Below are 57,671 nucleotides of genomic sequence, written 5' to 3'. Positions count from 1 at the left end.
GCTCTCGTATCCCACCTCCAGTGCCACCGTCGTCACCGCCTCGCCATTCGCCAGCCGCGGCAGGCAGGCAAAGATGCAGGCCAGTTGCCGCCAGGTGGAAAAACTGACCCCGGTCTCCTCGCGAAAGAACCGCGTGAACGAGCGGCGGCTCATGTTCAGCTGCCGCGCCCAGTCATCGATCTTGGCGCTGGGCACGGGCCGGTCGAGAAATCCCCGGCAGAGGCTGGCCAGCCGCCCGCTGGCCGGAAACGGTAGGCCCAGCGGCTGCTGCTCGAGCCGGCCGATTTCGTCAACGAGCAGCGCCATCACCAGTTCGGCGCGATGCGGATCGCCGTCTATCCCCTGCAGCCGGATCGCCTCCGCCAGGAGATGATGCGCGAGATCGGTGACCTCCAGCACTACGGGCACCTCCGACGCCGCGCAGCCGCTGGGCGCAAGGATGTAGATCGAGCGCATGCTGACATCGCTGTACATCTCCACCGAATGCTCCAGTCCGCGCGGGATCACCAGCGCGTGGCCGGGCGGGATCATCCACCGCCCGCGTGCGGTGGCGACCAGAACGACGCCGGCGAAGACGCAAAGCACCTGCGTGCGGCGGTGGCTGTGCAGTGGCACGACATAGCCGTGCGGGATCTCGTTGCTGTGCACGAGCACGTCCGCGTTCGACTGCTCCATCCAGGAGAGATTGCGAACATGCGCGTCGTTGAGGTTCGACAGCAATATGGGGGTCAGCTTGTCCATTTTGGCCCACTTGCGAAAGAACTGGACCTCAGCACAAAAGCAGGCAGAAGACAATCTGCGCTATGGGAGCTTGGCAGACATCAATTCTGCGCAGGTCAATTGAGGGTCCAGCATGTCGACGGCAGTCTCCGTCGCGCCGGCACATGCCGCGCGCACCAGTTTCTCCATCATCGTCGCGGTCAGCGTCTGCCACATGCTGAACGACATCATGCAGTCGTTGCTGACGTCGCTCTATCCGCTATTGAAAGACAACTACGCGCTCGACTTCGTCCAGATCGGCCTCTTGACCATGGCCTTCCAGGTGACCGCGTCGCTGCTCCAGCCGGTGGTCGGCATAGTGACGGACCGGTGGCCGATGCCATTCTCGCTGCCGCTCGGCATGACCAGCACCTTCTTCGGCCTGTTCTTCCTAGCCTATGCGCATTCGTTCCCGGTTCTTGTCCTCGGTGCCTGCCTGATCGGCTTCGGCTCGGCAGTGTTCCATCCGGAATCCTCCCGCATCGCGCGGGCCGCCTCCGGTGGCCGCCACGGTCTGGCTCAATCGCTGTTTCAGGTCGGCGGCAATGCGGGCACAGCGATCGGACCGTTGCTGGCCGCCTTCATCGTGCTGCCCTTCGGCCAGACCAGCGTCGCCTGGTTCTCGGCTGCGGCCCTGCTTGGCATGGTCATCCTGACCTGGGTCGGTCGCTGGTATGCCGCCGAGCGGCTGCGCATGGCCAGCCGCCCCGCCATCAGCCGGGATCTGCCATTGCCGCGCGGCCGCGTCGCATGGGCGTTTGCCGTCCTGGTCCTGCTGACGGCGACGAAGAACGTCTACCTATCGTCGATCGGCAGCTACTTCACCTTCTATACGATCAGCCGCTTCGGCCTGTCGGTGCAGGAAGCCCAGCTGATGCTGTTTTTATTCCTCGGTGCATCCGCAGCCGGCGTCTTCCTCGGCGGCCCGATCGGCGACCGCTTCGGCTCGCGCTTCGTCATCTGGTTTTCGATCCTCGGCGTCATCCCCTTCGCGCTGCTTTTGCCATACGCCAACCTGTTCTGGACGGGCGTGTTGAGCGTGATGATCGGGCTGATCTTTTCCTCTGCCTTCTCGGCCATCGTCGTCTTCGCCCAGGAGCTGGTACCGGGGCGCGTCGGGATGATCGCCGGTGTCTTCTTCGGCTTCGCCTTCGGCGCCGGTGGCCTCGGCGCAGCAGCACTCGGTGTCTTTGCCGATACCCACGGCATCGACTTCGTCTACCGCGTCTGCTCCTACCTGCCGCTGCTCGGCATCCTCACCGTTTTCCTGCCACGCCTGCGGACGCGCTGAGAGGGCGAAAGACCGGCGCATTGCATGGTGCGCGGGCTCAGGCGATCGAAAGACTGGTTCCCCCTGGCGGAGCATCCCCTCCTACCGTCACCCCGGACTTGATCCGGGGTCCAGCCCCGCGCCGCGTCTGCGGCGCGAAAGAGTCTTTTGCGCTCAAGGACTTGAGCGCGCTGGATGCCGGATCAAGTCCGGCATGATGGGCCAATTTACGCTGCTCGCAAAGATGAAAGGCGGAGCAGGGCTTTTTCAACAAGAGCCCGCGCTTTGCAGGCTGCGCGGGGTCTTACAATTTAAGCGACGAATTGTCCGTCAGATCCGCGCCTGAACCAGATGCGCAAGCTGGGCGCCGACCTCGTAGTAGCCCTCGCGAACCGGTCGGAACGACTGCGCCACCGGATCGGTCACCGGCAACGGCAGGTCCTTCTCTGAGATCTCGCCAGCGATGTGCCGCGCCAGAACCTTGCCGAACACCGTGCCCGGCGCGATACCGCGACCGTTGTAGCCGGAAAAGCCGATCACGTTGTCCGCCAGTCTGTGGAAGCGCGGCAGGTTGTCGGTGGTCATACCGATCTTGCCGTACCACTCGGCCTCGAAGCCAATGTCGCCGATTTCCGGGAACAGCTTCTTCAGAGCGCGCCGTGCCCAGGCCTTGTGGATCGCAGCGCCGGTTCCGCGCAATGCGCCCACACTGCCGAAGACGAGCCGGCCGCGCTGATCGTAACGATAGGAGGACAGGATTTCCGCCGTGTCCCACACACCTTCGCGCCCCGGCACGATCTTCTTCTGCAGTTCCGGAGAGAGTGGTTTGGTGGCGAAGTTGAAATAGGGAAGGTGGACGAGCTCGGCGCGGACTTCCGCCCACGGTGCGACCGTGTAGGCATTCGTGGCAACGATGACCCAATCGGCGGTCACGGCGCCCTTATCGGTTTTCACCGTCCAGCGCTTGCCGGAGCGTTCGGCACCGGTCACCGGGCTCGCCGTGTAAACCTTCGCGCCGGCCGCAATCGCCGCCTTCGCCAGCCCGCGCACATAGGCGAGCGGCTGGATCGTCCCGGCGCGCATGTCGAGGAGCGAACCGGCATAGGCATTCGTGCCGACGCGCCGCGCCGTCTCGGCGGCATCGAGCAACGTCACCGGTGCGCCGCGCCGTCCCCATTGTTCGGCGCGCTGCTGAAGCTCCTCGAGCCCAGATTTGCCGATCGCGCAATGCAGCGTACCGACAGGATTGATCTCGCATTCGATCGCGTGCTTCTGCACGAGTTCGAATACAAGCCGCGGCGCATTGCCGAGAAGTTCGAGCAGCCGGTCGCCGTAGAGCTGGCCGAGGACGCCCGGCAGTTCGTCCGGCATCGTCCACATGCCGGCATTGACGAGACCGACGTTGCGACCCGAGCCGCCGAAGCCGATTTCCTTGCCTTCGAGCAGTACCACCTTCGTTCCCCGTTCCGCGAGATGCAGCGCCGCGGACAGTCCGGTGAAGCCGCCGCCGACGATCACCACGTCCGCTTCAGCGGTGCCGGAAAGGGTCTGCGTCACGGGAGCGGATGGGGCGGTCATTTCCCACAGTCCGTGGGAACGGGGATCATTCTGCATTGGCGTCTTCTTCAATGGAAAGTGGGAGGGATTTCCGATGCCGCCACATTCCCCCATCGCGGACAAGGAGGAAAGTGCTGATTCGACACCGGATCATTCTCTCTGCGAATGAGCGGCTTCCGCCTGCCCTTCACCTGCCTTTCAAGGGACCTGCGTCGCGATCCAGCTGCGGAAAGCCTGGCTCAGTGAATTCTCGAGTTTTCCTTCCGGCACGACGAGATAGTAGCTGTTGTCTGTCTGCATCGGCCGGTCGAACACAACGGAGAGACGGCCGCTCGCCAATTCCTGTTCGATCAGGTAGCGCGGCAGGAGCGCGAAGCCGAGGCCCGCGACCGCCGCCTCGATCACCATCGAGAATTGATCGAAGCGATGTCCGCGATAGGCGGTCTCGGTCGCCCCGCCGTTCAGCTCGAACCACTGCGCCCAGAGTTTTGGCCGGGTCGCGAGATGCAGGAGCGGCGCCGTCTCCAGGTCCTTCGGATCCTCCAATTGCCATTTGCGCATCAGCTCGGGGTTCGCTGCCGGCAGGATCACCTCGCTGCAAAGATAGGAGCAATTGGCCCGCGCCCAGACGGGCTGGCCGTAGTGGATGGCGAGATCGAAGCTCTCCTCATCGAAGTCGAAGGGTGCTGAGCGCGAGGCAACGTTGATGATCGTCCCGGGATACTGCTCCAGGAAAGCGGCAATGCGCGGCGTCAGCCAGCGGCTACCGAAGGTCGGCAGCGTGGCGATCGTCAGGCTGTGGTCGGAGCGTGCCGCCGACATGGCGCGCAGCATCGTCTCTTCCGTCTGGTGCAGTAGCTTTCGGACTTCCGGCAGGAAACGGCGCCCGTCCTCCGACAGCACGACGCGCTGGCGCACGCGCTCGAACAGCAGCACGCCGAGTTGTTCCTCCAGATCTTTGATCTGGCGGCTGACGGCGCTCTGGGTGAGGTTCAGCTCGTTGGCAGCCTGGGTGAAGCTGCCGTGGCGCGCGGCGCACTCGAAGGCCTGCAGCGTCGTCACATCCGGTATCAGCCTGCGGCTCAACTTCATTCGACTCTCGCATCAACCTAGTCAAAACATGCGCGATCGCTCGCAGGTTCGGTCCGCTATGATCCATTTTAAGAATGAACGGGTCCTCCTAACCCTTGTAGAGCAATTCCAGGAAAAGTGTGAAGCGGTTTTCCCTCCGGAATTGCGCAAAATGAGACGAGTCTGACCGCCATGAACGCAAAATCGTATGTTTCCGCCGACGCAATCCGTTCGGATTTCTCTGCCGCCATGTCCGCGATGTATCGCGACGAAGTACCGGCCTACGGTACGCTGATGTCGCTGGTCGCCCGCGTGAACGACGATACGCTCGCCGCCGACCCGCATTTGCAGGCGCGTCTCGCTGCGACAGATTCGCTTGATCGCATCTCCGAGGAGCGTCACGGTGCGATCCGCCTCGGCTCGCCCGAAGAACTGTCGATGATGCGCCGCGCCTTCGCAGTCATGGGCATGTATCCGGTCGGCTACTATGATCTGTCGACCGCCGGCGTTCCTGTGCATTCGACCGCCTTCCGGCCGGTCGGCGATGCGGCACTAAAGCGCAACCCGTTCCGCATCTTCACCTCGCTGCTGCGCCTCGACCTGATCGCTGACGAGACCTTGCGCAATGAAGCTGCGGCCGTCCTCGCCTCACGACAGATCTTCACCGTTCGCGCCATCGAGCTGGTCGAGAAGGCCGAAAAGGATGGCGGACTGGAAGCAGATGACGCCGCCGAATTCGTTCGCGAAGTGCTCGAAACCTTCCGCTGGCACGATCACGCCATCGTCAGTGCCGGCATGTACAAGCGCCTGCACGACGCGCACCGCCTGATCGCCGACGTCGTCTCCTTCAAGGGGCCGCACATCAACCACCTCACCCCGCGCACCCTCGACATCGACAAGGTGCAGGCATTGATGCCGGAGGAAGGGATCGCACCCAAGGCCGTCGTCGAAGGACCGCCGACCCGCGAATGCCCAATTCTCCTGCGCCAGACCTCGTTCAAGGCGCTGGAGGAGGCTGTCTCCTTCATCGGCGACAGCGGCGACTGGAAGGCCGGTTCGCACACCGCCCGCTTCGGTGAGATCGAGCAGCGCGGCATCGCGCTGACGCCGAAGGGCCGCGCGCTCTATGACAAGCTCCTGAACGACACCCGTGCGGTCGTTCGTCCGGCAGCGGATGGTTCGAACGCGGCAGAATACGAAGCAGCGCTTGAGAAGGTATTCAAGGCGTTCCCGGACGACTGGAATGAAATCCGCAAGCAGGGCCTCGGCTACTTTGCCTTTTCGCTGACCGAGAAGGGCCGCACGGCAACCGCTACCGCTACGGACATCGAGACACTGATCACCGACGGCCATATGCAGTTCGACCCGATCGTCTACGAGGACTTCCTCCCCGTTTCCGCCGCCGGCATCTTCCAGTCGAACCTCGGCGACGATGCGACGCAGGAATTTGTCGCGAGCCCGAACCAGGTCATGTTCGAGCGCGATCTCGGCGCCAAGGTGCTCGATGAGTTTGCCCACTATGCGGGCATCGAACGGACGTCTATTGAAAAGTGCCTCGGCACGACCAACATGGCCGTTGCTGCGGAGTGACGGGCGGCTGATGATCGACAACACGCATATCGAAGCGCTGCGTTCGCTGCTCGGGGAGAAAGGTCTTCTCACCGAGCGCAACGACATGGCGGCTTATGAGACCGGCGCGCGCTACGACCAGGGGCGCGCCGCTTTCGTCGCGCGTCCGGTATCCACGGAAGAAGTCTCTGCCGTCGTCGCCTATTGCGTCAGAAACGGCATTGCGCTCGTACCACAGTCCGGCAATACCGGGCTCGTTTCCGGCGCGACCCCGGACGCAAGCGGCGATCAGGGCGTGCTCAGCCTCGATCGCCTGACGGCGCTCTTCGAGCTTGACCGGGTCAACCGGACGCTGACGGCTGGCGCCGGACTTCGGCTCTCCGAGGTCAACCAGTGGCTGGACGAGGCTGGCCTGTTCTTCCCGATCGATCTCGGCGCCGATCCGCGTCTCGGCGGCATGATCGCGACGAACACCGGCGGCTCGCGCTTCCTGCGCTACGGCGACGTACGCCGCAACACGCTGGGCCTGAAGGTGGTGCTCGCCGATGCGCGGGGCACGGTGCTCGACCTCGGCTCCGGTCTGCGCAAGAACAACACCGGCGTCGACTGGAAGCAGGTTTTCATCGGCACCTCGGGCGCCTTCGGCATCGTCACCGAATGCGTGCTCAATCTCGAACCTCTGCCACGCCAGACGGCAACCGCCTTCCTCGTCCCCTCGTCGCCGGACCGCGTGCCGGACCTGCTGGTGGCGATGGAAGAGGCGCTTGGCAGCTACCTTTCCGCCTTCGAGGGCATGTCGGGCAATGCCGTGTCGGCCGCGCTCGCGCATGTACCCTCTCTGCGCAATCCGTTCGAACGCGGCATCGTGCCGGACTTCGTCATCCTCGCCGAAATCTCCCGCACTTCCCCGCCGCGTGATGGCGAGCAGCCGCTCGATGCTGTGCTCGAAGAGGTGCTGGCCGCGATATGGGAAAGCGAGAGCGCTCCGCTCGCCGACGCTTTCGTCGGACCGCCGCACGAGATGTGGGCGCTGCGGCATGCGCTGTCGGAAGGCGTGAAGCATAGCGGGCGATTGATCGCGTTTGATCTTTCCTTCCGCCGTGGTGACATCATGCGCTTCCTCGACCATATGAAGGTCGAGATGCCAAAGCACTTTGAAGGTGTGACGATCTGCGACTTCGGCCATATCGGCGACGGGGGCGTACACTTCAATCTGGTCGTTCCCACCGATGATCCGCGTGTCGCGGATGGCGCGTTCGAGGCGCGTTTGCGCGAATGGGTCTTTTCCGTTGCTGTCGAAACGTTTGACGGAAGCTACAGTGCCGAGCATGCGATAGGCCGCAAGAACCAGGTCTTCTACGACCGCTACACGCCCGAGGCGATCCGCAGGCTCGCTGCGGGGCTGAAGGAGATCACCTCGCCGGGCCCGCTCGGCAGCGTAACCTTTTGACGAGATCGGCGGCTTTCGCCGCCCGCGAACTTCAAAGTTAGAATGGAGAACAGGACCATGACCAACGTCGATGTGAAACAGGAAACCGCAAAGCTTCTCGACAAGCTCGGTGTCTCGGCCTCCGCCTGGCAGGGTGGCGACATGGCCTCCTACAGCCCGGTCAGCGGCGAAGAGATCGCCAAGCTGAAGACCGTCTCGGCCGCCGATACCAACAAGGTCATCGACGCCGCACATGAAGCATTCACGGACTGGCGCCTCGTTCCCGCACCGAAGCGCGGCGAACTCGTGCGTCTGTTCGGCGAGGAACTGCGCGCCGCCAAGGCTGACCTCGGCCGTCTCGTCTCGATCGAGGCCGGCAAGATCACCTCCGAAGGCCTTGGCGAGGTGCAGGAAATGATCGACATCTGCGACTTCGCAGTCGGCCTTTCCCGCCAGCTCTACGGCCTGACGATCGCCACCGAGCGCCCCGGCCACCGCATGATGGAAACCTGGCATCCGCTGGGCGTCGTCGGCGTCATCTCCGCCTTCAACTTCCCCGTCGCCGTCTGGGCGTGGAACACGGCACTCGCGCTTGTCTGCGGCAACTCGGTCGTCTGGAAGCCGTCGGAAAAGACCCCGCTCACCGCTCTTGCCTCTCAGGCGATCCTCGAGCGCGCCATCGCCCGCTTCGGCGACGCGCCGAAGAACCTCAGCCAGGTCCTGATCGGCGACCGCGCCATCGGTGAAGTCCTCGTCGACAACCCGAAGGTCGCGCTCGTTTCGGCCACCGGCTCCACCCGCATGGGCAAGGAAGTCGGCCCGCGTCTGGCAAAGCGCTTTGCCCGCTCGATCCTCGAGCTCGGCGGCAACAATGCCGGCATTGTCTGCCCGTCGGCCGACCTCGACATGGCCCTGCGTGCCATCGCCTTCGGTGCCATGGGCACTGCCGGCCAGCGCTGCACCACGCTTCGCCGCCTGTTCGTGCACGACAGCGTCTACGACCAGCTCGTACCGCGCCTGAAGAAGGCCTATGAGAGCGTCTCCGTCGGAAACCCGCTGGAAACGTCTGCTCTCGTCGGCCCCCTGGTCGACAGGCAGGCCTTTGACAACATGCAGAAGGCGCTGGAAGCGGCCAAGGCCGAAGGCGGCAAGGTCGTCGGCGGCAACCGCGTGACGGAAGCCGGCAAGGACACCGCCTACTACGTCAAGCCGGCGATCGTCGAAATGCCGAAGCAGTGCGGCCCGGTTCTCGAAGAAACCTTCGCACCGATCCTCTACGTCATGAAGTACTCCGACTTCGACAAGGCGCTTGAGGAGCACAACGCAGTTGCAGCTGGCCTGTCGTCCTCGATCTTCACGCTGAATGTGCAGGAAGCCGAGCGCTTCCTTTCCGCTGACGGTTCGGACTGCGGCATCGCCAACGTCAACATCGGCACCTCGGGCGCGGAAATCGGCGGCGCGTTCGGCGGTGAGAAGGAAACCGGCGGTGGCCGTGAGTCCGGCTCGGACGCCTGGAAGGCTTACATGCGCCGCGCCACGAACACGGTGAACTACTCGAAGGCCCTGCCGCTGGCACAGGGCGTCTCGTTCGATATCGAGTAATCGCCGATGACGATTGCGACCAAGATTGAGGAGGCGGGCTTCAAGCCCGCCTCGCGGATCGCCTCGATCGGCGTTTCCAAGATCCTGCAGATCGGCGCGCGTGCCGCGGCGATGAAGCGTGAGGGCCTGCCGGTCATCATCCTCGGTGCCGGCGAGCCTGATTTCGACACCCCCGACAACGTCAAGCAGGCGGCCAAGGCCGCGATCGACCGCGGTGAGACGAAGTACACCGCACTTGACGGCACGCCCGAGCTGAAGAAGGCGATCGCGGAAAAATTCCGCCGCGAGAACGGCATCGACTACGCCCTCGACGAGGTCACCGTCGCCACCGGCGCCAAGCAGATACTGTTCAACGCCTTCATGGCGAGCGTGAACCCCGGCGACGAGGTGATCATCCCCACGCCCTACTGGACCTCCTATTCCGACATCGTCGAGATCTGCGGCGGCGTGCCGGTGCTGATCCCCTGCGATGCCGAGGCCGGCTTCCGCCTGAAGGCTGATCAACTCGAAAGGGCGATCACCCCGAAGACCCGCTGGGTGCTCCTAAACTCGCCGTCGAACCCCTCCGGTGCCGCCTATAGCGAGGCGGACTATCGCCCACTGCTCGACGTGCTGCTGAAACATCCGCATGTCTGGCTGATGGTCGACGACATGTACGAGCACATCGTCTATGACGGCTTCAAGTTCGTCACGCCGGTTGCAATTGAGCCTAAGCTGAAGGAACGGGCGCTGACGATCAACGGCGTCTCCAAGGCCTATGCAATGACCGGCTGGCGCATAGGCTATGCCGGTGGCCCGAAGGCACTGATCAAGGCGATGGCGGTGATCCAGAGTCAGGCGACGTCCTGCCCCTCCTCCGTCAGCCAGGCGGCTTCCGTGGAAGCGCTCAACGGCCCGCAGGGCTTCCTGAAGGATCGTCAGGCGAGCTTCAAGCACCGCCGCGACCTCGTCGTTTCGGCCCTGAACGCCATCCCCGGCCTCGACTGCCGTACCCCTGAAGGCGCCTTCTACACCTTCTCCGGTTGCAGCGGTGTGCTCGGCAAGAAGACGCCCGCAGGCAAGCTGATCGAGACCGACGCCGACTTCACCGACTATCTCTTGGAAGTCGCCCACGTCGCCGTCGTCCCGGGCTCCGCCTTCGGTCTGTCGCCCTACTTCCGCATCTCCTACGCAACGTCGGAGGCGGAGCTGACGGAAGCGCTGAAGCGCATCGCCGAGGCCTGCGCTAAGCTCGCCTGATGCCAGTCAGGCGGATGAGCGCCGCTCGTCCGCCTTTCGCACCTCCGCCCGTAAGCGGTCAGGAGATTTCGTATCGTGGTTTGCAGACTTCATTTCTGAACGGGCTGAAACCGCTTAGGCCGCTCCGTCCTTCACGCCGACGCACCACCATAGTGGTCGCCCGTCTTCGAAGGAGTGATACGCCGGCATCAGCCCATCGCCATCTGCTTCATCAAAGCCGCCAACAAGGAGTGCGATCGTCGGGTCCTCGTCGACTGCACCGATCGAGCTTCCGCATTTTCCGCAGAAGGCACGGCTGGAATAGGCTGATGATCTGAAGGTTGACGGCTCTCCCCCAGGTCCGGTCCACCGCACGCGGTCACGCGGAAACTCGACCCACGCGGCTGTCAGCGCACCGGTGTGTCGTTGGCACATCTTGCAAGAGCAGGTGTGCGGCCTTTCGGCCGGGCCTATCGCCTCGAATCTGATCCAGCCGCACAGGCAACCACCGCTATGCATCTCGTCCCTCACCGCGCCTGCCTCTCGGGCAGGACAATACAGAGCGTGCCAAAAAATCCCAAGCCGGATCGCACGGTCAGATCAGTCGCAAACGAAAATGCCCCGAGCAAGTCGGGGCACAGCCATTTGGCCTTGTGCTAACGGGGAACCGAGAGACGGCTATTTTTGTCTCGCTTTGCGATTGGCGTAACGCCGATCGCGTTCGGCCTTGCGAGCGGCCTCGTCCTCTATCACACGGGCAATTCGGTCTTTCTCGGCCGCCTCGCGTGCTTCGATGTCGGCTCTCGCGGCGGCCGCGATCGCGGCCTCGCGCTCTGCCGCCTCGGCCTGTAGACGCTCCCGCTCCTCGATCTTTACCCGCTCCCGATTGGCGCGCCGTTCTTCCCTGGCCGCGGCGATAGCCTGGCGCTCTGCCTGACGGGCTTGCTGGGTCGGTTCTGCGGCAGTCTTTGCGGCACGATAGGCTTCAAGTAGAGCAGCTTTTGCATTGGCTGCGGCACTGCGCCGATCGACGAGTTCATTGTCTCTGGTGTTTTTCAATTCCGTATCCCGGTTGACATGTGCGGTCTGTGGCTTGGCCTTTATAGCACGCTTCAATGTGAGGATGGTGGTCGCGGTTGCCCGATTAGCCGCTTCCTTTCGTACTTTGCCACAAAAAACCCACGCAAAAATTCATTTGCGTGGGTGAAGTGGTTACAGCGGCGCTCACCATGTTTAGTGGCTATGCGGCTGTGGTGATGCGATGGCTCAGCTCGCCGCGCGGGCGCCGTGCTGGTCCTGTGCGTAATAGTGGCCGAAGCGGTTGGCGAGGAAGGCGTCGAGGCCGATTTCTTCCTGCTTGACGAAGCCCTTGGCGCGTAGCGAGCCGTCAGCCAGCATGTCGAGCACTGCGCAGATCGAGCCTGCCGTAGTGATCTGGATCGCCGAGTGCATCTGCCCGGCGATGACGGCGCTGTAGACCTTGTTGGCGTAGGTTTCCTGGATCAGGCGGCCGTCCTTGCGGCCCGAGACGGTGACGAAGATGATCACGACGTCCTGGGTGGTGGTCGGCAGCGCGTTCTCGAAGATGTCCTTCAGCACTTCGCGGCGGTGACGCAGGCCGAGGTCGTTGAGCAGCGCCTTCATGATCGCGGCGTGGCCCGGATAGCGGATCGTCTTGTAGTTCAGCGTGCGAACCTTGCCTTCCAGCGTCTCGCACAGCGTGCCGAGGCCACCGGAAGTGTTGAAGGCTTCATAGGTGACGCCGTCGAGCGAGAATTCTTCGCGCTCTTCCAGGGCCGGGACTTCGATCAGCGAGCCTTCAACGATCGCCTCGCAGGGCTCGATGTACTCGTTGATGACGCCGTCCGTGCTCCAGGTGAGGTTGTAGTTGAGCGCGTTCGACGGGTACTGCGGCAGGGCGCCGACGCGCATGCGCACGCTCTCCAGCGTGTCGAAGCGGCTGGCGAGGTCATTGGCGCAGATGGAGATGAAGCCCGGTGCCAGGCCGCACTGCGGGATGAAGGCGGTCTCGGCCTTGGCGGCGATGCGCTTGACGGCGCGGGTGGATTCGACGTCTTCGGTGAGGTCGAGGTAATGGATGCCGGCGGCAGCCGCAGCTTCGGCGATCGCGACGGTCAGGTGATAGGGGGCAGCGCTGAGAACGGCGAACTTGCCCTTCAGCAGCTCGACCAGTGCCTTGCTGTCGGCGATGTCGACGACGGCGGTGATGACGGCCTTGTGCTCTTCGATGGCCGTGAGCTGTTCGGCGGAACGGTCGGCGACGGTGACCTTGTAGTCCCCGCTGTGCGCGAGCAGCCGCGCAATGGTGGAACCGATCTTGCCCGCGCCGATGACGACGATTTCTTTCATGTTGCTTCCCCTGAAAGCGATAAACTGACCAGGGCATTTTCTCGCCGATTTCTGTCGATTCATAGCTTCGGATCTGGCATATTGCATCATCGATATCGGCAATATGACGACTTTAATGAGCATAATGACGTTAAACGCAAAGGATCGCGAGCTCCTCGCCATCCTCAGTGAAAACGCCCGGGAGCAGACAGCAACGATCGCGCGCAAGCTCGGCCTGTCGCGCACGACCGTGCAGGCCAAGATCGAACGGCTGGAGCGGGATGGAGTGATCACCGGTTATGGCGTGCGCCTGTCGGACGAGTACGAAGGCGGAATGGTGAAGGCGCATGTGCTGATCACGATCGCGCCGAAGACGCTTTCGCGTATCACGACCGAGCTGCACGCCATTGCGGAGGTGCGCGCGCTGCACTCCGTCTCGGGGACCTTCGACCTGATTGCCATCGTGGCTGCGGCGTCCATCGCCGAACTCGACCATCTGATCGACCGCATCGGCGCAATCGAGGGCGTGGAGCGCACGCTCTCCTCGATCATCTTGTCGACGCGGATCAGCCGTTAGGGCGTTTCCGTCGCTCTCGAAGCTGCGGAATCGCACTTCAACGCGGTTCCGTGCACAAAGCTGCACCGCAACTTTTGCCAGACTTGCTCCGGCCTGGATCAGGCCAGGAAGCGCTCGGGCCGGTAGGGGCCGATGTTGAGGACGGTGCGTTCGCCCAGCATCTTTTCCGCCAGCACACGTCCGGTGATCGGTCCGAGCGTCATGCCGTGATGGGCATGGCCGAAGGCGAACCACAGGCCGGCGTGACGCGGCGCCTTGCCGATGATCGGCATCATGTCCGGCGTGCAGGGCCGCGCCCCCATCCAGGGCTCCTCGTCCCGGCGCTCGGCGAGCGGGAAGAATTCGCGCGCGACCTTCTCGGCGCGACGAAGCTGGACCGGCGTCTTGCGGGCGTCGCGCTTGGCGAATTCCGCACCGGTCGTCAGTCGGACGCCACGGTTCATCGGCGCGAGGAAATAGCCGCGCTCGGCGTCGAGAACCCAGTTGTTCAGCTTGGCACCTTCAGCCGCACCATAGTGCATGTGGTAGCCGCGCTTGACCGCGAGCGGGAAGTGATAGCCGAGCTTCCGCGTCACGGTGTCCGCCCAGGGTCCAAGCGCAACGACGACGTCGCGGCCCTCCAGCGGCCCCTCCGGCGTCGCGATTCGCCAGCCTTCACCCTCCAGGACATGCTCGATCGTTGCAGCATCGCCCGCGACCAGCGTACCGCCCAGCGACTGGAAATACTTGACGTAAGCCTTCAACAGTCCGCCCGGATCAAGGATCGACCAGGGGTCGGTCCAGCGCAGGCCGCCGGTGAGTTCTGCCCGGATATCCGGCTCGACCTGTTTCATCTCGGCAGCTGTCAGCTTCTGGTGATTGACCCCGAACTTTGCCGACCACTGTTCTGCTTCCGCATAGGCCGCATCGCGTGCCTTCTCGGTGCGGAACACTTTAATCCAGCCGTCCTTGCGGACCAGATCGCCGGCGCCGGAGGCGTTGATCAGGTCGGCGTGCTCGCTGATCGAATGCTCGATCAGCGGTGCATACATATGAGCGATGCTCTGGTGTTGCCGGAAGCCGGAATGCCACCAGTAGCGGGCGAGAAACGGCACAAGGCCGGGCAGCGCGGACAGGTGGTAGTGCGCATCGATCGTGTTGTTCAGGGCGTAGCGGAACAGTGCGCCGAAATCGTGCGGAAAGCCGTAGGGGTAGACGCCTTCGCGCTGGATCAACCCGGCATTTCCGTAGGATGTCTCCTCTGCAGGGCCACGCCGGTCGACTAGAACGACCGATTTTCCCCGCCGCGCCAGATGGATCGCCGTCGAAATGCCGACGACGCCCGCGCCCAGAACGATGACATCCGTTTTCATGTACTTCGCCTCAAGGTCTCGCTTTCGTTGCAAGGATCAATGCACCCGGCGGGATGAGGACGCAAGACGTTCACAGCAGGATTACTTCGTCAAACCGACGTGGTGATGCCGCCATCGACATAGAGCGTGTGGCCGTTGACGAAGGAGGATGCGTCCGAAGCAAGGAAGACGGCGGCGCCGACAAGCTCGCCGACCTCGCCCCAGCGCCCTGCCGGCGTTCGCTTCTCCAGCCAGGCGGAAAATTCCGGGTCCTCGACCAGCGCCTTGTTGAGCGGCGTCTTGAAATAGCCGGGTGCGATGGCGTTGATCTGCAGCCCGTGCCTCGCCCAGTCGGCACACATGCCGCGCGTGAGATTGCGCACGGCGCCCTTGGTCGCGGTATAGGGAGCGATGCCCGGGCGAGCCAGTTCGCTCTGCGCCGAGGCGATGTTGATGATCTTGCCCCGCCCGCGTTCTATCATGTGACGGGCGACGGCGCGGGAGACATGGAAGACGCTCGATACATTGGTGCGTAGAAGCTCGTCCCACTTCTCGACCGGAAAGTCCTCCAGCGGCGCACGAAACTGCATGCCGGCGTTGTTGACGAGGATGTCGACCGGCCCCGTCTCCGCCTCGATCAGCGCCACCATCTGCGCCGCCGCCGCACCGTCGGTGACATCGAAGGGCGCTGCCTGTGCCAGATATCCCTTGTCACGCAACACTTGGACGGCGCCGGCAAGCTTCTCGGCCGAACGGCCGTTGAGCACCACGCTCGCCCCGTGCGCGGCCAGTCCCTCCGCAATGGCAAACCCGATGCCCTGCCCGGAGCCGGTGACCAAGGCCCGTCTGCCGGCGAGATTGAACAAGGGAAACGACATGGCGATCGATCCTTTCTCTGCAATTGCCGGCGATGCGATCAGCTCGCTTCGCCCAAGCTTGCAACGACCTTCAAAAGATCATGCCAAGGCGCACTGCGCCCGTCCAACCCAAACGCGCCTGGCATTGCCGGGCGTCGATGAGCGGAGCTATTGCCCCGCAAGCCGCAGCAGGTTTTCGATCGCGGCGCGCTCGAAGCCACCGATACCTTCCCGGATATCGGCTCCGATCGCGGCGGCGACACCATCCTCGTCGCGCTTGCGCAGCGCCGCGATCGCCTCCCGGTGGCGGTCGACGAAATAGAGCTGCTCCACATACTCCATGGCAATGCCGAGGAAGGGACCGAGCTGCAGCCAGACACTCTCGACCATCGGCATGATGATCTGGTCGGGATTGGCCGTGTAGAGCGTGCGATGAAATTCCTGGTTCAACAACAGAAGGGCGGTGGCACTGTCCTTGCGGGCGATGGCCTCGTCCTGCGCCTTGTCGATCTCCACCAGCCGATCGATCTGCTTTTCGGTGATATGGTCGACGGCGCGCCGGGCTGCGTGCTGCTCAAGGACGGTGCGAAGGGCGATCAGTTCGCCGAAGCGATCGGCCGTCATCCTCGGCACCATGATGCGCCGGTTGTCGAGCACCTTCAGCGCCCCTTCCGAGGACAGGCGGCGCAAGGCTTCGCGAACCGGAGTGGGACTGCTTTCCATCGCTTCGGCGATGCCGCGAATCGTCAGGGCCTCACCCGGGCGGATGGAGCCGACCATAATCGCCTGGCGCAGCCGCCGGTGCGCATATTCATGCGTGGTCATTCCGTCCGGCCGCACTAGCGGCTGCAGCTTCAATGCTCCCAACGTTCCCTCCTGACCGGCAAAGGACGCGGCCAGTTGCGGAGCCGCGTCCTTCTCGTCCCGGTCTTACCAGCTTGACCGGCAACAAGAAAGTGTGCATATATTAAAAATGTGATCACAAAAATCAATATGTGATATGGAAAAAACAATGTCTGAAACTGAGGGGAACGATTGGCTCACCAACGCGGAGTCGGTCGAGAGCATCCAGGCGGTCGTCTGCGACCTGAACGGCATCCTGCGCGGCAAGCGCGTGCCGGTGAACCAGGCAAAGAAGGTCCTTGATGGCGGGATCCGCATGCCGCTGTCGATCGTGGGCGTCGACGTATGGGGCGAAGACATCGTCGGCTCCTCGCACGTCTTTGCCAGCGGCGACATGGACGGCATCTGCAGTCCAACCGGGCGCGGCGCGCTACCGGTGAACTGGACGCTGAAGCCGAGCGCGGTCGTGCCGCTCTGGCTGTTCAAGGAAACGGGCGAGCCGTTCCTGGCCGATCCGCGCCAGGCGCTGGCCCATATCGTGCGCCAATACCATGACCTGGGCCTGCGTCCGGTCGTGGCCTCCGAAATGGAATTCTATCTCATCGATCCGGAACCGGACCATGCCGAGCCGCCGATCTCGCCCTATACCGGCAAGCGGCTGGATTCCGATGCGATCCTTTCGATCGACGAACTCGACGACTTCGGCCAGTTCTTCTCGGATGTCTATGCCGAATGCGAGCGGCAGAACGTGCCGGCCGACTCCGCCGTGGCGGAAAACGGCATCGGTCAGTTCGAGATCAACCTTGTGCATTCCGACGACCCGCTGAAGGCCGCCGATGACGCACTGTTCTTCAAACGCATCATCAAGGGCGTGGCGCGCAAGCACGGCCTGGCTGCCACCTTCATGGCCAAGCCCTACGGTCTGCGCTCCGGCAGCGGCATGCACATGCATTTCAGCCTGATCGACGAGGATGGCCGCAACGTCTTCGACGACGGCACCGAGCAGGGTTCCGATATCATGCGCCATGCGGTCGCCGGGCTGACGCGCGGCATGGCCGAGACGACACTGCTCTTTGCCCCGCACTTCAACTCCTACCGCCGCCTGCGCCCCGACACCCATGCGCCCACCTCCATCACCTGGGGTTATGAGAACCGCACCGCGGCCATCCGCATTCCGGGCGGCAAGCCTTCGGCGCGCCGCATCGAGCACCGCGTCGCCGGCGCCGACGCCAACCCCTACCTCGTCATGGCCGGCATCCTCGGCGCCGCACTGATGGGCATCCGCAACAAGTGGGAGCCGCCTGCGCCGGTTACGGGCCGCGCCTACCAGACCAAGGCGCCGCGCATTCCCAGCGAATGGGGCTCAGCCGTCACCGCCTTCGAAAACGGCTCGATCGTCTCGGAGATCTTCGACCCCGATCTCCGCTCCATGTTGATCGCCTGCAAGCGGCAGGAGCTCGCCGGCTTCGCCGAACAGGTCACCGACTTCGAATTCAGCGCTTATCTGGAAATCGTCTGATGGCAAACAACGCAAAGTCCTATGCCGGCGACGGCAGCTATCCCGATAGCTACTACGCCGCCTCCCGCAACATCATCCGCACGCCGAGGGTACTGGAAGGCGCCGTCGAGGCCGACGTCGCAGTCCTCGGCGCCGGCTATTCGGGCATGTCGACCGCAATCCACCTCGCCGAGAAAGGCTACAAGGTCGTCGTCGTCGAGGGCGCCGGCATCGGTTGGGGCGCCTCGGGCCGCAACGGCGGCCAGGTCGTCAACGGCCTCAACGCCAGCCTCGACACGATCAAGCGCCGCTACGGCGACTCAGCCGGGGCCTTCGTCGGTTCGCTCGTGCAGGAGGGCGGCAAGATCATCCGCCGCATCGTCAACCAGTACGGCATCGACTGCGATCTGAAGGATGGCAACATCTACGCTGCCTACACCGCCGCCCACATGCGCGAGCTGGAGCACAAGAAGGCGCTGTGGAAGAGCTATGGCATGGACGACCATCAGCTCCTCGACAAGGAGGCGATCCGCAAGCTCGTCAACACCGATGCCTATGTCGGCGGCATGCTGGACACGACCGGCGGCCATATGCACCCGCTGAACCTCGTGCTTGGCGAAGCCAAAGCGCTGGAATCGCTTGGTGGCGTCGTCTACGAACAGTCGCCGGTGACGAAGGTCGAACATGAGGCGGAAAAGCCGGTCATCCATACCGCCAAGGGCCGCGTGACCGCCAAGATCGCTGTGCTCTGCGGCAACGCCTATCTGGGCCATGTCGTGCCGAAGCTCGTTTCCCGCGTCATGCCGGTCTCTACCCAGATGGTCGCGACCGAACCGCTCGGCGCGCGCGCCGATGCGCTGATCCCGAACGACATGTGCGTCGAGGACGTACGCTACATCCTCGACTATTTCAGGCTTTCCGCCGACAAGCGCCTGATCTTCGGCGGTGGTACAGTCTACGGCGGCACCGACCCGGCCGACGTGCGGGCGAAGATCCGTCCCAACATGGAAAAAGTCTTCCCCTCGCTGAAGGGCGTGAAGATCGACTATGCCTGGAGCGGCAATTTCGCCCTGTCCTTCTCGCGCGTGCCGCAGATGGGCAAGATCGGCAAGAACACCTATTTCGCCCACGGCTACAGCGGCCACGGCGTCACCGGCTCGCACCTGTTCGGCAAGATCCTGAGCGAGGCGATCCACGGCGACGCCAGCCGCTTCAGCCAGTTCGAGAAGCTGCCCTGGATCCCCTTCCCCGGCGGGCGCATGTTCCGCGCGCAGTACTCGACGATAGGCTCCTGGTGGTACCAGTTCAAGGACGCCTTCGGGCTCTGAGCCTAGAACAGGCCAAATAAAAGAGGCCGGCGGAAAACTCCGCCGGCCTCTTTCGTTCAGAGATACTTCCGTCGCTCAGCCCATCCGCTCGGACTTGTAGGAGCCCGGGCTTGGCGGGAAGACGATCGTGCGGTTACCGTTCATGAAGACGCGGTGATGGATGTGCGCGTGCACCGCGCGCGCCAGCACCTGGCTCTCCACGTCGCGGCCGATCGACACGTAATCGTCGGCGCTCTGCGCATGGGTGATGCGGGCGATGTCCTGCTCGATAATCGGACCCTCGTCGAGATCCTCGGTGACGTAATGGGCGGTGGCGCCGATCAGCTTCACGCCGCGCTCATAGGCCTGCTTGTAGGGATTGGCGCCCTTGAACGACGGCAGGAAGGAGTGATGGATGTTGATGATCTTGCCCGACATCTTCTTGCACACCGCATCGGACAGCACCTGCATGTAGCGGGCGAGCACGATCAGGTCGGCGTCCGACTGCTCGACGATCTCCATCAGCCGCGCCTCGGCCTGCGGCTTGTTTTCCTTCGTCACCTTGATGTGGTGGAAGGGAATGTCGTGGTTGACGACGACCTTCTGGTAGTCGAAATGGTTGGAAACGACGCCGACGATGTCGATCGGCAGCGCACCGATCTTCCAGCGGTAGAGCAGGTCGTTCAGGCAGTGACCGAAGCGCGAGACCATCAAGAGCACCTTCATGCGCTCCTCGGAATCGTGGATCTGCCAGTCCATGGCGAACGTCTTGGCGACCGGCTGGAAGCCCTCCCTGATCTCGCCCTCGGACGCGCCTTCCTGGCTGATGAAGCTCAGCCGCATGAAGAACAGCCCGGTCTCGAGATCGTCGAACTGCGAGCTGTCGGTGATGTAGCAGCCCTTCTCGGCGAGATAGGTGGTGATGGCGGCGACGATGCCGCGGGTCGATTGGCACGAAACTGTCAGTACATAGCTCTTCATCGGTTCCACTCTCGCTATCGATGCTGCGCCGCAACGGCCCTGGCGCGGCCGGCCGGCACTGCGTACCGGCTGTTTCGGCGGAGGGCTGATATCTCAACCGCCCGTCGATTTTGCAAGGGCCTTCTACGGGGCCCGTATATGAGCGAAAGCTATGCCGCGCTGCAAAAGGTGTCGCATCGGTTCGCGACATCCAATGACAGGAAAGAGGCAAGGGCTGGCGAGATGGACGATCTTCTGCGACAAGGCCGCATGTCGACCGCTCGCGCACCGCGTCCCACAGTTTTCGCACTCTCAAGTCAATCGACCATCGCAGGTTGAGCCATGTTCACATTGCAGACAACCGGCACCTTCGAGCAGGACATCAAGAAGAGCCGCTTCATCGCGTTTGCGGGCCCGATCGTCAGCGAACAGGCTGCGAAGGACTTCATTGCCGACCATTCCGATCCCGCCGCGAACCACAATTGCTTCGCCTGGCGCCTGGGCCAGGTTTATCGTTTCAGCGACGACGGCGAACCGAGCGGAACAGGCGGCAAGCCGATCCTGCAGGCGATCGACGGGCAGGCTCTGGATGGCGTCGCGGTCGTCGTCACTCGTTGGTTCGGCGGCATCCTGCTTGGCAGCGGCGGCCTGATACGGGCCTATGGCGGAGCCGCAGCGGCGTGCCTTCGCGCGATGGCCAAAACGGAACTCGTCGCACGGGTCGAAGCCCGCGTGACCTGCGTCTTCTCCGATCTTGCCCTCGTCAAGTCACGGCTCGCCGCGTTGAGCGACGTCCGCATCGAGGCCGAGACTTTCCTTGCGACCGGTGCCGAATTTGTCGTTGCTCTGCCGGAAGCGGAGGCTGCGGCGATCATACGCATGATCACCGACATGACGGCGGGGCGTGCAATCATCGCCTTGAAGGCTTGATCGGGAGCCCGTGAATAAATATGAAGCCCCGCCCAAACAGCGGCTTGCGAAAGAGCGCGGCCTGCATTCCAATGGTTCGCTGAGCCGCCCCATGGGAACGCAGACCGTGCCCGGCAAAATGCTAGCCGGCGTGGAAACGAAGAAACCCGAGGCCAGCCATGGCGGATACCGATCGAGAGATGAAACGGCGCCCTGATCCGGATGCGCTCCTGGCCCTTGCCGGCGAAGACGGCCGCGGAAAGCTCACCATCTTTCTGGGTGCCGCCCCCGGTGTCGGCAAGACCTATGCCATGCTGGCACGCGCTCAGCAGATGCGGGCCGAGGGCGCGGAAGTTATCGTCGGACTGGTCGAGACACACGGCCGAAAGGAGACGGAAGCGCTGCTGGACGGGCTGGAGGTACTGCCGCGTCGGAAGGTGGACTACAAGGGCTACATCCTATCCGAATTCGACCTCGATGCCGCCCTGGCACGCCGTCCGAAGACGATCATTGTCGACGAACTGGCCCACAGCAATCCGGACGCCTGCCGCCACCCCAAGCGCTACCAGGATATCGAGGAACTGATTGCTGCCGGCATCGACGTCTGGACGGCAATGAACATCCAGCACCTCGAGAGCCTGTCTGATGTCATTGCCCAGATCACCGGTGTAACCGTGCGCGAACGCGTGCCCGACGGCCTGTTCTACAAGGCAGACGAGGTGATCCTCGTCGATCTGCCGCCCGCCGATCTCATCAAACGGCTGCACGAGGGCAAGGTCTATCTCCCCGACAACGCCAAGCGAGCGGTCGACAGCTTCTTCCGGCTCGGCAATCTGACCGCCCTGCGCGAGCTGGCGCTGCGCCGCACCGCCGAGCGCGTCGACGATCAGATGGTCGACTATCTGAAGCAGAACGCCATCGAAGGATCCTGGGCGGCGTCAGAGCGCCTGCTCGTCTGCGTCGGTCCGGACAAGCTATCGGAAAAGGTGGTGCGCACGGCAAGCCGGCTGGCTTCGAGCCTCAACGCGCCCTGGACCGTGATCTGCATCGAGCGCGCCGACCGGGAGACCGGGGATAGCGCCGCCGTTCGCCAGATCGACACGACCTTCCGGCTTGCCGAACAGCTTGGGGCGGAGACGCGTCGGGTGATTGGAACGGACTTCGTTGCTGAAATCCTCAAACTGGCCCGGCGCGAGCACGCGACCCAGATCGTCATCGGCGCCCACCACCAACCGGCGTGGAAACGGCTTTTCCGCCGGTCACTGGCGGATGCGCTGACGGAAGAGGCTGCCGGTATCGCCGTGCACCTCATAACGGCCGATACCGCGGAGGAAACGCGCACCGACAGGCGTGTGATCAGACCTCTGTCGGTGCGCGCGACGTTGCAGCCGCTTGGCATTGCCTGCGCGGCGGTTGTCACCGCAACCCTGATCGGCAGGGGGATCACGGCCCTCGTCGAACTGCCGAACCTCGGCCTGCTGTTCCTGATGGCTGTGCTGGTCGCTGCAGCGCTTGAGGGATATCTTTCGGCATTCGCCGCCGCATTCCTCTCGCTGTTCGCCTACAACTACTTCTTCATCGATCCGCTGCACACGCTTTCGATCGCAAAGCCGCATGCGATCTTCGCCCTCGTCGTCTTCCTTGCCGCGGCCCTTGTGGCCGGCAGCCTGGCGTCGCGCATTCGTGAACAGGCGAAAGCAGCCTATGGCCGGGCCGGCACCCTGCAAGCGCTCTACGATTTCTCCCGGAAGCTGTCCGGCACCGCAAAGGTTGACGATGTCCTATGGGCATCGGTGTCCCAACTGCAGGCCAGCCTGAAGCGCAATGCGACGCTGCTCTTGCCGGAAAAGGGCGAGCTTAGGCTCTCCGCCGCCTGGCCGCCCGATACCGAACTCGATGTCACCGACATGGCGGCCGCCCGATGGGCGCTGGACAAGCAGGAAATGGCCGGTCACGGAACCACCACCCTGCCGAGCAGCACGTTCCAGTTTCGGCCGCTGACCAGCCCGCACGGCGTCGTCGGTGTCTGCGGGATCGGGATGGCCGCAGGGGATCTCGATCCCAATGGCGAGCGGGCCCTTTCGGCCATCCTCGACCAGACCGCAATCGCAATCGACCGGGCCAGGCTCTCCCGCGAGAGCCTCCTTCAAGCGGCCAGGCTTGAGGGCGAGCGTCTGCGCACGACCCTTCTGTCGTCGATCACGCACGACCTGAAAGCACCGGTTGCCACGATCGCGAGCGCCATCAAGGGCTTGAGGGATCCGGGAGACGGCATGACGGCGGAAGGGCGCGAGGGTCTTCTGCAGTCGATCGAAACGGAAAGCGGTCGGCTCAGTCGCTTCGCCACCAATCTGGCCGATATGACCCGAATCGAGACTGGGACCCTCAATGCAAGGCGCGACCGGATTGATGTCGGCGACATTTCGCGCACCGCCATCGAGCGGGCCAGAAAGCAATTTCCCGGTCATATCTTCGAAACAAGCATCGCTCCGCATATGCCGACGATGATCGGCGATGCCGCTTTGTTCGGCCAGGTGCTCTTCAACCTGCTTGACAACGCCAGCCGCTACGGCGGCGACGAGCCGATCAGCCTCTATGCCCGCAAGGAGGGAGACGAGATCGTCATCTCAGTCACCGACCTCGGAAAGGGCATAAAGCCGGCCGATCTCGATCTCGTTTTCGAGAAATTCTATCGCCGCGGCCACGTGGATGGCCGACCGTCCGGTGCCGGCCTCGGGCTACCGATCTCCAAGGGCTTCGTGGAGGCGATGGGCGGCCGGATCACGGCCGAAAGCCCGGCGGTGAAACGCAAGGGCACTCGGATCACGATGCGCTTCCCTGTCGCCGGCGAGGCAGCCGGCGCGGCCCGGGAGTAGTTCGCCAGCGCCGCGTTGCCGATCGTCTACCGCTGCTGCGGCAGGTGGCCGTCCACCACCGCAATTGTCTCGCGACGAAACACGGCCGGACTCTTGGCCGTCCACTTGCGAAAGGCGCGGTGAAAGGCGCTTGGCTCCGAGAAACCGAGCCGAACCGCGATTTCACCGACCCCGAGGGAACTCGTCTGCAGCAATTCGATCGCAAGGTCGCGACGGATCTCATCCTTGATGTCCGCATAGCTCTGGCCCTCGGCCTGCAGGCGATGGCGCAGCGTCGAAGGCGACATCCGCAATTGCGCAGCCAAGTCCTCGAAACCAGCCCATGACGCCGGCGGCACTTGCCGGAGCCTCTTGCGCACACTGGCCGCCAGACCCGCGTCATAGCGGTAGCGCACGAGGATATTGGCCGGGGCACCGCGCAGAAACTGCTTCAACGCCTGCTCATTGCGGGCAACAGGTAGCTTCAGCACCGCCGCATCGAAGGCCAGCCGGCTCACCGGCTGGGAAAAGCGGACCGGCGCGCCGAAGAACAAGCGGTAGTCGGCGCCCTGCCGCGGCTCGGCGCAGCGGAAATCGACCATGCGGATCGGAATGCGCCGGCCGACAAGCCAGCAGGTGATTCCATGCAACAGGATCCAGTACATGCGGTAGGCGAAGGCCGAGCGCACCTCGGCCCGATCCGAAAGCACGATCTGCGCCAGCCCGTCGGACACCTCGAGTTGACCGCTGGGATCTTCCAGCACGACATCGAGAAACCGCAGGGCCCGGCGCAGAGCCTGTTCCAGTGTCTTTGCGTGCAGGATGCAGTGGCAGAGCAGCGTGAAGCTGCCGCGCCGCATCGGCCGGCCACCCATGCCGAAGAACTCGTCATCGATTTCGGCTGCGATCGCAAGCCAGAGCGCACCGTAGCTTTCGGCGGAAATCGGCGCCGCAATCACCGGCGGCAGCCCGATGGCTGCCAGCACCTTCTCGGGCGCCTTGCCGTGCCGCCTCAGGCAATCAAGCGCCTCTTCCACGAAGGAGGGCGAGATCATCCGCCGCCCGGTTTCCGTCATCGTCATGCCCCGCAGATTATGGTAAAAGTGGCCGATAGTTCGAGACACTTCGGTCATCGCTTGCAATACCGCACCGACATACAGTCGGGCAAGATGGACAGGGGCAAGTCGCTCCTGTCGGTGGAATGCGGCGCTGGGAGGACTGCATGACGCATCGACGCTACCATGCAGATCGCGAGCGCGCCTGGGGAGGTTGGGCATGCTGATCCGTGGAAAGACCTTTCTCGTCACCGGTGGCGGCTCGGGCCTCGGCGCCGCCGTCGCGCGCATGCTGGCTGGCGAGGGTGCAAACGTCGTGATCGCCGACGTCAACGCGGAAGCGGGTGCGAAGATCGTCGGCGACCTCGGAAGCAACGCCGCCTTCATGCGCACCGACGTGACGCAGGAGAAGGACGGCCAGGCTGCCGTCGACATGGCGCTGGAGCGTTTCGGCCATTTGCACGGGCTGGTGAATTGCGCGGGCGTGGCGCCTGGCGAAAAGGTGATCGGCCGCGATGGTCCCCACAAACTGGAGAGCTTTGCCCGCACGATCGGGATTAACCTGATCGGCACCTTCAACATGACCCGGCTTGCCGCCGCGGCAATCGCCAGGGAAGAGCCGGGCGCGGAAGGTGAGCGCGGCGTGATCGTCAACACGGCTTCGGTGGCAGCGTTCGACGGCCAGATCGGCCAGGCCGCCTATGCGGCGTCGAAGGGCGGGGTCGCGGCCATGACGCTGCCGATCGCCCGTGAACTGGCGCGCTCCGGCATCCGTGTCGTCACCATCGCACCCGGCATCTTCGAGACGCCGATGATGGCTGGCATGCCGCAGGAAGTGCAGGATTCGCTCGGCAAGAGCGTGCCCTTCCCGCCACGCCTCGGCAAGCCGGCGGAGTTCGCCGCACTGGTCCGCCACATCTGCGAAAACATCATGCTGAATGGCGAAGTCATCCGCCTCGACGGCGCACTGCGCATGGCGCCACGCTAAGCCAGACATCGTTTCGGGAGATTTCATATGACGCAACAGGATCCGATCGTCATCGTCGGCTCGGCCCGTACCGCCATGGGCGGGTTCCAGGGCGACCTGAAGGATGCCACGGCACCGGAACTCGGCGCCGCCGCCATCCGTGCGGCGCTGGATCGCAGCGGCGTCAGCCTCGAGACCGTGGAAGAGGTGGTGTTCGGCTGCGTCCTGCCCGCCGGACAAGGCCAGGCGCCGGCCCGCCAGGCCGCGATCGGCGCCGGCCTGCCGTTTGCGACCGGGGCGACGACCGTCAACAAGATGTGCGGCTCCGGCATGAAGGCGGTAATGATGGTCCACGATCTCATCGCCGCCGGCAGTGCTTCGATCGCCGTCGCCGGCGGCATGGAAAGCATGACGAACGCACCCTACCTGCTCGACCGCGCCCGCGGCGGCTACCGTCTCGGTCATGGCCGCGTCATCGACCACATGTTCCTCGACGGGCTGGAGGACGCCTATGACAGGGGGCGCCTAATGGGCACCTTCGCCGAGGATTGCGCCGAGGCCTACCAGTTCACCCGTCCGGCGCAGGACGACTACGCCGTGACGTCGTTGACCCGCGCCCAGAGAGCAATCGAGACTGGCGCATTCGACGCCGAGATCACGCCGGTTACCGTGAAGATGGGACGCTCCGAGATGGTCGTCAGCCGTGACGAACAGCCGGGCAAGGCGAAGCTGGAAAAAATCCCGACGCTGAAACCGGCCTTCCGCGAGAACGGAACGGTGACCGCTGCGAACTCGTCGTCGATTTCGGACGGCGCAGCAGCGCTGGTACTGATGCGGCGCTCGCAGGCCGAACGCGAGGGTATCGATCCGCTGGCCACCATCGTCGGCCATGCCACCCATTCCCAGGCGCCCAACCTCTTTGCCACCGCCCCGATCGGCGCCTTGAGCAAGCTCAGCGAACGTACCGGCTGGAATCTCAAGGACGTCGACCTGTTCGAGATCAACGAGGCCTTCGCCGTCGTCGCCATGGCCGCCATGCGCGACCTCGACCTGCCGCACGACAAGGTGAACGTCCATGGCGGCGCCTGCGCGCTCGGCCACCCGATCGGCGCCTCCGGGGCGCGCGTGCTCGTCACACTGCTGTCGGCCTTGGAGCGGTATGGAATGAAGCGCGGCATGGCGACGCTCTGCATCGGCGGCGGCGAGGCAACGGCGCTCGCCGTCGAACTGCACTGAACGGTTTTCCAGAGGAGACCGACGCATGATCCTGAACGAACAGCAGATCCAGATCCGCGACATGGCGCGCGACTTTGCCCGCGAGCGACTGGCGCCGGATGCAGCGGAACGCGACGAGAAGAGCCGTTTCCCCCGCGAGGAACTGAAGGAAATGGGCGAACTCGGCTTTCTCGGCATGCTGGTGCCGGAAGCCTATGGTGGCTCGGAAACGGGCACGATTGCCTATGCCGTTGCATTGGAGGAGATCGCCGCCGGCGACGGTCCCTGCTCCACCATCATGAGCGTGCACAGTTCGGTCGGCTGCGTGCCGATCCTGAAATACGGCACCGAGGAGCAGAAGCAGCGTTTCCTGCCGAAGTTGGCATCCGGCGAATGGATCGGCGGCTTTGCGCTGACCGAACCGCAGGCCGGCTCCGACGCCTCGAACCTGAAGACCCGCGCCCGGCGCGACGGCGATCATTACGTCATCGACGGCGCCAAGCAGTTCATCACCTCGGGCAAGAACGGCAACGTCATCATCGTCTTTGCCGTGACCGATCCCGACGCCGGCAAGAAGGGCATTTCCGCCTTCATCGTGCCGACCGACACGCAAGGCTACGAGGTCGTGCGGGTCGAGCATAAGCTGGGGCTTCACTCCTCCGACACCTGCCAGATCGCCTTCAACGAGATGCGCATCCCTGCCGACCTCCGGCTCGGGGCGGAGGGCGAGGGTTACCGGATCGCGCTGTCGAACCTGGAGGGCGGGCGCATCGGCATTGCCGCACAATCCGTCGGCATGGCCCGCGCGGCCTTCGAGGCGGCGCGCGACTACGCCCGGGAACGCTCGGCCTTCGGCACGCCGATCATCGATCATCAGGCCGTCGCCTTCCGGCTCGCCGACATGGCGACGCAGATCGAGGTCGCGCGCCAGATGGTGCTGCATGCGGCTCAGTTGAAGGAGGAGGGGCAACCCTGCCTGACGGAGGCCTCGATGGCGAAGCTGTTTGCCTCCGAGATGGCCGAGAAGGTCTGCTCGGATGCGATCCAGATTCACGGCGGCTATGGCTACATGGCGGACTATCCGGTCGAACGCATCTACCGCGACGTCCGCATCTGCCAGATCTACGAGGGAACGAGCGACGTCCAGCGCATCGTCATCGCACGCAATTTGTAGGATAGTGGTGACCGCACCGTTCGTGAGGAGCAACGGACGCGGTCGCCGACATGGGAGGTATGACACCGCATGAACGAGGTCCCGCACCTGAGCCTGCATGTCCCCGAGCCGGCAGTCCGGCCCGGCGGCCAGCCGGATTTCTCCAACGTCAAGATTCCGAAAGCCGGATCGGTGCCGCGACCGACGATCGACGTGGCACCGGAAGAAATCCGCGATCTCGCCTATTCGATCATTCGCGTGCTCAACCGCGACGGCGAGGCGGTCGGCCCCTGGGCGGGGCTGCTGTCGGATGAGGAGCTTCTGGCGGGCCTGCGCAACATGATGAAGTTGCGCGCCTTCGACACTCGCATGCTGATGGCGCAGCGGCAGGGCAAGACGTCCTTCTACATGCAGCATCTCGGCGAGGAGGCGGTCAGCTGCGCCTTCCGCAAGGCGTTGAACAAGGGCGACATGAATTTTCCGACCTACCGGCAGGCGGGGCTGTTGATCGCCGACGACTACCCGATGGTCGAGATGATGAACCAGATCTACTCGAACGAGGCAGATCCATTGCGCGGCCGCCAGCTGCCGATCATGTACTCGTCGAAGGAGCACGGCTTCTTCACCATCTCCGGCAACCTCGCCACCCAATATGTGCAGGCGGTCGGCTGGGCGATGGCGTCGGCCATCAAGAACGACACGAAGATCGCCGCCGCCTGGATCGGTGACGGTTCCACCGCCGAATCCGACTTCCACTCGGCCCTCGTCTTCGCCTCGACCTACAAGGCGCCGGTCATCCTCAACATCGTCAACAACCAGTGGGCCATATCCACCTTCCAGGGCATCGCCCGCGGTGGGTCGGGCACCTTTGCCGCCCGAGGACTAGGTTTCGGAATTCCCGCGCTGCGCGTCGACGGCAACGATTACCTCGCCGTCTATGCGGTGGCGAAATGGGCGGCCGAACGTGCCCGCCGCAACATGGGCCCGACGCTGATCGAATACGTCACCTACCGTGTCGGCGCGCACTCGACCTCGGACGATCCGAGCGCCTACCGGCCGAAGACCGAATCGGAGGCCTGGCCGCTCGGCGATCCGGTGCTGCGGCTGAAGAAGCACCTGATCATGCGGGGCGTCTGGTCGGAGGAACGCCACGCCCAGGCCGAGGCCGAGATCCTCGACGAGGTGATCCAGGCGCAGAAGCAGGCCGAAAGCCACGGCACCCTGCATGCCGGCGGCAAGCCGTCCGTTCGCGACATCTTCGAGGGCGTCTATGCGGAAATGCCCGCCCATATCCGCCGCCAGCGGCAGAAGGCAGGGTACTGATATGGCAAGAATGACAATGATCGAGGCCGTGCGCAGCGCCATGGATGTCTCGATGGGGCGCGATGACGACGTCGTCGTGTTCGGCGAGGATGTCGGCTACTTCGGCGGCGTCTTTCGCGCCACGCAGGGGCTGCAGGCGAAGTACGGCAAGACCCGCTGCTTCGACGCACCGATCAACGAGTCGGGCATTCTCGGCACCGCGATCGGCATGGCGGCCTATGGCCTGAAACCTTGCGTCGAGATCCAGTTCGCCGACTACATGTATCCGGCCTATGACCAGATCACGCAGGAGGCCGCGCGCATCCGCTACCGCTCGAACGGCGACTTCACCTGCCCGATCGTGGTGCGCATGCCGACCGGCGGCGGCATCTTCGGCGGCCAGACGCACAGCCAGAGCCCGGAGGCGCTGTTCACCCATGTCTGCGGCCTGAAGGTGGTCGTCCCCTCCAACCCCTACGACGCCAAGGGCCTGCTGATCGCCGCGATCGAGGATCCGGACCCGGTGATGTTCCTGGAGCCGAAGCGGCTCTACAACGGCCCCTTCGACGGTCACCACGAAAAGCCGGTGACGCCCTGGTCGAAGCACGATCTCGGCGAGGTGCCGGAAGGCCACTACACGATCCCGATCGGCAAGGCGGAGATCCGCCGGCCCGGCAACGCCGTCACCGTGGTCGCCTACGGCACCATGGTGCATGTGGCGCTCGCCGCCGCCGAGGAGACCGAGATCGACGCCGAGGTGATCGACCTGCGCAGCCTCCTGCCGCTCGACCTCGACACCATCGTCCAGTCGGTGAAGAAGACCGGCCGCTGTGTCGTCGTCCATGAGGCGACGCTCACCTCCGGTTTCGGCGGCGAAATAGTGTCGCTCGTGCAGGAGCATTGCTTCTACAATCTCGAAGCGCCGGTGGTGCGCGTCACCGGTTGGGACACGCCCTATCCGCACGCGCAGGAATGGGACTATTTCCCCGGGCCTGCACGCGTCGGCCGGGCCCTGCAAGAAGTGATGGAGGCCTGAGGCATGGGCGAATTCCTCATCAAGATGCCGGATGTGGGCGAAGGCGTTGCCGAGGCCGAACTCGTGGAATGGCACGTCAAACCCGGCGATCCGGTGCGCGAAGACATGGTGCTCGCCGCTGTCATGACCGACAAGGCGACGGTGGAGATCCCCTCCCCGGTCAACGGCACCGTGCTGTGGCTCGGCGCCGAGGTCGGCGACACGGTCGCCGTCAGGGCGCCGCTGCTGCGAATCGCGGTCGAGGGCGAAGGCCACGCGCCCGCTCCCGACACGGCGACGGATGTGGCCGCAGAGGTCGAAACATCAGCGGCTCCGCCGGCCGCTTCAGCCGAGGTCATTCCGCTGGAGCGCGCGCCCCGGACGGAACAGCCCGCCCCACCGCCAGCCGCGCCGCGCCGCGAGGAGCCGGCCGCAACCCGCCCTGTCCGCCACGAACCGGGCGAAAGACCCCTCGCCTCGCCGGCGGTTCGGTTTCGCGCCCAGGAGGCCGGCGTCGACCTGCGGCAGGTTGCCGGTTCCGGCCCGGCCGGCCGCATCACCCACGATGATCTTGACCAGTTCCTGGCGCGCGGCGCGCAGCCGGCCGTCTCCGTCCCAGGCCTCGCCCGGAAGACGGCGACCGAAGAGATCAAGGTCACGGGGCTACGCCGGCGCATCGCCGAGAAGATGCGGCTTGCCGCCTCGCGCATTCCCCACATCACCTATGTCGAGGAGGTGGACGTCACCGATCTGGAGGACCTGCGCGCGACGATGAACGCGGGCAAAAAGGCCGACCAACCGAAGCTGACGATCCTGCCATTCCTAATGCGGGCGCTGGTCAAGACGCTCGCCGAGCAGCCGGGTGTCAACGCCACCTTCGACGACGACGCCGGCATCATCACCCGGCACGGCGCCGTACATATCGGCATCGCCACGCAGACGCCGGCGGGCCTCACCGTTCCCGTCGTCCGCCACGCCGAGGCGCGGTCGATCTGGGACAGCGCCGCCGAGCTGACCCGCCTTGCCGATGCCGCCCGCAACGGCACCGCCGCGCGCGAGGAGCTGTCCGGCTCGACCATCACCATCACCTCGCTCGGCGCGTTCGGCGGCATCGTCACGACACCGATCATCAACCATCCGGAAGTGGCGATCGTCGGGGTCAACAAGATCATGACGCGGCCGGTCTGGGACGGCACCCAATTCATCCCGCGCAAGATCATGAACCTGTCTTCGAGTTTCGACCACCGCGTGGTGGACGGTTGGGATGCCGCCGTCTTCGTCCAGCGGATCAAGGCCCTGCTCGAAACGCCCGCACTGATCTTCATCGAAGGCTGATGACATGAAAGAGATCGTCTGCAAGCTCCTCGTCATCGGCGCCGGCCCCGGCGGCTATGTCTGCGCCATCCGCGCCGGCCAGCTCGGCGTCGACACCGTCATCGTCGAATCCACCAAGGCCGGCGGCACCTGCCTCAACATCGGCTGCATTCCCTCCAAGGCACTGATCCACGCGGCCGAGGAATTCGACAAGGTTCGCCATATGACGAGCCCCAATTCGCTCGGCATCACCGTCGAGGCGCCGAAGCTCGACCTCGCCCAGACGGTGCGCTGGAAGGACGGCATCGTCGGCCGGCTCAACGCCGGCGTGCTCGGCCTGTTGCGCAAGGCCAAGGTCAAGATCGTGCACGGTTCCGCGCGGTTTCGCGACGGCAAGACGGTGGAGGTCGAGACCGAGACCGGAACCCAGCTGATCCGCGCAGAAACGGTGGTGATCGCCACCGGTTCCGAGCCGGTCGAACTTCCCACGTTGCCCTTCGGCGGAGCGGTGATTTCCTCCACCGAAGCGCTGTCCCTGGGCGCCGTTCCCAAGATGCTCGTCGTTGTCGGCGGTGGTTATATCGGCCTGGAGCTCGGCACCGCGTTCGCCAAGATGGGCTCCGAGGTCACAGTGGTCGAGGCGATGCCGCAGATCCTGCCGCAATACGACGCCGAACTGGTCAAGCCGGTGGCGAAGCGGTTGAGCGAACTCGGCGTGCGCATTCTGACCGGCGCCAAGGCGAAGGGCTTTGCAGACAATGTGCTGATCGTCGAGACAGCCGTCGGCGAGGAGAAGCGCCTTGCCGCCGACAAGGTGCTCGTCACCGTCGGTCGCAAGCCGCGCACCGAAGGCTGGGGGCTGGACGAACTCGACCTCGACCGCGCCGGGCGCTTCATCCGCATCGACGAACGCTGCCGAACCTCGATGCGCGGCATCTATGCGATCGGCGACGTCACCGGCGAACCAATGCTCGCCCACCGCGCCATGGCGCAGGGCGAAATGGTCGCCGAGATCGTCGCCGGCCGCAAGCGCGTCTGGGACAAGCGGTCCATCCCCGCCGTCTGCTTCACCGATCCCGAGATCGTCACCGCCGGCCTGTCGCCCGACGAGGCGCGGGCGCAGGGCTACGAGGTCCGCGTCGGCCTCTTCCCCTTCAATGCCAACGCTCGCGCCATGACCACCCAATCGGAAGACGGCTTCGTGCGCGCAGTGGCGCGGGCCGATACAAACCTGCTGCTCGGCCTGCAAGCGGTCGGCGCCGGCGTCTCCGAGCTGTCGAGCGCCTTCTCGCTGGCATTGGAAATGGGCGCGCGGCTGGAGGACATAGCCGGCACCATCCACGCCCACCCGACCCGCAGCGAAGGCCTGCAGGAAGCCGCATTGAAAGCACTTGGCCATGCCCTCCACATCTGAACCCGCAACGCAAAGCGATGTCGTCCAGGAAGCGCAGACCCTGATCGGCCGCACCAGCACGCTCGGTCGAATCCGGCTCAACAGGCCAAAGGCGCTGAACAGCCTTACGCTCTCAATGGTCCGTGACATCGAGGCCGCTCTCGATACCTTCGAGGCCGATCCGCAAATCGCCGCGGTGCTCATCACCGGCGAGGGCGAGCGCGGGCTGTGCGCTGGCGGCGACATCCGCATGATCTATGACGGCGGCAAGGCGGGCTCGGACGAGCCGACCATCTTCTGGCGCGAAGAGTACCGGATGAACGCGCGGCTTGGCGGGTTTGCCAAGCCCTATGTCGCGATCATGGACGGGATCGTCATGGGCGGTGGCGTCGGCGTGTCGGTCTACGGCAGCCACCGCATCGTCACCGAGCGCACACGGCTCGCCATGCCCGAGACGGGCATCGGCTTCTTTCCCGACATCGGCGCCTCCTGGTTCCTCACGCGCCAGCAAAGTGAACTCGGCACCTATGCCGCGCTGACCGGCGAGCAGCTTGCTGCCGGCGACGCGATCGCGTTCGGCCTGGCCGATAGCTACGTCCCTTCGGACCGCCTGCCGGCACTGATCGAAAAACTGTCCCACCTGCCGGCCTCCGCCTCACGTGCAAATGTTTCCGCCGTCGTCGCCGCCTTTGCGGACGCGCCGCCGGCGGGCAAGGCAGCGCAGGAACAGGCGTCGATCGACCGCCTGTTTGCCTTCGACACCGTCGAGGACATTTTTTCGGCACTGGAGAAGGACAGTTCCGCCTTCGCCGAAAGGACGCTCGGCGTATTGCGGACGAAATCGCCGCTCAGCCTCAAGGTAACGCTGCGGCTGATCAGGCTTGGCCGCAAGAGCCCGTCGCTGGAGGATTGCCTGGAGCGGGAATTCGCGGCCACGTTCGCGGTGCTGCGCAGCCACGACTTCTACGAGGGCGTCCGCGCCGCCGTCATCGACAAGGACCGCAAACCGCAGTGGCGCCCTGCGACGCTCGCCGAAGTAACGGAAGGCAATGTCGCCGGCTTCTTCGAGCCTACAGAAGAACCGCTTTTTGCTGACAAGACCAGGAAGGGAGAACGCACATGAGCTCCATAGCATTCATCGGTCTCGGCCACATGGGCGGCCCCATGGCGGCAAACCTGGTCAAGGCCGGCCACCGCGTCCAGGGGTTCGATCTGGCCGCACCATCTCTGGAGCTTGCGCGACAGAACGGCGTCCAGACCTGTTCGTCGCTCGCCGAAACGGTATCGGGCACCGAAACGGTGATCACCATGCTGCCGGCAGGCAAGCACGTGATTTCGGTCTGGAGCGAACTCGTGGACGCCGTGCCGGCCGGCACGCTTCTCATCGATTGCTCGACGATCGACATGGAAAGCGCCCGCAAGGCGCACGCGCTGGCGGCTGCGAAGGGCTGCCCTTCCCTCGACGCGCCGGTATCAGGCGGCACAGGTGGTGCCGCAGCCGGTACGCTCACCTTCATGGTCGGCGGCGAGGAGGACGTGTTCGCCGGCGCAAAGCCGCTGTTCGAGGCCATGGGCAAGAAGATCATCCATTGCGGCGCAGCATCCGCCGGACAGGCGGCAAAGGTCTGCAACAACATGATCCTCGGCATCAACATGATCGCCGTCGGCGAAGCCTTCGTGCTCGGGGAACGACTCGGCCTGACCCACCAGGCGCTCTTCGACGTCGCCTCCGTCTCTTCCGGCCAGTGCTGGTCGCTGACCACCTATTGCCCAGTCCCCGGCCCGGTGCCGACCTCACCGGCCAATCGCGCCTATGAGCCGGGGTTTGCGGCCGAACTGATGCTGAAGGACCTGAAGCTGTCGCAGGCAGCGGCGGAGGAGACCGGTGCCATGACCCCGCTCGGCGCCAAGGCGACGCGTCTTTACCAGCTGTTCGCCGACGAAGGATTCGGAACGAAGGATTTCTCTGGCATCATCAACATGTTACGCGATAAGTCGGAATCGGGCGCCGAGTAGGCGGCAAGCCCCCGATAGAAAGACCAAGGGAGAAGCTGGTGGAACAACCGATCATCGTCGAGCGGCAGGGCCGCGTCGTTATCGTAACGCTGAACCGGCCGGCGGCCCGCAATGCCTTGAACGCGGAAGTGATGCTCGCCATGGGCAACGAACTGGCGCCTCTCGACCGCGATCCCGGCGTCGGCTGCTTCGTCATCCGCGGCTCTGAGAAGGCTTTCGCCGCCGGCGCCGACATAAAGGAGATGGCCGACAAGTCGTTCTCGGAAATGTACAACGACGACTTCTTCGCCGCCTGGGACCGGTTCGCGTCCCTCCGCACGCCGAAGATCGCCGCCGTGTCCGGCTATGCGCTCGGCGGTGGCTGCGAACTGGCGATGATGTGCGACATGATCTTTGCCGCCGACACGGCGATGTTCGGCCAGCCGGAAATCAAGCTCGGCGTCATCCCCGGCATGGGCGGCTCGCAGCGCCTGACGAAACTGGTCGGCAAGGCCAAGGCGATGGACCTGATCCTGACCGGGCGCCTGATGGATGCGACGGAAGCCGAGCGCTGCGGTCTCGTCGCCCGCGTCGTTCCCGCCGACAAGCTGATGGATGAAGCGTTGAAGGCTGCCGAAACCATAGCCGGCTATGGCAAGGCCGCAACCACTGCCGCACGCGAGGCAGTGGACCGCGCCCTCGAGGGTGGCTTGCGCGAAGGCATCCTGTTCGAGCGCCGCCTGTTCCACGCGCTCTTTGCCACGGCTGACCAGAAGGAAGGGATGGCCGCCTTCGTCGAGAAGCGCGCCCCGACCTTCAAGGGGGAATAGCGAGACGCCGCGGCCTGCACCTGCAAGAACCAGTGGATGGATTTGTCTGATTCGTCTGCTATGAAACCACCCAGTTTCATGTATTGATTCAGCAGGCCGCACTTGTCTCAAAATCCGATCAGAACCCGCCTCGAAAAAATCCTTTCCCGCCTCGAAGAGCGCAAGGACACCGAACGCACCTATGTGAAGCTGTATCCGCAAACGGCGCGCGCCGAGGCCGACGCGGCCGATGCCCGCCTGCGCGAAGGCAGAACCATCGGCCCGCTCGACGGCCGCATCGTCTCGATCAAGGACCTCTTCGACGTGGCGGGCGAGCCGACACTTGCCGGCTCGGTCATCCGCCGTTCCAACCCGCCCGCAACCGCCGACGCCCCGATCGTCCGCCGGCTGCGCGAAGCCGGCGCCGTCATCATCGGCAAGACGCACATGACAGAATTCGCCTTCACTGCGGTCGGGCTCAATCCGCACTACCCCGTGCCGGGCAACGCAACGGACGAAAACCTCGTTCCCGGTGGTTCTTCGTCGGGGGCTGCGGTTTCTGCCGCCGAAGGCACCTGCGATATCGCGATCGGCTCGGATACCGGCGGCTCCATCCGCATTCCGGCAGCCCTGAACGGGCTGGTCGGCTTCAAGCCGACGGCAAGCCGCATTCCGCTCGACGGCGCCTTCCCGCTGGCGCCCAGTCTCGATTCGGTCGGCCCGCTTGCCGACAGCGTCGCCGCTTGTGCCCTTGCCGATGCGATCATGGCTGGCGAAAAGCCGGAACCGCTCGCCGCCAGGTCGCTCAAGGCCTTGAAGGTCGGTGCTCCGCGTGGGCGTCTGTTCGAGGACATGGAGCCCGAGATTGCAGCGGCGTTCGAATCCAATCTCGCGCGCCTTGCAGACGCCGGCGCCGAACTGACCAACTGCTCCATCGACGATCTTCTCGAGGCTCTTGCGGAAGCGACCCGCATCGGCTCCATCGCCGGCATCGAGGCGAGCCGCATTCACGCCGACTGGCTGGACGATGATCACGCACCGGTGGATTTCCGCGTCACCACCACGCTGAGGCGCCGCCGGCTCGTTTCCGACGCCGATCTTGCTGCCTTGCTGGAAACGCGAAATGGCCTCGCCCAAGCCATGGACGCGCGCCTTGCACCCTTCGACGTGCTTGCCCTGCCGACCTCGCCGATCTTCGCCGCCAGCATCGCGTCCGTCTCGTCGGACGAGGAAACCTACCGCCACGTCGAGGACCTGCTCTTGCGCAACAACCAGGTCGGCAACCAGTTCGACCTGACGGCGATCACCCTGCCGATGCCGGGACTGGCACATCCGGCGGGTTTCATGCTGTTCGGCCGCAACGGCACCGACAAGATGCTTCTGCAGATTGCCGCGTCCGTTGAAGCGTTGATGCGCTGAGGCCGTGCGCTGGCAAGCCATTCGCTTTGCCAGGACGGCGCACTGCTCGAGTGCGCCGTCCCGATCGGGTTAGTGGCGGGTATCGACCGGCATGTCTTCTGCGAGAAAGCGATAGGCATCCTTCAGTGCGCTGACGAGCAGGTCTGTCAGAACCTCACCCGCGCCGCCTTCGAGGAGAAGCGCAATAGCTTCGCCGCTCACTTCGCCATCATGGCTTCCGTCTATCGACATCATGTCGTCCTTTCATCGTCGCAATGCAGTTTGCTTGCGGCGACTGGTAGGCGGCATGGCTTGCGCTGACCTTGCGTAAGCTGACGTAGCGCTTAGCCTTGGCGGCTATCGGGCCGTCAGGCCGAAGGTTCGCGCCAGGAGTTCGTAGTTGCGATGACGCAGCGCTGCGTCGTGCAATACGTCCTGCACCATGATCTCGGTTGCGCCCGTATCTCGAGCCATCCGCTCGACGACGGCCTTCACCCGCTCCGGCGAGCCGACGACATAGGCCGGCCAGTCGGCGTCTTCCGCTGGCAGCACTTCGCCCATGATCGCGATCGCCTCCTCCGGCGTTGGCATTTCCGTCAGCATGATATTGTCCTTCCGCCGCAGCTTGAAGGCGACACGCATCGGCATGGCAAGACGCTCGGCTTCCGCCTGCGTTTCGCCGATGATGAGCCGGATCGCGAGCAGGGCCGTCGGCCGGTCGACACCAACCGCGAACCGAGACGGCCGGAAATTCTCGTGGTAGGCCCTCCAAGCGCCGGGGGCGTTCTCGGGCACGTGGAACGCGCTGCATGCCATCGGCAGCCCCAGGCGTGCGGCGCGCAGCGCACTCGCCTCGGTCGCGATCAACACCCAGGGGAGCGGGCCGGCCGGTTCGTCCGGCATGATGCCGATCGAACGAAACGGAGACGTCTCGGGGAGGTCGTTGCCGATCCAGCCGACGAACTCCTCGGTCTGGTCGTCGTGGTCGTCGGGTGTCTCGATATGGCGATGGCGCTTCAGTGCCGTGTCTGCCGTCACGCCCGCCGTTGCCCGGCCGATGCCGACATCGATTCGGCCCGGAAAGAGCACTCCGAGCGTGCGGATAGCCTCGGCCGACTTGTACGGGCTGTAGTGGTTCAGAAGCAGGCCGCCGACGCCGATCCGGATCGTCTTCGTTGCACAGGCGAGCGCGGTCGCCAGCACTTCGGGTGCCGGGTTTGCTTCATACGGCACGTCGTGATGTTCGACGAGCCAGTAGCGGTGATACCCGAGCCGCTCGGCGGTCTGTGCCAGTGCGATCGACCCGCGCATCGCTTCGCCAGAGGTCTGGCCGACGGGGATCTGCACCGGATCGAGGATCGATAGTTTCATTTCGAATGTCCTGAAATCATGTGGCCGGCACCACGATCGGGCAGTGCCGGCTATGCTTGACTTTGATTACTTGATTTCGAAGGCCGACGGGGCGACCAGATCGGCCTTGATGTCGATGGCATTGTCCGTTGGCAACATGCCGGTATCGATCATGAAGGTCTGATCGGCCGTCAGGTTGGCGATATCGTCATCGGTCATGACCGGGGTGAAGTCGTAGAGCGGCATCTGCTTGGCAGCTTCCTCGACCGAGATCTTCTGCTCCTTGGCCGCGATATCGAGTGCCTCCTGCGGGTGCGCCGCGATGAACTCGAGCGCCTTGCGGTGCGCGTCGAAATAGGCCTTCACGAGGTCCGGGTGCTCTTCCAGGAAGGTACTGCGTGCGCCGATGACGGTGGTCGGCTTGATGAGGCCCTCGCCGTCCACCAGCGCCTTGCCACCGGCCTGCTCGACCATCACCGCATTGTTGCCTGCAAGCGTGGCGACGTCGACCTGACCGGAAAGAAGGGCTGCACGGGCCGTCGGCAGATCCATGTTGATGTACTCGACATCGGCCAGCGTCAGCTTCTGCGAGGCGAGCGCGGCGACGAGAAGCTGATTCAGCACGGTTCCCTTGGGACCGGCAATCTTCTTGCCCTTGAGGTCGGCAAGAGCCGCAGGGCCATCCGCACGCGTCATCAGGTAGTAGGCCTTCGGCGAGCGCGCATAGGCGGCAATGACCTTCAGGTCAACGCCGTTGGCCTTCGCGAGGATTGCCGAAGTGCCGCCGAGAACGCTGGCGATGTCGATTTCGCCGGCAGCGATCGCCTGGGTCTGCTGTGCGCCAGAGGTGATCTCCGGGCTTTCAACCTTGATGCCGTGTGCTGCAAAAGCCTCATCGAGGAAACCCTTCTCCCGCATGACGATCGAGGGCACGTTGAAGGGCGCCGAGACATAGGTGATGCGCACGGTTTCAGGCTTGTCGGCGGCAAAAGCCGAGGTCGCCAGCGAAAGGGCAAGCGCCAGGCCGGTGAGGAATTTCATGGGTGTCTCCTGTCTTGGGTGGGGGTGTCGGTTTCGGTCGATTTCGGCGCAAGCAGGCGCTCCAGAATTCGCCGGCGATGAAGCGCGATGGCCGGATCGGTCGGGTCGCGGGGATAGGCAGCGTCGATCCGGTCGTGCCCGACCAGTTGTCCCTGATCGAGTTCGAGGACGGTCTGCCCGAGCAGCACGGCCTCCTCCACGTCGTGCGTGACGAAAACGACCGTCGGCCGCCGCTCCTGCCAGATATTGACGAGCTCGGTCTGCATCGTGCGCCGGGTAAAGGCGTCGAGCGCGGCAAACGGTTCGTCCAGCAGGAGCAGGTCGGGCTCCATCACCAGCGCCCGGGCGATCGCCACGCGCTGTGCCATGCCGCCGGAGAGTTGCGCGGGCAGCGCAGTCCGGAAATTTGAGAGACCGACGAGTTCGAGCACAGACAGGCACCGCTTCTCGATCTCACGGCGATCGAGACGGCCCCTGATTCCGAAGGCGACGTTGTCGAAGACGTTGAGCCAGGGCATCAGCCGTGCGTCCTGGAAAACGACTCCGGCGTTCCACTCGCTCGCTGCGCCATGAACGATCGTTCCACCGCTCGGCTCGGTCAAGCCGGCGAGGATCCGCAGCAGCGTGGTCTTGCCGCAGCCACTGCGGCCGACGACCGTCGTGAAGCTGCCATTCTGCAACGTGACGCTGATGTCGCGAAGTGCCACGACCTCGCGTTCGCCAACGCGGTAACTGCGGCCGATGTTGCGCAGCTCAAGCACGGGCGGTCTCAAGGTTGGTGGCGAGCCACGGTGCGGACCGGACGATGCCTATCTTCAGCAGCTGGTCGGCGAGGATCCCGATCGCGCCGATCACGAAAATGCCGGCCAGCACGATGTCGGTGCGCGCCAGGTTCTCGGCATCCACGATCAGATAGCCAAGCCCGGCCGAGGACGCGATCAGCTCCGCGCCGACCAGCGCCCGCCAGCTGTAGCCGAGCCCGATCCGCAGCCCGACGACGATCGACGGCAGCGACGAGGGCAGCACGATCCGCCACATGATCTCCCTGTCGGAGAGGCCGCAGACCTTGCCGACTTCGATCAGCTTCGGATCGACCTGGGCGATACCGCTGCGCATGCCGAGAAAGATGGGAAAGAAGCAGGCCAGAACGATGATGCCCACCTTCTGCGCTTCCCCTATACCCAGCCAGAGCATCAGGAGCGGCATCAGCGCCAATGGTGGAATTTGCCGCATGAACTCCAAAAGCGGATCGAGCAGTTGGCGCGTCATCGCGCTCTTGGAGAAGGTGAGCGCAAGCAGAAGAGCCAGTCCGACCGCAAGCAGGTAGCCCGCCCCAACCCGTTGCAGGCTGATCAGCGTGTGCCGGGAAAGCTCTCCCGACTGCGCCAATTCGACCATCGTTTTCATCACCTTGTCGGGAGACGGCAGAAGGAAGGGGCCGATCCAGCCCATCCCGCTTGCAGCCCACCACAGGCCGAGAACTGCGCCAAAAGCGACGATCGAATAAAGATGGCGGGGGGAAAACATAGGTGACGATTGGTAAGTGGGAGATCAATTGCCGCGGTATAGACCATAAACATGAATGTTCAAGTCATATTTTAATTTGTTTGCGGTATACCCACTGTCGCATTTAGGACACTCACCACTGCAATGTAGCCGAGCCTGGGCCTTACCGGTCAACGGGGCGGGTCGGCATCGGGACGAACGGGAAGAGACAGAATGAACCAGTCACGGCTTGGCTTTGAGAAGCTGCGCTCGAAGGTGATGAGCGCCGAGGATGCGGCATCGTTGATCGAGTCCGGCACGACAGTCGGCATGAGCGGCTTTACCGGGTCCGGCTACCCGAAAACGGTGCCGCTGGCGCTAGCCGCCCGCATCGAAGCCGAGCATGCCGCCGGCAACCCCTTCCGCCTGCGCGTCTGGACCGGCGCCTCGACCGGGCCGGAGCTCGACGGCGCGCTTGCCAAGGCCGACGGTATCGAGTTCCGCCTCCCCTACAATTCCGATCCGATCGCCCGTGAGAAGATCAATCGCGGCGAGATGGAATATTTCGACATGCATCTCAGCCAGGTCGCACCGATGGCCTGGCAAGGCTTCCTCGGGCCGCTCGACACGGCCATCATCGAGGTGTCCGGCATCCGCGCGGACGGTTCGCTGATCCCCTCCTCCTCGGTCGGCAACAACAAGACCTGGCTCGACCGCGCCGAAAAGGTCATCCTCGAGCTGAACCGCTGGCAGAGTGCCGATCTCGACGGCATGCACGACATCTACTACGGCACGGCCCTGCCACCTCACCGTATCCCAATTCCGCTCGTGCGTGCCGACGACCGCATCGGCGAGACCTCCTTCCGCTGCGACCCGGACAAGATCATCGCCATCGTCGAGACCGACGCTCCGGACCGCAACCTGCCCTTCACGCCGCCTGACGATGCCGCCCGCGCCATTGCCGGGCACCTGCTCGAATTCTTCCGCCATGAGGTGGCGAAGGGTCGGCTGCCGGCATCGCTGCTGCCGATCCAGTCGGGTGTCGGCAACATCGCCAACGCCGTGCTGACCGGCCTCGTCGACAGCCCGTTCGAGAACATGACAGCCTTCACCGAAGTGATCCAGGACGGCATGCTCGACCTGCTCGACGCCGGCAAGCTGCGGATGGCCTCCGCCACGGCCTTCTCGCTCAGCCCGGAAGCGGCTGCCCGCCTCAACGCCGACATGGCCCGTTACCGCGAGAAGATGATCCTGCGCCCGCAGGAGATCAGCAACCATCCCGAACTGATCCGCAGGCTCGGCTGTGTCGCCATGAACGGCCTGATCGAGGCCGACATCTACGGCAACGTGAACTCGACCCACATCATGGGCTCGCGGATCCAGAACGGCATCGGCGGCTCGGGCGACTTTGCCCGCAACGCCTATGTCTCGATATTCATGACGCCGTCGACCGCCAAGGGCGGCAAGATCTCGGCGATCGTCCCGCAGGCCAGCCACGTCGATCACATCAACCAGGATGTTCAGGTGCTCGTCACCGAACAGGGCCTTGCCGACCTGCGCGGCCTGTCGCCCAAGCAGCGGGCGCGACTGATCCTCGACACCTGCGCCCATCCGGACTATCGCCCGGCCCTCGACGACTATTTCCAGCGGGCGCTGCGCGGCTCCTACGGCATGCAGTCGCCATCGCTGCTGAACGAAGCCCTGTCCTGGCACCAGCGATTTGTCGAGACAGGATCGATGCTCGCCTGACAGCGGCGACGGCACAAGAAAGATGGGGCCGCCCGATGGCGGCCTTCGGCGTCCATGTATGTCCGTCATGCCGGACTTGATCCGGCATCCAGCGCGCTCAAGTCCTTGAGCGCAAAAAGCGCTTTCGCGCCGCAGACGCGGCGCGACTGGAGCCCGGCTCAAGGGCGGGGTGACGGGTAGGGGATGCTCCGCCACCGGTAGCGGCTTGATTTGTACGTTACTTCAACCGTTTGGCCGAGTTGTTCGATCGACAGGCCGCCGGTATCTTCTTCGAAGTCAGAAAGGCGTTCCGAACGCTCTTTAAGAGCACGCGGTTGCAAGGAGATTGCATGAGCGCTGCGCAAGTGTTTCTTGCCGCCCTGGCATTGGCCGCCATCTCCACCGCTGGCGGAATCTGGGCTTTTCAGACCTACGGCGTCCACAGCTTCGATCCCACCCCCACCGTACCGGCCAAGTACGGCCTGCCATCGGTAAAGGTAGTACAATTCGCCTCCGAGGATGGGGCAACCATTCATGCTTGGATCTCAGTGCCCGTCGAAGGCAACCCCGTCATCCTCAGCTTCTACGGCAACCAGTCGAACATCGGCGCCTCGATGGGGCGGATCGCCTCTTTGATCGGAATGGGATATGGCGTGGTGATGATGGAGTATCGCGGATCGGGCGCGACCTCCGGCAAGCCGAGCGAGATGAATTTCGCACGTGACGCACGCTCGTTGTACGACCAGTTGGACGCCTTGATAGGCTACACCGTCCCGCCGCAACAACGGGTCCTGCATGGCTTCAGCCTGGGAGCTGGGGTCGGCAGCCGCCTCGCCGCGAACCGGCCCTTCGCCGCGGTGATCCTCGAGGCCGCCCCATTGCGCACCTGCCTCTACTATCAGGACCGCTATTTCGGCATTCCCTTTTGCGAGTTGATGTGGGCGGAGCGCTACGACGTCGTCGATCACGTCAAGGGCATCCAGGCGCCGACGCTGTTCATCCACGGTGAGCTTGACCGGGCGCTACCGGTCGAACGGGCGCGCCTTCTATATCAGGCTGCCCCCATGCCGAAGAAATATGTCGAATTGGCGGGCGGCGGCCATGCCGATCTCCAGGCGCACGGGCTCTTTCCGGCGATCGAGGACTTCCTGACCGAGCGGCTACGCGTAGCGACAAGATAAGCAATCAGACTTCAAACGGCTGCAAAGGACCGGACACGGTGCCTACCGCCGCGGGCGTCAGCGCGAAAACCGTTCCTCGATGGACGCAGCCAGGCTTCGCGCATTTTCACCGCGCAGCATGCTGAGATGGTCGCCCTGGACCCAGGGCATGTCAAAGCAGGCGGGATCAGCAAATCCCGTCCAGCCCAGAGACGGATCCTGTTCCAGCGCCAGCTTCCGGACCATATGCAACGGACGCGTCCGAAAAAGCGTGACCGGGGCCTTGATCGGTCCACCGCCATAGGTACGAGCAGCCGCCATCCAGCTTCGTTCCACCTGCCGCTGCCGATAAAGCGGCAAGTTTGTCCGCTTCATCAGAGCCAGGACCGGGCCTCTCAGGAGATACGGGTGCAACGTTGCCGTGACCCGTGCCCAGAGATAGCCGAGCCCCTCGTTGCGCAGAAGCGAGAACTCGTTTGCAAAACGCTGGCGCAGGCTGAGTGTGATGCTCGGCCGAAAATCCCTTGCGACACCCGGCGCGTAGGTGTCGAGGACGAACAGCCGCTGCACCGTCTCGCCCTGAGCCTCAAGCTGCCGCGTCATTTCCAGCGCCGTGTAGGCGCCGCCGGAATACCCCGCAAGGATATAAGGCCCCTCCGGCTGGTGCCGGCGCAGATAGCGGAGGTTCTCGGCAGCCATCGCCTCGATGCTTTCGTGTGGCGTATGCCCCTGGACGCCGCGGGTCTGGAAACCGATCGCCGGACGCTTTCGCCCGATCAGGGTACCGAGCTCGAACAGGTTGTTTACATTGCCGCCGACACCGCCCACGACGAAGAACGGCAGGCCGCCGGACTCCGGGCCGGGATCTATGACGGTGCTCGTATCCCAGGGTGCTTCCGGCCCGTCGGCGGACGCGGCGTCCCGATCCAGGAGGGCAGCGAGTTCCCGCACGGTCTGGTTGCGAAACAGCGTCGATATCGGCAGATCGTGACCGAAATCCCGCCTGATGCGGTCGAACAGCCGCACGGCAAGCAGCGAATGCCCCCCGAGCGCAAAGAAGTTCGCTTCCGCTCCGATCTGCCGCAGGCCGAGCACATCCGACCAGATCTGCGAAAGCCTTGCCTCGGTTTCACCGCGCGGCAACTGGCATGGCGCTGCCGTTACCACGGCAGGCCTGATCGGCGGCAACCGCTTGCGATCGACCTTGCCGTTCGAATTGAGCGAGATCTCGTCGAGCGGGACGAAGAAGGTCGGACGTGCGAAGTCTGGCAGGATCGAGGCAAGGTGCGCGGAAAGCGCGTCGGACGTCGGCGCCGGACCGTCAGGTACGAAATAGGCGACAAGCACCTTGTCGGTTTGGCCTTCGGGCGCGGTCGCTATGGCCACCGCCTGGCGGATCGCCGGATGGCTTTCCAAGGCCCCTTCGACTTCGGTCAACTCGACGCGGAAGCCGCGCACTTTCACTTGCGTGTCGGCGCGGCCGAAGAACCGCAAAACCCCGTCGCCGGGATCCATTGCCAGGTCGCCGGAGCGATACAGCCTGAGATCCGGATCCCAGGGCGCCGTGACGAATTTCTCCGCCGTCAGCTCGCGTCGGTTCCAGTAGCCGAGTGCCAGGCCGCGACCGGCAATGCACAGTTCACCGATCAGCCCTGTCGGCACCGGCTGAAGCATCTCGTCCAGGATGTAGATCTGCGTGCCGGGGATGGCCTTGCCGATCGGCAGCGGCAGCCCCCGCTTCAAGTCCACGGCTGTCACCGCATGAGCATTGGTCACATTGCTCTCGGTCGGGCCGTAGCCGTTGATCACGGTCACACCCGGGCAAGTCGACAGGACCTGCGCCACATGGGTGGGCGAAACAACGTCGCCGCCGACGATGACCTGATCGACCCGGGCAAACGCCTCCGGCCGGCTGTCCGCAACTGCATGAAACAGTCCCGATGTCAGCCACAGCGTGTTCACCCCATGGCTTTCGATCGCATCGGACAGCTGTGAAATCGACAGCGCCCCATCCGGCGGAATCACGACCGTGCCGCCATGAAGGAGAGCCGCGAAGAGATCGATGATCGAAGTGTCGAAGGCAAAGGCGGAGGAATGGAGTGTCACGGTCTTGGGGCCGAGCCGGAGCCAGTCCGTATCGCGCAGAAGCCGTATCACCGAACGGTGCGGCAGCACCACGCCCTTCGGCACACCGGTCGTGCCCGACGTGAACATCACATAGGCGATTGAATCACCGGTGATGTGTGGGTCGGGTGCACGAGTCGCGGCGAGCGGGAAATCCGCAGTCCGAACGCTCTTGACCCCGGCCGCAGCAACCGGGGCGCAGTCGCCCAGCAACACCTTGATACCTGTATCGCAGGCCATGAATTGCAGCCGGTCTGGCGGCAGCGCGGTGTCGAACGGCACATAGCCTGCCCCCGCCTTCAGCACGCCCAGAACGGCCACCGGCAGGGACAGCGACCGTTGCGACGATATCCCGACCAGATCGCCCTGGCGCACCCCTTCCGACGCCAGCAACGCGGCCAATGCGTCGGAACGCGAATCCAGCGTCGCATAGTCCATGGCCTGATCCATGTAGCGCACCGCCACCTGGTCGGGTGCCCGCACCGCCGCGGCGCGGAAGACCTCCACGATGGATTGCGGCCCGGTTGCGGCCGGATCGACATGGCTGCCGCTTGCGGGACGGCTCGCATCGCCGCGCAACAGATGGCCGACACGCGCTGCCATTCCCTCGGGCGCGGTGGCGATCGCATCGAGAAACTGCCGGAAATTGCTCGCGTGATGCGTCACCGTCGCCCTATCGAAGAGGGCGGTCGAATAGTTCCACGAAAACTCCACACGACCGGGGGCATCGAACAGGTTGAAGAATAGTTCGAAGTATTCATGCCCGGTCGGATTGACCTCCAGACGCGCCGCAACTTCGCCGAAGCGGAGCTCTCCAAGGTCGGCGAGGTTGTCGATGTTGACGACGACGGGAACGAGCGCGATCCGTGACGGGTCCCGCGGCTGGTGCAGGTCGCGCATCAGGGCGCCATAGGTGTAATTCTGGTGATCCAGCGCCCCCAGAAGGTCACGTCGCGCCTGCGCCAAAAGTTCCGCCATGGTCATGTCGGCGTCGATCCAGCCACGGATCGGCAGCAAGCTCACGCCGTGCCCGACTGCCCCTTCGGTCCCATGGGAGAGCTGACCGGAAGCCGGCAATCCGATGACCACGTCGGAGGAGCGCGTCAGGCGCGACAGGTAGTAGCGGAAGGCCGCGAAGACGAGGTTGCGCAAGGATGTGCCGGCCTCCTGCGCCCGATCGCGCAGCGACCGCTCCAGCGCCGGATCCAGGCTGGTCTCGACCCGATCTGCCGTCGTATCGCGCGCCATGGGGTACGGTCTGTCCGTTGGCAGGTCGACCGCCGGAAGCGGCCCGGCATACTTGTCCAGCCAGTAGGCCCTGTGCCGTGCGGCTTGCGGGCCTTCGCCCCATGCGGCCTCGGCGGCGACCAGATCGGCGATGCTTGCCGGTGGCGCCAGGGCGGCCTTTTCGCCCCTCAGGGCAGAGGTGTAGAGCACCGCCAACTCGCTCAGCAGCACACCCATCGACCATCCGTCGCAGGCGATATGATGAGCGAACAGCACCAGCTCGCTCCGCGATGCGGAGAGCCGCAGCAACATGGCGCGCAAAACCGGTCCATTGACCAGATCGAATGGCGCACGGGCAGCAACACCGTGCAATTCGTCGCGCCGCGCTTTCTGTTCCGGCGCGCCAAGAGCGGAGATATCGAGCTCCTCGTAAGCCAATTCACGATGCGGATAGATCGTCAGGGAGGCATTCTCGACATCGAAGGAGGCACGCAGGCCGTCGTGGCGAGCGACCAGCTCTGAAAGTGCCGTTCGCAGCACCGATCCGTCCACCGCACCATCGAGATGCAGGCTGAAGGAGAGATTGTAGGAAAGCGACGCAGCCGGATTGATCCCGATCGCCGCGGCGATCTCTCGCTGCCCCTCGGTCATCGCGATTCGCCTGATCTCCGCCGGAACGGACGGCTCGACCGCCTCATTCAAAGTTGGCTGCGGCACAGCTGATGGCGCCGCTTCCCGCCCCGAAACCTGTTCGCGCAGCCGACCGGCCAGATCACGCAGCCGCGAAGCCTCGAACAGAGTGGAAAGCGGAAGCGCGATGTCGAAATCCTTGCGGATGCGCGCGAACATTCGCACCGCATTCAGGGAGTGCCCGCCAAGCGCGAAGAAGTCGTCGTCCGGTCCGACCTCGGAAACGCCGAGAATTTCACCCCAGATAAATGCCAGTTGCGCCGTCACGGGATCTCCAATCGGCCCGCCGGCCCCCTGCCGCAAGGTACGTTGGCGTGGCGGCTCGGCGACATCCGCCAGCGCCAGCCGTACAAGGTCGAGCGAGACCGGTGAGACGACCAGCTGGCGGCCGGCATGCGCGAAGACACGGGCAAAGAGATCCGGCGCCTCGGCCGCGCGAATGCCCGTTGCCAGCAACTGCGTCGTCAGTCCCGCCGGCCCGGCCCCTGCTCCGAGCGCATCGCGGTCGACCTCGCGCAGCGCCAGATGCTCAAGGACAACGACCGAACGACCGGCGTCGTCGAAGATAGCCACGTCGAAGGCCGCAAACCGACCCGGCTCGCCTTCCACCCGCACGGCACGACTGGTGACGGCGGCAGGCAATGGCCGGAGAACGCGTATCCGCTCAACTGACATCGGGACGTAGAGACGACCGTCTTGCCGTGCCACCGCTGCCAGTCCCACCGTCATTGCCATGTCCAGTAGCGCGGGATGGAGCGGATGGGTCCCAAGGTCGGCCGCGAACGGTTTGGCAAGTCTGAACTCACCCTCCGCCACCCCGTCTCCGGCCCGCAACGCCTCGCTGCAATCCCAACGCGGGCCGAACGCAATCACGTCTTTCTGCGGCGCATGTCCGCTCTCAAGGGTGGTCGCCTTCATCAGCGTCACGTCGAGCACCTTCGGCAGGCTCTCGTCGAGGCACTCGGCAGCGACGACCTGGGCCCGCATATGCTCGACCGGGTGTTGTGCCGGACCGGCCGTACTTTCAATTGAAAGATCGTAGCCACCCGTCCGCGGCTGGAGATGGACCGCGACCCGCCGCGGAAGCCCCCCAAAAGTCATCGGCTGCACGAAGGACAGCGCCGCAAGCTCGAAGTTATCCGCGCCAAGCACGGCGCGGGCCGCCGCCTGCGCAAATTCGATGTAAGCGGTGCCGCACAAGACCGGCTGCCCCGCGACCACATGCTCTGACACGCGCCAATCGGCTTGCGGATCGATCCGCGTCTCGAAACGGACGCTGCCATCAGGCTCGTCGTGACGGGCGCCCAGCAACCGATCGCCTTGAGGCGCTTCGCCGGCTCCATAAGCCTGTGCCGCCATTCCCGTATCCCTCCAGGTTGCCCAGGCGATAGAGAAGCCGTCGCGACGGGAGGCGGCCAGCGCCTCGAGTGCGGCATTGGCGGCCGCATAGGCGGTCTGGCCGGCCCCGCCGATCACGACCGAGGAAGAAGAGATCACGGCGAACAAGTCGATGCTTCCCTCCGGCAGGAGATTATGAAGCGTCTTGGCCCCCTTGAGTTTCGGCCGCATCAAGGCAACCGCCGCTTCCAGCGGCTGCACCACGAGCGGGGCGTCGTCGAGCAGGCCGGCGGCATGGATAACCCCATGCAGCGCGCCGAAGCGCGACCTCACCGTGTCGATCGCCTGCGCCATCGCCGTCTCGTCGGCAACGTCAGCCGGCAGGAAGAGGACTGCACCACCCTTTGCCTCGATCCCCGCCCGCAGCGCCGCATCCTCCTTGGCCGAGCGGGAAACGAGTGCCAGCCTTGCCCCGGCAGTCTCCGCCAGCCACAGCGCGAGCAGGCGCCCGATGCCGCCCGTGCCTCCGGTGATGAGATAGACGCCACCCTGGCGCAACCGGGCAGGCAGTTCGTCTGGCAGGGCGGCTGGTACGCGCATGCGGTCGCGAACGAAGCGGCGCTCGCCGCGCAGGGCTACGTGATCGGCCTCATCCGGCGCCGCCGCCTCCGTCAGCAGCGCCGCGACGGCAGTTGCACCCGGCGCCGTCTCGAGATCGACGACAGCCGCACTCAGGCCGGAGATCTCGCGGGGAGCAACCCTTACCACGCCGAGAAGCGCCGCAAGTGCAGGATTTTGCGGCTTCTCGTCGGCAGCCACGGCGGCTGATCCTGTCGTTGCCAGCACAAGCCGCGTGCCCGGTTCGGGGTCGGCCTGCTGCAGGAAGCGGGCGAGCAGGTAGGATGCTGCAAAGGCCTGGTCAGCGATGTCGGGATCGAGCGCCCATAGCGCCAGCACGCGCCGCGGAACCACCGGCATGGCAGAGGCGAGCGCATCGAAATCCTCCTGCGCGTCGGGGCGCAGCGTGAACCCGCCTTCGACGGACGCGAAGCTATCCCCGGCGCGAAGAACGACCAACCGTGATCCGGCGTCTGCAAGTCGCGACAGGACCGCCACGGAGGCCACATCGCGCCCGGCCAGCACCAGCCAGTCGCCGGCCAGATCGGCAGCCGTCGCGGATCGTGGGCGCTCCGTCCAGCCGAGCACCTCGACCCAGTCGGTGGGATCGTCAAGGCGTGCCAGTGGAGGAGCGGTATCCTCCTTGACCTCCTCGACCCTGCCGCGACCGGGCTCGATCCAGTGCCGCTCCTTCTCGAACGGGTAGGTCGGCAGCGACACGCGCCGCCCTTCCCGTCCGGAAAGGCGGTCCGCATCAAGCGGCACGCCATTGGCCCAGAGCCCGCCGAGCGCTGCGACGGCGACGCCCATCTCGTCTTCCTCGTCGCGCGGGCGCGGCGCAGACGGCAGGATGGCGCGCGGTGCGTTCTTCGTCTTCGCCGCCGCGACGAGCGGCCCGACGGTCTGTCCCGGCCCGACCTCGATAACGACGCTGTCCGGCGCTTCCAGCACGGCGGACACCGCATCGGCGAAACGCACCGTATGCCGCAGATGGCGGACCCAGTAGTCGGCCGAAACGAAGTCCTGGCCATTCCCCCAGCTGCCGCGTAGCGAGGAGACCATCGGCGTCGTCGGCTGCCGGAACGTAATCCCTTCAATCCCCTCCCGGAACCGTTCGAGCTGGTCGTCCAGGTGCCGCGAGTGGGCGGCGACCTCGATGTGGATGCGCCGCGCCTCGTGCTCGCTGCCTGCCAGCTGCGCCTCCAGCGCCTCGATATTCTTCACCGGGCCGGAAACGACGGTCGACTGCTCGGAATTGACGGCGGCGATGTCGAGGACGTCGCCGATCAGTTCGCGCACCCGCATCTCGCCGAGCGGCACGGCGGTCATGGCGCCGGCCGGCGCCTCGTCCATCACCTTGCCGCGCAGGGTCACGATCCTAAGCGCGTCCGAAAGATCGATCACGCCTGCCGCCACCGCGCCCGCATATTCGCCCACACTGTGGGCAACGATCGCGTCGGGCCGGATACCCCAGCTTTCCCAGAGTTTCGAATAGGCATATTCGAGGATGAACAGTGCGGGGATGGCATAGCGGGAGCGAGCGAGCTTTTCACGCGCTGCCGTGTCCGAAAGCTTTGCACCGAACATGACCTGTCGCAGGTCTGCCGGCGCGGTGTGCGGCAGCAGGGCAAAGCATTGGTCGACCGCATTGGCAAACACCGGCGAAGCGGCCATCATCCCGGCACCAGCGCCCGGATACTGGGCTCCGCCGCCGGGAAACAGGAAGACGATCCGGGGCGGAGACGCGCCAGCCTTGCCATGCCGACGCAGCGGCGTGGCCCTCGCGGCAAGTGCGGTTTTGAGGTCATCGGACGTACGGGCGGCGATGGCGAACCGCTCCGAAAATTCCCTGCGCCCCTCCCGAAGCGTGAAGGCGATGTCCTCCGGCGCAGGGGCACCGTTACCGACGAAGCCCTTCCAGCTTTCGCGCATTCGTTCCAGCGCAGCGGGCGTGCGCGCGGAGAATGGGAAGAGCCGCCATTGCGAGGCTGCGGCGACCGGTTCACGGCGTGGCGCTTCTTCGACGATCACATGGGCGTTGGTGCCGCCGACCCCCAACGAATTGACCGCGGCCCGGCGGGGGGTTGCCGTCTCTGGCCAGTCCTGCCCTTCCGCCACGACGCGGAAAGGGCTGGCGGCAAAGTCGAAGCGGCTATTGGGTTTTCGGAAGTTCAGGCTGGCGGGCAGACGGCGATGCCGCAACGCCTCCACAACCTTGATCAGGCTCGCGGTGCCAGCTGCCGTGTCCAGGTGGCCGATATTGGTCTTCACCGAGCCGACGCCGATACTGCCGGTGGGGGCTGTGCCATAGACCTGTTTCAACGCGGCGAGCTCGATCGGATCGCCGATCGGCGTACCGGTCCCGTGCGTCTCGATGTAGGAGAGGCTCGAAGCCTCGACTCCGGACAGCGCCAGGGCTTCTGCTGCTGCCTCGGCCTGACCGTCGACGGAGGGTGCCAGGTAGCTGGCCTTGCCGGCCCCGTCATTGTTGACGGCGCTGGCCAGGATAACGGCCTTGATGTCGTCGCCGCCCGCCAGTGCGTCTTCATAACGGCGCAGAACGACAAGGGCAGCACCCGAACCGAACACGGTGCCGCGGCTGTCGTCATCGAAGGCGCGGCAGATGCCGTCTGGGGAGAGAATCTCGCCCTCTGCGTAACGATAGCCGGTGCGGTGCGGCAACTCGATCGTCACCCCGCCCGCAATCGCCATGTCGCATTCCATGTTCAAGAGCGAACCAATTGCCGTGTGCACGGCCACCAGCGAGGTCGAGCAGGCAGTCTGGATGGCGACGGAGGGGCCGGTGAGATTCAGAAGATAGGACAGCCGGGTGGGCAAGAAATCCTTGTCGTTGCCGGTGTGGCGCAACAGGAACAGGCCGATCTCTTCGACCAGTTCCGGATTGGAGAGCAGGTTGAAGGGCAGATAGGCCTGCATGCCCGAGCCGGCAAAGACGCCGATCCTGCCGTCGAACCGCTCCGGAACGTAGCCCGCGTCCTCCAGCGCCTCCCAGCCGCACTCGAGGAAATGGCGGTGCTGCGGATCAAGGATCGCCGCCTCACGCGGCGAGAAGCCGAAGAACCCGGCATCAAAGCATTCCATGTCGGGCAGGACATGCGCCATGCGGACATAGGCCGGATCGGCGAGCAGCTTGCGGCTGACGCCTGCTGCAACTATGTCGGCGTCACTGAGACGCTGCGCGGCGGCGCGCCCCGCCGCCAGCATCGACCAGAACTCTGCCACGTTTCGCGCCGACGGAAAGCGCCCGGCGCGGCCGATGATCGCGATGCGGTGGTCCGGCAGGCTCCTCTCCATGCGCGAAACTAAGCCTCCTTTCGCGTCGGTCCCTATTTAGCGTCGGCCGAGCCGCGCAAGCCGCGCTGCGGCCCTTGCTGCACCCCGGTCGACCGCGTTGGCTGCTTCGGACGGCGCACCCGCCAGATGTGCAGCAATTGTGCGTATGGTCGGGAAGCGGAACAGGTCGGTGATCGCCACGTCGCGACCCAGTTCCTCCTTCATCCGGCGCTGCACCTGCACGACCAGCAGCGAATGCCCGCCGAGATCGAAGAAATTCTCGGTGACTGAGACTTCGTCCAGCCCGAGCGCATGGCGCCAGATCGCGGCAATTCCGGTTTCGAGATCGCCCTCCGCCATCGTCATTTTGCCGCGCTCCGATCGCGCCGATGGGACAGGCAATGCCTTGCGGTCGATCTTGCCGTTCGGCGTCAGCGGCATCCTGTCGAGCAATACGATTTGCGCGGGCACCATGAAATCGGGAAGCTTCGTCTCCAGCATCGCCCGCAGGTCCGTGATCGATGGGCGCGCTGTGCCGGGCGTGACGTAAGCGACGAGACGCGTGTCGCCGGGACCGAACTCCACGGCCTTCACGGCCGCTTGGCTTACGCTGTCGTCGGCGGCCAAGAGGGCCTCGATCTCGCCGATCTCGACGCGGTGGCCGCGGATCTTGACTTGCCCGTCGATGCGGCCGAGGAATTCCAGCGTCCCGTCCTGATGGCGGCGAACCAGATCGCCGCTTCGGTAGTACCGGCCCTCGGACGTCTCGACGAAGCGTTGGGTGGTCAGATCGGGCCGCTGCCAGTAGCCGCGTGCCAGGCCAGCGCCGCCAATCCAAAGCTCGCCTTCGACCAGGTTCGGCACCGACAGGCCGGCAGGCGAACGGATGCTCAATTCTGTGTCAGCGATCGGTTCGCCCAGGGGAACGCATTCACCTACCGTGTCGAGCCGGGCCACCGAGGACCAGATCGTCGTCTCCGTCGGCCCGTACATGTTCAGAAGGGTACCAGACATGGCGGCCCGAAGGCTGCGCGCCAGGTCGGGCGGCAGCGCCTCGCCCCCCACCATCAGGCACTCCAGGCGCTCCAGGGCCCTTCGGCCGACTGCGTCGGAGGCGAGATAGGTCGCCATCGACGGCGTGCACTGGAGATGCGTTATTTCACCGGTCACGACGTCTTCCGCCACCGAGGCCCTGCGCGTGATGCCGCCATCCATCTCCAGCCCGCTCATCAGGGTGCGAATGTTCGGCAGGTTGGCCAGAGCCGTATCCGTGTCAATGCCGAAGTCGATGAGGCAGGCAATCTCGTCCACGCCGATGGCGGCCACGTTGCGCACCATCTCCTTTGCGCTTTCGGGCGTGCCGAACAGGCCGGCGGTGCGGTAGTAGCGATCAAAGGCGTGTTCGAGCAGCGCATCGAGGTCGGAAGGCGACAGATCCTCCTTCTCGAACATTTCCTGGGGCGTCATTCCGGCCTTGCCGGCGCGCTCGACAATTGTCGGAAACGTCCAGGCGGCCCGGCGGACCAGGTCCACGGCGCTCTTCAGGTAGCTTTTCATCGGCTTTCGCGCGGCCTCGATCACGGAGGCCTCATCCTGACCGACAAAGGTGTGCAGCATGAGCACTACATGACCCGGACCGGCATGCCCTGCCTCGGCGCGGGCGATGCGGTACAGGCGGATCTTTTCCGCAACTTCGTCCAGCGTCTGCCCCAGAAGATGGGTCAGTACACCGCAGCCCATCCGTCCCGCAGCCACGAACGTTTCCGGATTTCCCGCCGCGGTCAGCCACAACGGCATGTCCTTCTGGACCGGCCGGGGATGGATCTGGATGGCGACAGGCTTGCCGTCATGGCCAGGAAACTCCAGTGTTTCGCCCCGCCAGAGCCGCCGCAGCGTCTCGATAGATTCGAGCATGATCTCCTTGCGGCCGGCGAAGGCTTCGGGGCGCAAGAGAAAATCGTTCGGCTGCCAGCCGGAGGCGAGTGCCAGGCCTGCGCGGCCGTTCGAAAGGTTGTCGACGAGTGCCCAGTCCTCGGCGGCGCGCACCGGGTGATGCAGCGGCAGCACCGTCGACCCCGCCCGGAGCTTGACGTTCCTGGTTAGTCCCGCCAGCACCGCCGAACTGATCGCCGGATTTGGATAGAGCCCGCCGAAAGCATGGAAGTGTCGTTCGGGCGTCCAGATCGCCTCGAAACCATTCTTGTCTGCAAAGCGCGCGCCCTCGAGCAGCAGCCGGTAGGCCTCGTGACCGCTGCCCGCCGCTTCGGAAGCAAAGTAGAACAGCGAGAAGCTGGGAAGCGCACCTTTTCCGGCCCCGTCCACCTGCAGCACCACGGTCGCGCCGCGGACGAGGCTCCAGAGGATCTCGAGTACGGAAATGTCGAATGACACCGAAGTGACGGCAAGCAGCCGCGCATTGCGCGTCATCGGCACGACCGCATCCATGCCGGCAAAGAAGTTAGTCACGTTGCGATGGGCGACCATGACCCCCTTCGGCTGGCCGGTGGAGCCGGAGGTGTAGATCAGATAGGCCAGGTCGTTCGGCGTCCCTCGCGCCTCGTCAAGGGCCGGACCGGCCTCATCCGGAAACACCACCTGTCGCGGATCGAATGCCAGCCGCGTCGCGGCTGCCCGGCTGGCCACTACCAGCGGTGCACCGGAATCCGAAAGCATGAAACGGATACGCTCGACCGGATAGGCCGGGTCGAGCGGCAGATAGGCGGCACCCGTTTTCAGGATCGCCAGCATGGCAACGACAAGGTCGGCCGAGCGCTCCAGGCAGAGGCCGACGATCACGCCTGGCCGTGCACCGCGTTCCGCAAGCACTCCGGCAAGCCGCGACGCACGCATGTCCAGTTCCGCATAACTCAGCCGGACCGGCCCCGCTTCCAGCGCCGGAGCGTCTGGTGTGTCATGGCAGGCCTGCACAATTCTCTGGTGGATCGTTCCGGTGTCCAATTGCAGCGACTCGTTCCGCACAGACGCAACAACACCGCCAAGCGGCAACTCCGACAGCGAAGCCTCCCTGCGGGAGACGAACGCGCCGAAGAATGTCGCGAAATCCGCCGCGAGCGCGGCCAGCACGGCCGGCGCGAAGATGCCGGCGCGCGCGGTTATCGTGGGCGGATCCAGGGATAGGGCGATATCCGCCTCGTGCGGCACCTCCTGTGCCTCGCTGACGATCACGCGTAGCGACCGCAACGCCGCCCGGCGTGTCTCCGCGTCGGCGATGCGTAATGGCAGGTCGATCGCCATCGGCGCACGGGCGAAAGCGTCGTGCCTCGCCGTCCGCATTGCCTTGGTCGCCGCCGTCGGCGTCGCACAGTCAGCGAGGTTCAACGTCACCGGTCGCAGGGTCGACAACCAGGGAGCAGACGGCTTTGAATCGACGAAAGCGATCGACAACACCGATTGGCCGGTCAGGCCGGCGACCCATGCGAGCCAGCCGGCCGCGAGCGTCTCTATATTGGTCACAGCCGCGACGAGCGGCACCGCTCTCCCCGCGGTCGCATGCGCCAGGGGATAGGGCGGCAGCGCAGGCGCGGCGCGGCGCAATGTCCTTTCCCATTCCGGCTCGGCGTTGCCCACCTCCGATAGTGTCGGGGTGTCGGGATCGTTCAGCGACGGCAGGCGCATGCCTACGATCAGTCCGGCCGCACTCGGCCCGACTGTTTCACCGGTCAACTGGCTAAGTACGCTGAGCCGAACGGGCGCGTCAGCGGCCATGATCGTCACGCTGTCGGTGTTGACCGCAAGAACCTCGCCTGCGGATCCTGCAGTTGCAGGCATGATCTCCAACCGCCCGACCGTCAGCAGTGTTCCACCAGTCCACAGCTTGGCAAGCGCAAGCGGGTTGGCATAGCCACCGAAATTCAGACCCCGCACGATTTGGCAGAGTTCCCGCGCCGGCCGGCTGAAATCAAGCGTACCAAGCGCTTCCGGTCGTTTCGAACGCGCATACCATTTGCGCGGCGCAATGGACACCACGGGCGCAAGGCGATCATCGGCAAGGTCGGAAATAAGTTCGCAGAAGCTGTCG

At 64.6% G+C, this 57,671-nt stretch carries 41 protein-coding genes (2 of these 41 running past the window's edge); 23 read left to right on the top strand and 18 right to left on the bottom strand.

Annotation, left to right across the window (positions count from 1 at the left end; genetic code table 11):
• Positions 1 to 741, bottom strand: the 5' portion of a protein-coding gene (locus IB238_RS18680) for a helix-turn-helix transcriptional regulator (RefSeq protein WP_192250393.1). 84 nt of this gene lie to the left of the window's left edge; only the first 741 of its 825 coding nucleotides appear in the window; its start codon is at positions 739 to 741; its stop codon lies off the left edge, out of view.
• 112 nt (positions 742 to 853) lie between these two features.
• Here IB238_RS18680 and IB238_RS18675 point away from each other — a divergent pair, with 112 nt between their 5' ends.
• Positions 854 to 2,050 carry an MFS transporter gene (locus IB238_RS18675; protein ID WP_192250390.1) on the top strand — a complete coding sequence of 399 codons (1,197 nt, stop codon included), beginning with the start codon at positions 854 to 856 and terminating at the stop codon, positions 2,048 to 2,050.
• Positions 2,051 to 2,359: 309 nt separating this feature from the next.
• On the opposite strand, the gene IB238_RS18670 is transcribed toward IB238_RS18675, so the two are convergent.
• Together IB238_RS18670 and IB238_RS18665 are read right to left on the bottom strand one after the other, a co-directional pair.
• Positions 2,360 to 3,643, bottom strand: a complete 1,284-nt coding sequence (locus IB238_RS18670) for an FAD-binding oxidoreductase (protein ID WP_192250387.1) — start codon at positions 3,641 to 3,643, stop codon at positions 2,360 to 2,362.
• A gap of 141 nt (positions 3,644 to 3,784) precedes the next feature.
• Positions 3,785 to 4,678: a LysR family transcriptional regulator gene (locus tag IB238_RS18665; RefSeq protein ID WP_192250384.1), complete on the bottom strand. Its 894-nt coding sequence runs from the start codon at positions 4,676 to 4,678 to the stop codon at positions 3,785 to 3,787.
• Positions 4,679 to 4,849: 171 nt separating this feature from the next.
• Here IB238_RS18665 and IB238_RS18660 point away from each other — a divergent pair, with 171 nt between their 5' ends.
• From IB238_RS18660 to IB238_RS18645, 4 genes are read left to right on the top strand one after another with little or no spacing between them, the layout of a single operon-like run.
• Positions 4,850 to 6,247 (top strand): VOC family protein, encoded by a 1,398-nt coding sequence (locus tag IB238_RS18660; RefSeq protein ID WP_192250381.1) that lies wholly within the window; start codon positions 4,850 to 4,852, stop codon positions 6,245 to 6,247.
• 10 nt (positions 6,248 to 6,257) lie between these two features.
• Complete coding sequence (locus IB238_RS18655; RefSeq protein ID WP_192250378.1) at positions 6,258 to 7,676, top strand: FAD-binding oxidoreductase; 1,419 nt, start codon at positions 6,258 to 6,260, stop codon at positions 7,674 to 7,676.
• Positions 7,677 to 7,733: 57 nt separating this feature from the next.
• Complete coding sequence (locus IB238_RS18650; RefSeq protein ID WP_192250375.1) at positions 7,734 to 9,257, top strand: aldehyde dehydrogenase family protein; 1,524 nt, start codon at positions 7,734 to 7,736, stop codon at positions 9,255 to 9,257.
• Between the two features lie 6 nt (positions 9,258 to 9,263).
• Positions 9,264 to 10,496, top strand: coding sequence for a pyridoxal phosphate-dependent aminotransferase (locus tag IB238_RS18645; RefSeq protein WP_192250372.1), 1,233 nt, complete (start codon positions 9,264 to 9,266; stop codon positions 10,494 to 10,496).
• Between the two features lie 114 nt (positions 10,497 to 10,610).
• Here IB238_RS18645 and IB238_RS18640 read toward each other — a convergent pair whose 3' ends face one another.
• The 3 genes from IB238_RS18640 to IB238_RS18630 all read right to left on the bottom strand — a co-directional run bounded on the left by IB238_RS18640 (position 10,611) and on the right by IB238_RS18630 (position 12,845).
• Complete coding sequence (locus IB238_RS18640; RefSeq protein ID WP_210333648.1) at positions 10,611 to 10,994, bottom strand: GFA family protein; 384 nt, start codon at positions 10,992 to 10,994, stop codon at positions 10,611 to 10,613.
• Between the two features lie 159 nt (positions 10,995 to 11,153).
• Complete coding sequence (locus IB238_RS18635) at positions 11,154 to 11,534, bottom strand: DUF6481 family protein (RefSeq protein ID WP_192250365.1); 381 nt, start codon at positions 11,532 to 11,534, stop codon at positions 11,154 to 11,156.
• A 207-nt stretch (positions 11,535 to 11,741) separates the two neighbouring features.
• Positions 11,742 to 12,845 carry a saccharopine dehydrogenase family protein gene (locus IB238_RS18630; RefSeq protein ID WP_192250362.1) on the bottom strand — a complete coding sequence of 368 codons (1,104 nt, stop codon included), beginning with the start codon at positions 12,843 to 12,845 and terminating at the stop codon, positions 11,742 to 11,744.
• Between the two features lie 124 nt (positions 12,846 to 12,969).
• On the opposite strand from IB238_RS18630, the gene IB238_RS18625 reads away from it, so the two are divergent.
• Positions 12,970 to 13,401 (top strand): Lrp/AsnC family transcriptional regulator, encoded by a 432-nt coding sequence (locus IB238_RS18625; protein ID WP_192250360.1) that lies wholly within the window; start codon positions 12,970 to 12,972, stop codon positions 13,399 to 13,401.
• A 98-nt stretch (positions 13,402 to 13,499) separates the two neighbouring features.
• Here IB238_RS18625 and IB238_RS18620 read toward each other — a convergent pair whose 3' ends face one another.
• From IB238_RS18620 to IB238_RS18610, 3 genes are all read right to left on the bottom strand, one after another.
• Positions 13,500 to 14,753: an FAD-binding oxidoreductase gene (locus tag IB238_RS18620; protein WP_192250357.1), complete on the bottom strand. Its 1,254-nt coding sequence runs from the start codon at positions 14,751 to 14,753 to the stop codon at positions 13,500 to 13,502.
• Positions 14,754 to 14,842: 89 nt separating this feature from the next.
• On the bottom strand, positions 14,843 to 15,610 hold the full coding sequence (locus tag IB238_RS18615) for an SDR family oxidoreductase (RefSeq protein WP_192250355.1): 768 nt from the start codon (positions 15,608 to 15,610) through the stop codon (positions 14,843 to 14,845).
• Between the two features lie 147 nt (positions 15,611 to 15,757).
• Complete coding sequence (locus IB238_RS18610; RefSeq protein ID WP_192251317.1) at positions 15,758 to 16,414, bottom strand: GntR family transcriptional regulator; 657 nt, start codon at positions 16,412 to 16,414, stop codon at positions 15,758 to 15,760.
• A 187-nt stretch (positions 16,415 to 16,601) separates the two neighbouring features.
• Between IB238_RS18610 and IB238_RS18605 the strand changes: the two genes are divergently transcribed.
• Together IB238_RS18605 and IB238_RS18600 are read left to right on the top strand one after the other, a co-directional pair.
• Complete coding sequence (locus IB238_RS18605) at positions 16,602 to 17,951, top strand: glutamine synthetase family protein (protein WP_192250352.1); 1,350 nt, start codon at positions 16,602 to 16,604, stop codon at positions 17,949 to 17,951.
• Complete coding sequence (locus IB238_RS18600) at positions 17,948 to 19,258, top strand: FAD-binding oxidoreductase (protein WP_192251314.1); 1,311 nt, start codon at positions 17,948 to 17,950, stop codon at positions 19,256 to 19,258. The genes IB238_RS18605 and IB238_RS18600 overlap by 4 nt, the downstream gene beginning before the upstream one ends.
• A gap of 75 nt (positions 19,259 to 19,333) precedes the next feature.
• Here IB238_RS18600 and purU read toward each other — a convergent pair whose 3' ends face one another.
• Positions 19,334 to 20,218 carry a formyltetrahydrofolate deformylase gene (gene purU, locus IB238_RS18595; RefSeq protein WP_192250349.1) on the bottom strand — a complete coding sequence of 295 codons (885 nt, stop codon included), beginning with the start codon at positions 20,216 to 20,218 and terminating at the stop codon, positions 19,334 to 19,336.
• A 321-nt stretch (positions 20,219 to 20,539) separates the two neighbouring features.
• Here purU and IB238_RS18590 point away from each other — a divergent pair, with 321 nt between their 5' ends.
• A complete protein-coding gene (locus IB238_RS18590) occupies positions 20,540 to 21,127 on the top strand; it encodes a YigZ family protein (RefSeq protein ID WP_192250346.1) in 588 nt (195 codons plus the stop codon).
• Positions 21,128 to 21,285: 158 nt separating this feature from the next.
• Positions 21,286 to 23,982 carry a sensor histidine kinase KdpD gene (locus IB238_RS18585; protein WP_192250343.1) on the top strand — a complete coding sequence of 899 codons (2,697 nt, stop codon included), beginning with the start codon at positions 21,286 to 21,288 and terminating at the stop codon, positions 23,980 to 23,982.
• A 26-nt stretch (positions 23,983 to 24,008) separates the two neighbouring features.
• On the opposite strand, the gene IB238_RS18580 is transcribed toward IB238_RS18585, so the two are convergent.
• On the bottom strand, positions 24,009 to 25,037 hold the full coding sequence (locus IB238_RS18580; RefSeq protein WP_192250342.1) for an AraC family transcriptional regulator: 1,029 nt from the start codon (positions 25,035 to 25,037) through the stop codon (positions 24,009 to 24,011).
• Positions 25,038 to 25,236: 199 nt separating this feature from the next.
• On the opposite strand from IB238_RS18580, the gene IB238_RS18575 reads away from it, so the two are divergent.
• From IB238_RS18575 to IB238_RS18525, 11 genes are all read left to right on the top strand, one after another.
• Positions 25,237 to 26,004, top strand: a complete 768-nt coding sequence (locus tag IB238_RS18575) for a 3-hydroxyacyl-CoA dehydrogenase (protein WP_192250340.1) — start codon at positions 25,237 to 25,239, stop codon at positions 26,002 to 26,004.
• A 27-nt stretch (positions 26,005 to 26,031) separates the two neighbouring features.
• Entirely contained in the window at positions 26,032 to 27,219 is a 1,188-nt protein-coding gene (locus IB238_RS18570; protein ID WP_192250339.1) for an acetyl-CoA C-acyltransferase, read from the top strand.
• A gap of 25 nt (positions 27,220 to 27,244) precedes the next feature.
• On the top strand, positions 27,245 to 28,372 hold the full coding sequence (locus IB238_RS18565) for an acyl-CoA dehydrogenase family protein (RefSeq protein ID WP_192250338.1): 1,128 nt from the start codon (positions 27,245 to 27,247) through the stop codon (positions 28,370 to 28,372).
• A gap of 69 nt (positions 28,373 to 28,441) precedes the next feature.
• On the top strand, positions 28,442 to 29,674 hold the full coding sequence (locus IB238_RS18560; protein ID WP_192250337.1) for a 3-methyl-2-oxobutanoate dehydrogenase (2-methylpropanoyl-transferring) subunit alpha: 1,233 nt from the start codon (positions 28,442 to 28,444) through the stop codon (positions 29,672 to 29,674).
• Position 29,675: 1 nt separating this feature from the next.
• Positions 29,676 to 30,689 (top strand): alpha-ketoacid dehydrogenase subunit beta, encoded by a 1,014-nt coding sequence (locus IB238_RS18555; RefSeq protein WP_192250336.1) that lies wholly within the window; start codon positions 29,676 to 29,678, stop codon positions 30,687 to 30,689.
• A 3-nt stretch (positions 30,690 to 30,692) separates the two neighbouring features.
• The gene (locus IB238_RS18550) at positions 30,693 to 32,003 is read left to right on the top strand and encodes a dihydrolipoamide acetyltransferase family protein (RefSeq protein WP_192250335.1); all 1,311 of its coding nucleotides are present in this window, start codon (positions 30,693 to 30,695) and stop codon (positions 32,001 to 32,003) included.
• 4 nt (positions 32,004 to 32,007) lie between these two features.
• A complete protein-coding gene (gene lpdA / locus IB238_RS18545) occupies positions 32,008 to 33,396 on the top strand; it encodes a dihydrolipoyl dehydrogenase (RefSeq protein ID WP_192250334.1) in 1,389 nt (462 codons plus the stop codon).
• Entirely contained in the window at positions 33,380 to 34,498 is a 1,119-nt protein-coding gene (locus IB238_RS18540) for an enoyl-CoA hydratase/isomerase family protein (RefSeq protein ID WP_192250333.1), read from the top strand. The genes lpdA and IB238_RS18540 overlap by 17 nt, the downstream gene beginning before the upstream one ends.
• Positions 34,495 to 35,391 carry a 3-hydroxyisobutyrate dehydrogenase gene (mmsB, locus tag IB238_RS18535; protein ID WP_192250330.1) on the top strand — a complete coding sequence of 299 codons (897 nt, stop codon included), beginning with the start codon at positions 34,495 to 34,497 and terminating at the stop codon, positions 35,389 to 35,391. Before IB238_RS18540 ends, mmsB begins: the two co-directional genes overlap by 4 nt.
• Positions 35,392 to 35,429: 38 nt before the next feature.
• Positions 35,430 to 36,200 carry an enoyl-CoA hydratase gene (locus tag IB238_RS18530; RefSeq protein ID WP_192250329.1) on the top strand — a complete coding sequence of 257 codons (771 nt, stop codon included), beginning with the start codon at positions 35,430 to 35,432 and terminating at the stop codon, positions 36,198 to 36,200.
• A 102-nt stretch (positions 36,201 to 36,302) separates the two neighbouring features.
• The gene (locus IB238_RS18525; RefSeq protein ID WP_192250328.1) at positions 36,303 to 37,598 is read left to right on the top strand and encodes an amidase; all 1,296 of its coding nucleotides are present in this window, start codon (positions 36,303 to 36,305) and stop codon (positions 37,596 to 37,598) included.
• Positions 37,599 to 37,667: 69 nt separating this feature from the next.
• Here IB238_RS18525 and IB238_RS18520 read toward each other — a convergent pair whose 3' ends face one another.
• The 5 genes from IB238_RS18520 to IB238_RS18500 form a co-directional block, all read right to left on the bottom strand.
• On the bottom strand, positions 37,668 to 37,829 hold the full coding sequence (locus tag IB238_RS18520; RefSeq protein ID WP_192250327.1) for a hypothetical protein: 162 nt from the start codon (positions 37,827 to 37,829) through the stop codon (positions 37,668 to 37,670).
• 105 nt (positions 37,830 to 37,934) lie between these two features.
• Complete coding sequence (locus IB238_RS18515; RefSeq protein ID WP_192250326.1) at positions 37,935 to 38,948, bottom strand: MsnO8 family LLM class oxidoreductase; 1,014 nt, start codon at positions 38,946 to 38,948, stop codon at positions 37,935 to 37,937.
• Positions 38,949 to 39,014: 66 nt separating this feature from the next.
• On the bottom strand, positions 39,015 to 39,968 hold the full coding sequence (locus tag IB238_RS18510; protein WP_192250325.1) for an NrtA/SsuA/CpmA family ABC transporter substrate-binding protein: 954 nt from the start codon (positions 39,966 to 39,968) through the stop codon (positions 39,015 to 39,017).
• Positions 39,965 to 40,729 carry an ABC transporter ATP-binding protein gene (locus IB238_RS18505; RefSeq protein ID WP_192250324.1) on the bottom strand — a complete coding sequence of 255 codons (765 nt, stop codon included), beginning with the start codon at positions 40,727 to 40,729 and terminating at the stop codon, positions 39,965 to 39,967. The genes IB238_RS18510 and IB238_RS18505 overlap by 4 nt, the downstream gene beginning before the upstream one ends.
• Positions 40,722 to 41,495, bottom strand: a complete 774-nt coding sequence (locus tag IB238_RS18500) for an ABC transporter permease (protein ID WP_192250323.1) — start codon at positions 41,493 to 41,495, stop codon at positions 40,722 to 40,724. The genes IB238_RS18505 and IB238_RS18500 overlap by 8 nt, the downstream gene beginning before the upstream one ends.
• Positions 41,496 to 41,687: 192 nt before the next feature.
• On the opposite strand from IB238_RS18500, the gene IB238_RS18495 reads away from it, so the two are divergent.
• Both IB238_RS18495 and IB238_RS18490 read left to right on the top strand, forming a co-directional pair.
• Positions 41,688 to 43,202 carry an acetyl-CoA hydrolase/transferase family protein gene (locus IB238_RS18495; RefSeq protein ID WP_192250322.1) on the top strand — a complete coding sequence of 505 codons (1,515 nt, stop codon included), beginning with the start codon at positions 41,688 to 41,690 and terminating at the stop codon, positions 43,200 to 43,202.
• 329 nt (positions 43,203 to 43,531) lie between these two features.
• Positions 43,532 to 44,362: an alpha/beta fold hydrolase gene (locus IB238_RS18490; RefSeq protein ID WP_192250319.1), complete on the top strand. Its 831-nt coding sequence runs from the start codon at positions 43,532 to 43,534 to the stop codon at positions 44,360 to 44,362.
• Positions 44,363 to 44,419: 57 nt separating this feature from the next.
• Here IB238_RS18490 and IB238_RS18485 read toward each other — a convergent pair whose 3' ends face one another.
• Both IB238_RS18485 and IB238_RS18480 read right to left on the bottom strand, forming a co-directional pair.
• Positions 44,420 to 53,653, bottom strand: a complete 9,234-nt coding sequence (locus tag IB238_RS18485) for a non-ribosomal peptide synthetase/type I polyketide synthase (RefSeq protein ID WP_192250316.1) — start codon at positions 53,651 to 53,653, stop codon at positions 44,420 to 44,422.
• Positions 53,654 to 53,689: 36 nt separating this feature from the next.
• Positions 53,690 to 57,671: the 3' portion of a MupA/Atu3671 family FMN-dependent luciferase-like monooxygenase gene (locus IB238_RS18480; RefSeq protein ID WP_192250313.1), read on the bottom strand. The gene runs 467 nt beyond the window's last position; the window shows 3,982 of its 4,449 coding nt (coding positions 468-4,449); the start codon falls outside the window, past its right edge; it ends in the stop codon at positions 53,690 to 53,692.

Source organism: Rhizobium sp. ARZ01 (genome assembly GCF_014851675.1).
Taxonomy (GTDB): domain Bacteria; phylum Pseudomonadota; class Alphaproteobacteria; order Rhizobiales; family Rhizobiaceae; genus Mycoplana.
Note: the sequence above shows the minus strand (reverse complement) of the source record. Positions and strands in the feature narration are given on the sequence as shown.

Coding starts and splice junctions, on each gene's coding strand:
- IB238_RS18675 (WP_192250390.1), top strand. CDS start 854: ATGTCGACGGCAGTCTCCGTCGCGCCGGCACATGCCGCGCGCACCAGT.
- IB238_RS18670 (WP_192250387.1), bottom strand. CDS start 3,643: ATGCAGAATGATCCCCGTTCCCACGGACTGTGGGAAATGACCGCCCCA.
- IB238_RS18665 (WP_192250384.1), bottom strand. CDS start 4,678: ATGAAGTTGAGCCGCAGGCTGATACCGGATGTGACGACGCTGCAGGCC.
- IB238_RS18660 (WP_192250381.1), top strand. CDS start 4,850: ATGAACGCAAAATCGTATGTTTCCGCCGACGCAATCCGTTCGGATTTC.
- IB238_RS18655 (WP_192250378.1), top strand. CDS start 6,258: ATGATCGACAACACGCATATCGAAGCGCTGCGTTCGCTGCTCGGGGAG.
- IB238_RS18650 (WP_192250375.1), top strand. CDS start 7,734: ATGACCAACGTCGATGTGAAACAGGAAACCGCAAAGCTTCTCGACAAG.
- IB238_RS18645 (WP_192250372.1), top strand. CDS start 9,264: ATGACGATTGCGACCAAGATTGAGGAGGCGGGCTTCAAGCCCGCCTCG.
- IB238_RS18640 (WP_210333648.1), bottom strand. CDS start 10,994: ATGCATAGCGGTGGTTGCCTGTGCGGCTGGATCAGATTCGAGGCGATA.
- IB238_RS18630 (WP_192250362.1), bottom strand. CDS start 12,845: ATGAAAGAAATCGTCGTCATCGGCGCGGGCAAGATCGGTTCCACCATT.
- IB238_RS18625 (WP_192250360.1), top strand. CDS start 12,970: ATGACGTTAAACGCAAAGGATCGCGAGCTCCTCGCCATCCTCAGTGAA.
- IB238_RS18620 (WP_192250357.1), bottom strand. CDS start 14,753: ATGAAAACGGATGTCATCGTTCTGGGCGCGGGCGTCGTCGGCATTTCG.
- IB238_RS18615 (WP_192250355.1), bottom strand. CDS start 15,610: ATGTCGTTTCCCTTGTTCAATCTCGCCGGCAGACGGGCCTTGGTCACC.
- IB238_RS18610 (WP_192251317.1), bottom strand. CDS start 16,414: ATGACCACGCATGAATATGCGCACCGGCGGCTGCGCCAGGCGATTATG.
- IB238_RS18605 (WP_192250352.1), top strand. CDS start 16,602: ATGTCTGAAACTGAGGGGAACGATTGGCTCACCAACGCGGAGTCGGTC.
- purU (WP_192250349.1), bottom strand. CDS start 20,218: ATGAAGAGCTATGTACTGACAGTTTCGTGCCAATCGACCCGCGGCATC.
- IB238_RS18590 (WP_192250346.1), top strand. CDS start 20,540: ATGTTCACATTGCAGACAACCGGCACCTTCGAGCAGGACATCAAGAAG.
- IB238_RS18585 (WP_192250343.1), top strand. CDS start 21,286: ATGGCGGATACCGATCGAGAGATGAAACGGCGCCCTGATCCGGATGCG.
- IB238_RS18580 (WP_192250342.1), bottom strand. CDS start 25,037: ATGACGGAAACCGGGCGGCGGATGATCTCGCCCTCCTTCGTGGAAGAG.
- IB238_RS18575 (WP_192250340.1), top strand. CDS start 25,237: ATGCTGATCCGTGGAAAGACCTTTCTCGTCACCGGTGGCGGCTCGGGC.
- IB238_RS18570 (WP_192250339.1), top strand. CDS start 26,032: ATGACGCAACAGGATCCGATCGTCATCGTCGGCTCGGCCCGTACCGCC.
- IB238_RS18565 (WP_192250338.1), top strand. CDS start 27,245: ATGATCCTGAACGAACAGCAGATCCAGATCCGCGACATGGCGCGCGAC.
- IB238_RS18560 (WP_192250337.1), top strand. CDS start 28,442: ATGAACGAGGTCCCGCACCTGAGCCTGCATGTCCCCGAGCCGGCAGTC.
- IB238_RS18555 (WP_192250336.1), top strand. CDS start 29,676: ATGGCAAGAATGACAATGATCGAGGCCGTGCGCAGCGCCATGGATGTC.
- IB238_RS18550 (WP_192250335.1), top strand. CDS start 30,693: ATGGGCGAATTCCTCATCAAGATGCCGGATGTGGGCGAAGGCGTTGCC.
- lpdA (WP_192250334.1), top strand. CDS start 32,008: ATGAAAGAGATCGTCTGCAAGCTCCTCGTCATCGGCGCCGGCCCCGGC.
- IB238_RS18540 (WP_192250333.1), top strand. CDS start 33,380: ATGCCCTCCACATCTGAACCCGCAACGCAAAGCGATGTCGTCCAGGAA.
- mmsB (WP_192250330.1), top strand. CDS start 34,495: ATGAGCTCCATAGCATTCATCGGTCTCGGCCACATGGGCGGCCCCATG.
- IB238_RS18520 (WP_192250327.1), bottom strand. CDS start 37,829: ATGTCGATAGACGGAAGCCATGATGGCGAAGTGAGCGGCGAAGCTATT.
- IB238_RS18515 (WP_192250326.1), bottom strand. CDS start 38,948: ATGAAACTATCGATCCTCGATCCGGTGCAGATCCCCGTCGGCCAGACC.
- IB238_RS18510 (WP_192250325.1), bottom strand. CDS start 39,968: ATGAAATTCCTCACCGGCCTGGCGCTTGCCCTTTCGCTGGCGACCTCG.
- IB238_RS18500 (WP_192250323.1), bottom strand. CDS start 41,495: ATGTTTTCCCCCCGCCATCTTTATTCGATCGTCGCTTTTGGCGCAGTT.
- IB238_RS18495 (WP_192250322.1), top strand. CDS start 41,688: ATGAACCAGTCACGGCTTGGCTTTGAGAAGCTGCGCTCGAAGGTGATG.
- IB238_RS18490 (WP_192250319.1), top strand. CDS start 43,532: ATGAGCGCTGCGCAAGTGTTTCTTGCCGCCCTGGCATTGGCCGCCATC.
- IB238_RS18485 (WP_192250316.1), bottom strand. CDS start 53,653: ATGGAGAGGAGCCTGCCGGACCACCGCATCGCGATCATCGGCCGCGCC.